This is a genomic window from Rhizobium sp. 'Codium 1', assembly GCF_020889605.1.
Classification (GTDB): Bacteria; Pseudomonadota; Alphaproteobacteria; order Rhizobiales; family Rhizobiaceae; genus Allorhizobium; species Allorhizobium algae.
Genome location: NZ_JAJGPW010000008.1, coordinates 1 through 56,343, shown reverse-complemented (window position 1 = coordinate 56,343; position 56,343 = coordinate 1). Strand labels below are relative to the sequence as shown.

At 62.1% G+C, this 56,343-nt stretch carries 51 protein-coding genes (1 of these 51 only partly in view); 15 read left to right on the top strand and 36 right to left on the bottom strand.

Annotation, left to right across the window (positions count from 1 at the left end; translation table 11 throughout):
- Together LJE98_RS17685 and LJE98_RS17680 are read left to right on the top strand one after the other, a co-directional pair.
- On the top strand, window positions 1-279 hold the end of the coding sequence (locus LJE98_RS17685; RefSeq protein WP_229576534.1) for a sensor histidine kinase. It extends 1,137 nt beyond the left edge of the window; the window shows 279 of its 1,416 coding nt (coding positions 1,138-1,416); its start codon lies off the left edge, out of view; the stop codon is at window positions 277-279.
- Between the two features lie 53 nt (window positions 280-332).
- Window positions 333-3,284, top strand: coding sequence for a bifunctional [glutamine synthetase] adenylyltransferase/[glutamine synthetase]-adenylyl-L-tyrosine phosphorylase (locus LJE98_RS17680; RefSeq protein WP_229576533.1), 2,952 nt, complete (start codon window positions 333-335; stop codon window positions 3,282-3,284).
- Between the two features lie 19 nt (window positions 3,285-3,303).
- Here the strand turns inward: LJE98_RS17680 and LJE98_RS17675 are convergent, their stop codons facing one another.
- The 3 genes from LJE98_RS17675 to pepN form a co-directional block, all read right to left on the bottom strand.
- Window positions 3,304-4,794, bottom strand: a complete 1,491-nt coding sequence (locus LJE98_RS17675; protein ID WP_229576532.1) for an oligosaccharide flippase family protein — start codon at window positions 4,792-4,794, stop codon at window positions 3,304-3,306.
- A 139-nt stretch (window positions 4,795-4,933) separates the two neighbouring features.
- Complete coding sequence (locus tag LJE98_RS17670) at window positions 4,934-7,288, bottom strand: PAS domain-containing sensor histidine kinase (RefSeq protein WP_229576531.1); 2,355 nt, start codon at window positions 7,286-7,288, stop codon at window positions 4,934-4,936.
- A gap of 266 nt (window positions 7,289-7,554) precedes the next feature.
- Complete coding sequence (gene pepN / locus LJE98_RS17665; RefSeq protein ID WP_229576530.1) at window positions 7,555-10,203, bottom strand: aminopeptidase N; 2,649 nt, start codon at window positions 10,201-10,203, stop codon at window positions 7,555-7,557.
- Between the two features lie 508 nt (window positions 10,204-10,711).
- Here pepN and LJE98_RS17660 point away from each other — a divergent pair.
- Window positions 10,712-11,650, top strand: a complete 939-nt coding sequence (locus LJE98_RS17660; RefSeq protein WP_229576529.1) for a DMT family transporter — start codon at window positions 10,712-10,714, stop codon at window positions 11,648-11,650.
- A 4-nt stretch (window positions 11,651-11,654) separates the two neighbouring features.
- Here LJE98_RS17660 and LJE98_RS17655 read toward each other — a convergent pair whose 3' ends face one another.
- The gene (locus LJE98_RS17655) at window positions 11,655-12,890 is read right to left on the bottom strand and encodes an MFS transporter (RefSeq protein WP_229576528.1); all 1,236 of its coding nucleotides are present in this window, start codon (window positions 12,888-12,890) and stop codon (window positions 11,655-11,657) included.
- A 329-nt stretch (window positions 12,891-13,219) separates the two neighbouring features.
- Here LJE98_RS17655 and LJE98_RS17650 point away from each other — a divergent pair, with 329 nt between their 5' ends.
- A complete protein-coding gene (locus tag LJE98_RS17650) occupies window positions 13,220-14,116 on the top strand; it encodes a hypothetical protein (RefSeq protein WP_229576527.1) in 897 nt (298 codons plus the stop codon).
- 79 nt (window positions 14,117-14,195) lie between these two features.
- Here LJE98_RS17650 and LJE98_RS17645 read toward each other — a convergent pair whose 3' ends face one another.
- The 4 genes from LJE98_RS17645 to LJE98_RS17630 form a co-directional block, all read right to left on the bottom strand.
- A complete protein-coding gene (locus LJE98_RS17645) occupies window positions 14,196-14,354 on the bottom strand; it encodes a hypothetical protein (RefSeq protein WP_229576526.1) in 159 nt (52 codons plus the stop codon).
- Window positions 14,355-14,497: 143 nt separating this feature from the next.
- Complete coding sequence (locus LJE98_RS17640) at window positions 14,498-14,689, bottom strand: hypothetical protein (RefSeq protein WP_229576524.1); 192 nt, start codon at window positions 14,687-14,689, stop codon at window positions 14,498-14,500.
- 143 nt (window positions 14,690-14,832) lie between these two features.
- A complete protein-coding gene (locus tag LJE98_RS17635) occupies window positions 14,833-15,723 on the bottom strand; it encodes a uracil-DNA glycosylase family protein (RefSeq protein ID WP_229576523.1) in 891 nt (296 codons plus the stop codon).
- Between the two features lie 266 nt (window positions 15,724-15,989).
- Window positions 15,990-17,282 carry an Hsp70 family protein gene (locus LJE98_RS17630; protein WP_229576747.1) on the bottom strand — a complete coding sequence of 431 codons (1,293 nt, stop codon included), beginning with the start codon at window positions 17,280-17,282 and terminating at the stop codon, window positions 15,990-15,992.
- Between the two features lie 260 nt (window positions 17,283-17,542).
- On the opposite strand from LJE98_RS17630, the gene LJE98_RS17625 reads away from it, so the two are divergent.
- On the top strand, window positions 17,543-17,740 hold the full coding sequence (locus LJE98_RS17625) for a hypothetical protein (protein WP_229576522.1): 198 nt from the start codon (window positions 17,543-17,545) through the stop codon (window positions 17,738-17,740).
- A 63-nt stretch (window positions 17,741-17,803) separates the two neighbouring features.
- Here the strand turns inward: LJE98_RS17625 and LJE98_RS17620 are convergent, their stop codons facing one another.
- The 5 genes from LJE98_RS17620 to LJE98_RS17600 all read right to left on the bottom strand — a co-directional run bounded on the left by LJE98_RS17620 (window position 17,804) and on the right by LJE98_RS17600 (window position 22,360).
- A complete protein-coding gene (locus tag LJE98_RS17620; RefSeq protein WP_229576521.1) occupies window positions 17,804-18,601 on the bottom strand; it encodes a hypothetical protein in 798 nt (265 codons plus the stop codon).
- Between the two features lie 116 nt (window positions 18,602-18,717).
- Window positions 18,718-18,960 (bottom strand): hypothetical protein, encoded by a 243-nt coding sequence (locus LJE98_RS17615; protein ID WP_229576519.1) that lies wholly within the window; start codon window positions 18,958-18,960, stop codon window positions 18,718-18,720.
- Between the two features lie 114 nt (window positions 18,961-19,074).
- Window positions 19,075-19,860 carry an SDR family oxidoreductase gene (locus tag LJE98_RS17610; RefSeq protein WP_229576517.1) on the bottom strand — a complete coding sequence of 262 codons (786 nt, stop codon included), beginning with the start codon at window positions 19,858-19,860 and terminating at the stop codon, window positions 19,075-19,077.
- A gap of 92 nt (window positions 19,861-19,952) precedes the next feature.
- Window positions 19,953-21,356: an FAD-binding oxidoreductase gene (locus LJE98_RS17605; RefSeq protein ID WP_229576516.1), complete on the bottom strand. Its 1,404-nt coding sequence runs from the start codon at window positions 21,354-21,356 to the stop codon at window positions 19,953-19,955.
- 92 nt (window positions 21,357-21,448) lie between these two features.
- Window positions 21,449-22,360: an NAD(P)-dependent oxidoreductase gene (locus LJE98_RS17600; RefSeq protein ID WP_229576514.1), complete on the bottom strand. Its 912-nt coding sequence runs from the start codon at window positions 22,358-22,360 to the stop codon at window positions 21,449-21,451.
- A 388-nt stretch (window positions 22,361-22,748) separates the two neighbouring features.
- Here LJE98_RS17600 and LJE98_RS17595 point away from each other — a divergent pair, with 388 nt between their 5' ends.
- From LJE98_RS17595 to LJE98_RS17585, 3 genes are all read left to right on the top strand, one after another.
- Entirely contained in the window at window positions 22,749-24,413 is a 1,665-nt protein-coding gene (locus LJE98_RS17595) for an electron transfer flavoprotein-ubiquinone oxidoreductase (RefSeq protein WP_229576513.1), read from the top strand.
- Between the two features lie 248 nt (window positions 24,414-24,661).
- Window positions 24,662-25,276 (top strand): L,D-transpeptidase, encoded by a 615-nt coding sequence (locus LJE98_RS17590; RefSeq protein WP_229576511.1) that lies wholly within the window; start codon window positions 24,662-24,664, stop codon window positions 25,274-25,276.
- A 317-nt stretch (window positions 25,277-25,593) separates the two neighbouring features.
- A complete protein-coding gene (locus LJE98_RS17585) occupies window positions 25,594-26,001 on the top strand; it encodes a winged helix-turn-helix transcriptional regulator (RefSeq protein WP_229576509.1) in 408 nt (135 codons plus the stop codon).
- Window positions 26,002-26,022: 21 nt separating this feature from the next.
- Here the strand turns inward: LJE98_RS17585 and LJE98_RS17580 are convergent, their stop codons facing one another.
- Window positions 26,023-26,925 (bottom strand): DMT family transporter, encoded by a 903-nt coding sequence (locus LJE98_RS17580; protein ID WP_229576508.1) that lies wholly within the window; start codon window positions 26,923-26,925, stop codon window positions 26,023-26,025.
- Between the two features lie 128 nt (window positions 26,926-27,053).
- Between LJE98_RS17580 and LJE98_RS17575 the strand changes: the two genes are divergently transcribed.
- Window positions 27,054-27,527 (top strand): Lrp/AsnC family transcriptional regulator, encoded by a 474-nt coding sequence (locus LJE98_RS17575; protein WP_229576507.1) that lies wholly within the window; start codon window positions 27,054-27,056, stop codon window positions 27,525-27,527.
- A gap of 55 nt (window positions 27,528-27,582) precedes the next feature.
- On the opposite strand, the gene LJE98_RS17570 is transcribed toward LJE98_RS17575, so the two are convergent.
- Window positions 27,583-28,809, bottom strand: coding sequence for an MFS transporter (locus LJE98_RS17570; protein WP_229576506.1), 1,227 nt, complete (start codon window positions 28,807-28,809; stop codon window positions 27,583-27,585).
- Window positions 28,810-29,056: 247 nt separating this feature from the next.
- On the opposite strand from LJE98_RS17570, the gene LJE98_RS17565 reads away from it, so the two are divergent.
- Window positions 29,057-29,968 carry a diacylglycerol/lipid kinase family protein gene (locus tag LJE98_RS17565; protein ID WP_229576505.1) on the top strand — a complete coding sequence of 304 codons (912 nt, stop codon included), beginning with the start codon at window positions 29,057-29,059 and terminating at the stop codon, window positions 29,966-29,968.
- A 37-nt stretch (window positions 29,969-30,005) separates the two neighbouring features.
- Here LJE98_RS17565 and LJE98_RS17560 read toward each other — a convergent pair whose 3' ends face one another.
- The 5 genes from LJE98_RS17560 to LJE98_RS17540 form a co-directional block, all read right to left on the bottom strand.
- The gene (locus LJE98_RS17560) at window positions 30,006-31,613 is read right to left on the bottom strand and encodes an ABC transporter ATP-binding protein (protein ID WP_229576504.1); all 1,608 of its coding nucleotides are present in this window, start codon (window positions 31,611-31,613) and stop codon (window positions 30,006-30,008) included.
- A 2-nt stretch (window positions 31,614-31,615) separates the two neighbouring features.
- Window positions 31,616-32,740: an ABC transporter permease gene (locus tag LJE98_RS17555; protein ID WP_229576503.1), complete on the bottom strand. Its 1,125-nt coding sequence runs from the start codon at window positions 32,738-32,740 to the stop codon at window positions 31,616-31,618.
- Window positions 32,733-33,656, bottom strand: a complete 924-nt coding sequence (gene oppB, locus LJE98_RS17550; RefSeq protein WP_229576502.1) for an oligopeptide ABC transporter permease OppB — start codon at window positions 33,654-33,656, stop codon at window positions 32,733-32,735. Before oppB ends, LJE98_RS17555 begins: the two co-directional genes overlap by 8 nt.
- Before the next feature lie 64 nt (window positions 33,657-33,720).
- Complete coding sequence (locus tag LJE98_RS17545) at window positions 33,721-35,319, bottom strand: peptide ABC transporter substrate-binding protein (protein ID WP_229576501.1); 1,599 nt, start codon at window positions 35,317-35,319, stop codon at window positions 33,721-33,723.
- Between the two features lie 257 nt (window positions 35,320-35,576).
- Entirely contained in the window at window positions 35,577-36,935 is a 1,359-nt protein-coding gene (locus LJE98_RS17540) for a glutamine synthetase family protein (protein ID WP_229576500.1), read from the bottom strand.
- Between the two features lie 191 nt (window positions 36,936-37,126).
- On the opposite strand from LJE98_RS17540, the gene LJE98_RS17535 reads away from it, so the two are divergent.
- The gene (locus LJE98_RS17535) at window positions 37,127-38,500 is read left to right on the top strand and encodes an aspartate aminotransferase family protein (protein ID WP_229576499.1); all 1,374 of its coding nucleotides are present in this window, start codon (window positions 37,127-37,129) and stop codon (window positions 38,498-38,500) included.
- Here LJE98_RS17535 and LJE98_RS17530 read toward each other — a convergent pair whose 3' ends face one another.
- The 6 genes from LJE98_RS17530 to LJE98_RS17505 form a co-directional block, all read right to left on the bottom strand.
- Window positions 38,501-39,727, bottom strand: coding sequence for an RNA polymerase sigma factor (locus LJE98_RS17530; RefSeq protein WP_229576498.1), 1,227 nt, complete (start codon window positions 39,725-39,727; stop codon window positions 38,501-38,503).
- Between the two features lie 9 nt (window positions 39,728-39,736).
- Complete coding sequence (locus LJE98_RS17525) at window positions 39,737-40,099, bottom strand: YciI family protein (RefSeq protein ID WP_229576497.1); 363 nt, start codon at window positions 40,097-40,099, stop codon at window positions 39,737-39,739.
- On the bottom strand, window positions 40,099-40,485 hold the full coding sequence (locus LJE98_RS17520) for a YciI family protein (protein ID WP_229576496.1): 387 nt from the start codon (window positions 40,483-40,485) through the stop codon (window positions 40,099-40,101). The genes LJE98_RS17525 and LJE98_RS17520 overlap by 1 nt, the downstream gene beginning before the upstream one ends.
- 354 nt (window positions 40,486-40,839) lie before the next feature.
- The gene (locus LJE98_RS17515; protein ID WP_229576495.1) at window positions 40,840-41,613 is read right to left on the bottom strand and encodes an SDR family NAD(P)-dependent oxidoreductase; all 774 of its coding nucleotides are present in this window, start codon (window positions 41,611-41,613) and stop codon (window positions 40,840-40,842) included.
- A gap of 88 nt (window positions 41,614-41,701) precedes the next feature.
- Window positions 41,702-41,989 carry a DUF2218 domain-containing protein gene (locus LJE98_RS17510; protein WP_229576494.1) on the bottom strand — a complete coding sequence of 96 codons (288 nt, stop codon included), beginning with the start codon at window positions 41,987-41,989 and terminating at the stop codon, window positions 41,702-41,704.
- Window positions 41,990-41,991: 2 nt separating this feature from the next.
- Window positions 41,992-42,588 carry a PadR family transcriptional regulator gene (locus LJE98_RS17505; protein WP_229576493.1) on the bottom strand — a complete coding sequence of 199 codons (597 nt, stop codon included), beginning with the start codon at window positions 42,586-42,588 and terminating at the stop codon, window positions 41,992-41,994.
- Window positions 42,589-42,740: 152 nt separating this feature from the next.
- On the opposite strand from LJE98_RS17505, the gene LJE98_RS17500 reads away from it, so the two are divergent.
- Window positions 42,741-43,214 (top strand): OsmC family protein, encoded by a 474-nt coding sequence (locus LJE98_RS17500; protein ID WP_229576492.1) that lies wholly within the window; start codon window positions 42,741-42,743, stop codon window positions 43,212-43,214.
- A gap of 19 nt (window positions 43,215-43,233) precedes the next feature.
- Here the strand turns inward: LJE98_RS17500 and LJE98_RS17495 are convergent, their stop codons facing one another.
- Both LJE98_RS17495 and LJE98_RS17490 read right to left on the bottom strand, forming a co-directional pair.
- Window positions 43,234-44,718 (bottom strand): glycosyltransferase family 39 protein, encoded by a 1,485-nt coding sequence (locus tag LJE98_RS17495; RefSeq protein ID WP_229576491.1) that lies wholly within the window; start codon window positions 44,716-44,718, stop codon window positions 43,234-43,236.
- A 2-nt stretch (window positions 44,719-44,720) separates the two neighbouring features.
- The gene (locus tag LJE98_RS17490; protein ID WP_267499117.1) at window positions 44,721-45,722 is read right to left on the bottom strand and encodes a glycosyltransferase family 2 protein; all 1,002 of its coding nucleotides are present in this window, start codon (window positions 45,720-45,722) and stop codon (window positions 44,721-44,723) included.
- Window positions 45,723-45,815: 93 nt separating this feature from the next.
- Here LJE98_RS17490 and LJE98_RS17485 point away from each other — a divergent pair, with 93 nt between their 5' ends.
- Window positions 45,816-46,778, top strand: a complete 963-nt coding sequence (locus LJE98_RS17485) for a lysylphosphatidylglycerol synthase domain-containing protein (RefSeq protein WP_229576490.1) — start codon at window positions 45,816-45,818, stop codon at window positions 46,776-46,778.
- A 40-nt stretch (window positions 46,779-46,818) separates the two neighbouring features.
- On the opposite strand, the gene LJE98_RS17480 is transcribed toward LJE98_RS17485, so the two are convergent.
- The 3 genes from LJE98_RS17480 to LJE98_RS17470 all read right to left on the bottom strand — a co-directional run bounded on the left by LJE98_RS17480 (window position 46,819) and on the right by LJE98_RS17470 (window position 49,451).
- On the bottom strand, window positions 46,819-48,321 hold the full coding sequence (locus LJE98_RS17480) for an AMP nucleosidase (RefSeq protein WP_229576489.1): 1,503 nt from the start codon (window positions 48,319-48,321) through the stop codon (window positions 46,819-46,821).
- Between the two features lie 103 nt (window positions 48,322-48,424).
- Window positions 48,425-48,595: a hypothetical protein gene (locus LJE98_RS17475; protein WP_229576488.1), complete on the bottom strand. Its 171-nt coding sequence runs from the start codon at window positions 48,593-48,595 to the stop codon at window positions 48,425-48,427.
- Window positions 48,596-49,115: 520 nt separating this feature from the next.
- A complete protein-coding gene (locus LJE98_RS17470; protein WP_229576487.1) occupies window positions 49,116-49,451 on the bottom strand; it encodes a DUF2147 domain-containing protein in 336 nt (111 codons plus the stop codon).
- Window positions 49,452-49,960: 509 nt separating this feature from the next.
- Between LJE98_RS17470 and LJE98_RS17465 the strand changes: the two genes are divergently transcribed.
- Entirely contained in the window at window positions 49,961-50,227 is a 267-nt protein-coding gene (locus LJE98_RS17465; RefSeq protein WP_229576486.1) for a sel1 repeat family protein, read from the top strand.
- 150 nt (window positions 50,228-50,377) lie between these two features.
- Here LJE98_RS17465 and LJE98_RS17460 read toward each other — a convergent pair whose 3' ends face one another.
- The 3 genes from LJE98_RS17460 to LJE98_RS17450 form a co-directional block, all read right to left on the bottom strand.
- Window positions 50,378-51,490, bottom strand: coding sequence for a pyridoxal phosphate-dependent aminotransferase (locus LJE98_RS17460; protein ID WP_229576485.1), 1,113 nt, complete (start codon window positions 51,488-51,490; stop codon window positions 50,378-50,380).
- 109 nt (window positions 51,491-51,599) lie between these two features.
- The gene (locus tag LJE98_RS17455; protein WP_229576484.1) at window positions 51,600-52,016 is read right to left on the bottom strand and encodes a PilZ domain-containing protein; all 417 of its coding nucleotides are present in this window, start codon (window positions 52,014-52,016) and stop codon (window positions 51,600-51,602) included.
- A gap of 196 nt (window positions 52,017-52,212) precedes the next feature.
- Complete coding sequence (locus tag LJE98_RS17450) at window positions 52,213-52,566, bottom strand: hypothetical protein (RefSeq protein WP_229576483.1); 354 nt, start codon at window positions 52,564-52,566, stop codon at window positions 52,213-52,215.
- 332 nt (window positions 52,567-52,898) lie between these two features.
- Between LJE98_RS17450 and LJE98_RS17445 the strand changes: the two genes are divergently transcribed.
- Window positions 52,899-54,116 carry an NAD(P)/FAD-dependent oxidoreductase gene (locus LJE98_RS17445; protein ID WP_229576482.1) on the top strand — a complete coding sequence of 406 codons (1,218 nt, stop codon included), beginning with the start codon at window positions 52,899-52,901 and terminating at the stop codon, window positions 54,114-54,116.
- Between the two features lie 105 nt (window positions 54,117-54,221).
- Here the strand turns inward: LJE98_RS17445 and LJE98_RS17440 are convergent, their stop codons facing one another.
- Complete coding sequence (locus LJE98_RS17440) at window positions 54,222-55,154, bottom strand: tyrosine-type recombinase/integrase (protein ID WP_229576481.1); 933 nt, start codon at window positions 55,152-55,154, stop codon at window positions 54,222-54,224.
- Between the two features lie 299 nt (window positions 55,155-55,453).
- On the bottom strand, window positions 55,454-56,343 hold an 890-nt coding region (locus tag LJE98_RS17435; protein ID WP_229576480.1), incomplete at its 5' end, for a porin.

Below are 56,343 nucleotides of genomic sequence, written 5' to 3'. Positions count from 1 at the left end.
TCCGAGATCCGCGTGCGCGTGGCGCGTGGCGACGCTGGCCTGGAAATCTCAGTCTCCGATCAGGGAGCCGGCATTGCCGAAGACAAGCGGGCTGAGGTGGTCAAGCGCTTCGTCAGGCTGGACAAGAGCCGCTCGAAACCGGGCACAGGATTGGGACTCTCTCTGGTCGAGGCGATCATGGCCCTGCATGGCGGGCGGCTTGTCCTCTCCGACACCCGCAGCCACCCCGACCATCCGGGCCTGACGGCGACGATGGTCTTTCCCGGAATGAGGCCGTAACCTATCCGGGCTCGAGATTCGCCAGGCAATCTCGGCCGGGAGAGGAGGCGCTGATGGGAGACGGCAGGACGAGCAGATTGTCCGATGTGGTGGAGGGCGTGATCCGTCCACTGAACCAGACGGAATTGAAGGCTGCAGTCAGCCTGCTGAAGGACCTGACGAAGCAGGAGGCGGGGCTTGCCGAACATCTGTCGGCAGAGGGGCCGCTGCGCCAATTCGTGCTCGCGGCCTTTACTCTCTCTCCCTATCTGCGCGATGTCGCGAACCTCACGCCATCCTTGCTGCTCGAAGCCATAGCATCGCCGCTGGAGCCGCAACTCCTCGACGCAGTCGAGGAGGCCCGCACCGCCTGGAGGCCCGATGCCTCCGGTGTCGCTCCTGCGGAGACGGATGTCATGGCGCGGCTGCGACGCGCCAAGCGCAAGGTCGCCTTCCTGAGCGCGCTCGCCGATCTCGCCCGCGTCTTCACGGCGCGTGACACCACCGCCTGGCTGAGCGCCGTGGCGGATGCCGCGGTGGCAGCTGCCATCGACCACCTGCTTCTCACGGGTCATGACGGCGGCAAGCTGACGCTGAAGGATCGCGACAATCCGGCCCATGGCAGCGGGCTCATCGTGCTGGGCATGGGCAAGCTCGGCGCGCGCGAGCTGAATTATTCCTCCGACATCGACCTCGTCATCTTCTACGATCCGGAAGCCGGCATCCTGAAGGATCCCGATGAAGCAATGGAAACCTATGGGCGGATGATGCGTCGTCTGGTGCGCATCCTGCAGGAGCGGACCGCCGACGGCTATGTCTTCCGAACGGACCTGAGGCTGCGGCCCGATCCGGGCTCGACGCCGCTTGCCGTGCCGGTCGAGGCGGCACTTATCTATTACGAGGGCAGGGGACAGAACTGGGAACGCGCCGCCTTCATCAAGGCTCGGCCCGTGGCCGGCGACCTCAAGGCGGGCGAGGGCTTCCTGCGTGAACTCGTGCCCTTCGTCTTCCGCAAATATCTCGACTACGCGGCGATCGCAGACATCCACTCGATCAAGCGCCAGATCCATGTGCACAAGGGGCATGGCGCGATCGCGGTCAAGGGGCACAACGTCAAGCTCGGGCGCGGCGGCATTCGCGAGATCGAGTTCTTCGCCCAGACCCAGCAGCTGATCGCCGGCGGCCGCATGCCGGACCTGCGTTGCCGGCCGACCGAGGAGGCCTTGAAGGCGCTCGCCGCCGCCCGCTGGATCGATGATCAGACGGCGGAGGAACTCACCGACTGCTACTGGTTCCTGCGTGACGTCGAGCACCGCATCCAGATGGTGCATGACGAGCAGACCCACGTCCTGCCGGAAACGGAGGCGGAGCTGAAGCGCATCGCCTTCATGCTGGGTTTCATCGACACGACGGCCTTTTCCCGGGCCCTGGAAACGGCACTGAAAACGGTCGAGAAAAGGTATGCCCGGCTGTTCGAAAAGGAGGAGGGCCTGTCGAGTTCGACCGGCAATCTCGTCTTTACCGGCCAGAAGGACGATCCCGATACGCTGAAGACCCTGAAGGACCTCGGTTTCGAGCGGCCGGAGGACATCTCACGGGTCATCCGGACCTGGCACTACGGTCGCTACCGTGCGACGCAATCGGTCGAGGCCCGCGAGCGGCTGACCGCGATGACGCCGGATCTGCTGAAAGCCTTCGGCGAAAGCCGGCGTGCCGACGAGGCGTTGCTGCGCTTCGACAACTTCCTCTCGGGCCTTCCTGCCGGCATCCAGCTCTTCTCCCTGCTCGGCAACAATCCCGCCCTTCTTCACCGGATCGTCAACATCATGGCGGCCGCACCGCGGCTCGCCGAGATCATCGCGCAGCGACCGCATGTCTTCGACGGCATGCTGGATCCGGTCCTCCTGGTCGAGCTTCCCACCCGCGACTATCTCGGCAGGCGACTGAAGAGTTTTCTTTCCGGCGCCACCCACTACGAGGAAATTCTCGACCGGCTGCGCATCTTCGCCGCCGAGCAGCGCTTCCTCATCGGCATTCGGCTGCTGACCAGCGCGATCGGTGGCGCGCAGGCCGGCCATGCCTTCACCGATCTCGCCGGCCTCGTCATCGACGAAGCGCTAAAGGCTGTGGTGGCGGAGATGGAGATCGCCCATGGCAAGATCCCCGGCGGCCGCGTCGCTCTGGCGGGCATGGGCAAGCTCGGCTCCTACGAATTGACGGCGGGCTCCGATGTCGATCTGATCCTGCTGTACGAACATGACGAGGACGCGCCGGAATCGGATGGTGTGAAATCGCTCGATCCCGTGCGGTATTTCACCAGGCTCACGCAGCGGCTGATCGCGGCGCTTTCGGCGCCGACGGCAGAAGGTGTGCTCTACGAGGTCGACATGCGGCTGAGACCCTCCGGCAACAAGGGGCCCGTCGCGACAAGGCTCCGATCCTTTGCCCGCTACCAGCGCGAGGAGGCGTGGACCTGGGAGCATATGGCGCTGTCCAGGGCGCGCATGCTGTGTGGCGATCAGAGCCTGATCAAGGAGGCCGAAGGCATCATCGAGGAAGTGCTCGGCGCGCCACGGGATACGGCGAAGACCGTCAAGGATGTCGTCGAGATGCGGGCGCTGATCGAGCAGGAGAAGCCGCCAAAAGACATCTGGGATATGAAGCTCATTCCCGGCGGCTTGATCGACATCGAGTTCATTGCGCAATATCTGGCGCTGACGGCGCCGGCCAAGGGGCTCCACGTCCGGACCAATGAGCTTTCGACGGCGGACGCGTTGAAGGCCCTGGGTGAGCTCATCGATCCGAATGATCTCGATACCTGCCTGACAGCCTTGAAGCTCTACACCGATCTGTCGCAGGTAATCCGTCTTTGCATCGATGGTCCCTTCGAACCGGCAAACGTCCCGGCGGGTCTCACAGATCGCCTGGCGCGCGCGGCCGACTGCCCGGATCTGAAGACCACGGAAGCCGAGATCAAGCGGTTGGCGAAGGCGGTGCGCAAGGTATTTGCGCGGGTCGTGGCCTGACGGAAGCGTTGCCGCTGGCTCAGGCGCCCCCGCGGCCGCTGATCAGCTTCAGCGGCTTCAGGCCGAAGCCGAGCAGCAGGTTGAAGGTTGCGCGATCGAGCAGGAAGACCAGAAGCGCCACCAGGGGCCAGACGGCACAGGCGAGAATGAAGGCGGTCAGCCAGTCGTCGATCGTCAGGTGGGCAAAGGTCGCGGCGGCCAGAAGCGCAAAGGGCAGGGCAAGCGGCAGGACGACGCGCCGCAGGATGCCGCTCAGTGCCAGATGACCGCCGAAGTCGAAGAGCGATCTGAGTGCGGCCGCAACCGCGGCCCCGACGATGCCGAATTGCATGGTCAGCAGGACGAGGACACCGGCAAAGGGCAGAAGAAGGCCGAGATGCAGCTTGGCGATGAGGTCCGGACGGTGCTGGCTGTGGATCAGCCAATAGGGCGCGAAGATCAGCGAATTGAGCCAGATCGAGGTGACGAGGATCGTTGCGGGCACACCCGCCCGGTCGGCAAATGCGTCTCCGAGCCAGAGGGTCAGGAGCGGATCCATCAGCAGGATCGTCGAGGCGCAGATGCCGCCATAGAGAAGTGCCGTGATGACGAGGACGCGGGCGCTGAGTGCCTTGGCCTCGTCCGGCATGGAACTGGCGAGTCGCGGGAAAATCGCCCGCGAGATGGCGCCGGGGATGATCTGGCTGCGCGAGATCAGGTTGAGCGGCACGGCGTAATAGGTGACCGCTGCGACGCCGAAGAAGCGTCCGACCATCAACTGATCGAGAGAACCGAGGATCGGGGTCAACACCGACGAGATCGTCACCCAGCCGCCATAGGAGAGGAGCTTGCGTGCCCGGTCCATGTCGAAATCGGTGATCCGGATCGGTCCCTCGATCGAGTTGATGGCGACGAAGATGGCGAGCATCAGCAGCACCCGGGCAAGCACCGCGCCGGGGATGACTGTGCCGAGATCTGGCGAGACAAAGACGGCGAAGGCGAGCGGCAGGATCTGCGCGAAGATGGCGCCAGAGACCTGCAGCACATTGGCGAGCGCAAAATTCTCCCGCGCCTCGATCGCATCGATGCCGGCACCGTTCAGGATGACGAGGGGCAGGAGAAGGGCGATCCAAGGCATGGCCGCCTTCACTTCATCCTCGATCTCGACCGGCACCTGCACCACGCCGCCAACGATGTAGGAACCGAGCAGATAGAGCAGGAAGGCGCCGAAGAAGGTCATCGACGCGTTGATGGTAAAGGAGGTGACGATGACCCGGGCGCGTTCGCGCTGATCGGAATGATCAAGGCGGGCCAGCGCGTTGATCGTGGCGGGTGCCAGACCGAGCTCGAGAAAGCCGAGATAGCCGATCATCACCCAGATCAGCGAGATGACGCCGTAGCGCGCATCGCCGACATAATCGATATAGACGGGGACCGTCAGGATCATCACCGGGATCGGCAGCAGGGCGCCGATCAGGTTGATGATGAAATTGACATAGAGCCGATTGCGCGGCTTGCCTGCACTGGCCATTGCGGTCCCTTGATGTCCACCGGCATTCAACCGGATTGTCCCGAGCCTGTCATGGCCCGGCGACTCTTACGGATGGGTAAGTCGGGCCGTCTATTCGGCGGGAAGGGTTACCAGCGGGTGAACATGCGCGCGATGCGTGTCAGGCGCGGCGCTTGAGACCTTGCGCGACGATGACGTCGGGGATGCGAAGCGCAACGACCGTGCCCAGGCCTTCGCGCGAGCGGATCTTCAGGGAGCCGCCATGCAGGGCAACGAGCGAGCGGGAGATGGCAAGCCCGAGGCCCGAGCCGCCCTTCGACTTGGCATACTGGCTCTGCACCTGTTCGAAGGGGTTGCCGATCTTGCCGAGCGCGCTCTTCGGAATGCCTATGCCGGTGTCTGCGATGGAGACGATTACGGCGCCCTGGACCTTGCGGGCCCGCAGAGCGATCTTGCCGCCATCGTCGGTGAACTTGACGGCGTTGGAGAGGATGTTGAGGAGGATCTGCTTGATCGCGCGACGATCGGCGATCAGGGAGAGACCGTCCTCGACGCGCTGCTCGACAGTGATGTTTTTCTCTTCGGCCGGGATCGCGGTGAGTCGCATGCTCTCTTCGATCAGCGGGCACAGATCGATCGTTTCGCAGCGGATCTTCATCTGGCCCGCCTCGATCTTCGACATGTCGAGGATGTCGTTGATGACGTTGAGGAGGTGCTTGCCGCTTTCGTGGATGTCCTTGGCATATTCCTCGTATTTCGGCGAGCCGACCGGGCCGAACATGCCGGCGAGCAGGATTTCAGAGAAGCCGAGGATGGCGTTGAGCGGTGTTCTGAGCTCGTGGCTCATATTGGCGAGGAATTCCGATTTTGCCTTGTTGGCGGCTTCGGCATTCTGTTTTTCGGCGAGATACTTCTCGTTGGCGTCGGAGAGTTCGGTCTTCTGGCGCTCCAGGATCTTCTGCGAGGCGGAGAGATCGCCGATCGTGGCCATCAGGCGCCGTTCCTGTTCGCGCAGCCGTTCCTGATGGCGCTTGAGCAGCGTGATGTCGGTGCCGACGGAGACAAGGCCGCCGTCGCGGGTGCGGCGCTCGTTGATCTGCAGCCAGCGCTCGTCGGCGAGCTGGACTTCCGAGGTGCGGGAATTGGTGCCGTCGTCGGCATCGGCGATCCGGCGCTGGATGATCGGCTTGTCGGCTGCAGCAAGCACCAGGGCGCGCTCCTTGCCCGGAACGAGCACGGCATCGGGCAGACCATAGACCTTCTGGAAATGGCCATTCCAGGCCACCAGCTTGTCGTTCTTGTCCCAGAGCACGAAGGCTTCCGAGGTGCATTCGATGGCGTCGGCGAGGCGCTGGTCGGCTTCGGCGTAACGCTGGGCGAGCCGGTGCTGCTCGGTCACATCCATGGCGATCCCGATGACATGCAGTTCGCCGGTGCTGGTCGAGATGATCTGGGCTCGGGCGCGCATCCAGACATAATGGCCCTGGGCGTGGCGCATGCGGAAGATCTGGTCGATATGGCGTGAGCTGCCACGGCCGACGGAGCGGGCGAGCGCATAGAGATTGCCGTCATCGGGATGCATGAGGCGGGCGGCATCGGCGAAGGTGAGCGGCTGGGAGGAAGGAGCAAGGCCCAGCATCTCGTACATCGAGCTCGACCAGACGAGCTTGCGGCTTTCGAGGTCGAAATCCCAGAGACCGCAGCGCCCGCGGGCGAGCGCGGTCTCGACGCGCAGATTGGATTCCAGGAAGGTGTCGTCCGCCTCGCGTGCCCGTTTCACCTGGTAGAAATAGGCGTAGAGGATGACGAAGAGGATGACGGTGATGCAAGTGAAGAGCGTCGTGTTCAGCGAAAGCTCGCGGCGCCAGAAATCGCCGACGGCCTGAAGCGTGTGGGCGGTCACGATCAGAGCGCCGTCCGTGCCGATCGGCGTGAAGATCGCATGATGCGGTATGCCGTTCAGTTCGGTGTCGAAGGCGCCGGTGCGATTGCCGGATTGCCGGAAGATCATGACTTCTGGCAGAAGGCTCGACAGGGACAGGCCGACCTGGGCCGCTGCCTCCGGAGAAGCCGCAAATACCCGGCCGGCCGGATCGATCAGGAGCACGAAGGCTCCATTGGCAAAATGTCCGCGATCGAGGAACGTGGCGAGGCGCTTCTCGGCTTCGGCGCGGTCGCGCATTTCGAAGAGGGCGACCCTTTCGTCGAAGACGGCACTGGCCGTCGCAGCGATCAGCGCCGTCGACTGGCGCACGGACACTTCCATGCGCTGGTACTCGTTGACGATCCCGATGGTCCGGGCCAGCGCCACAACAGCGAGAAAGGCGAGGATGAGGATCGGAATGGCCCGGCGCAGGATCGTCTCGATCCGCCGCGAACGGATCGCTCCTTGCCCAGGACTGGATGACGACGCGCCGAACAACGCATCGCCGACGCGCCCGAAGAATGCCCCCATGTCCGAAAATTTGATGCGCAGCCGCTCATCGGCTGCGGTGACCCGCCGCGCGTCCAACATCGTCCCTGCCTCTATCCCTCGTGCGATTCGTTAGCGCCGCTCGCCCGAATCTGACGCCAAGGAATCATGGCCGATTCGCCTTGTCCAGAGTGGGTGGGTAAAGAAAATATTAACCCCTTGCTCCGACTCCTCTTTTTTATTGGCGGTCTGACAAGCGGCTGAATCTGATGGAAAATTAGCTGGTGATGTGGGCCCGATGAAACAGGTTCGCATGAAAAAGGCGCCGGTTTTGGCCGGCGCCTTTTTTGAGTGCAATGATGGCCTGGTCAGCCCTTGAGGATGCGGTCGACGATGTCGCGCACATCCGTCGAAAGCGACGTGGACGCTTCAATGGCGGCCAGCGCGGTGCGCGCCTTCTCGGCACGCGCGGGCTCGAGCAGGCGCCAGGACCGGAGCGCGGTCAGGAGACGTGCGGCGAGCTGCGGGTTGCGCGGGTCGATCGCGAGGATCTGCTCGGCGAAGAAGTCGTAAGCCGCACCGTCTGCACGGTTGAAGCCGGTCGCATTGCCGAAGGCGAAGGTGCCGACGAGCGAGCGGACCCGGTTCGGATTGGTCGGCGCGAAATGCGGGCTTCCCATGAGGGCCTTGACCCGGTCGAGGCTTCCCGATCCCGGGATTGTCGCCTGGATCGAGAACCACTTGTCGAGCACCAGCGCATTCGAGGCGAAGCGGGTTTCGAAGGCGGCCAGTGCATCCATCGCTTCGGCCGAATCCGGGAAGCGATGGGTGAGGATGGTGAGGGCCTGCGACAGGTCCGTCATGTTGTCGGCCCTGGCGAAGGCTGCCGCGGACAGGGCCGGGGAATTCTCGGCAATCGTCAGGAACGAGAGCGCAATGTTTCTCAGAGCACGCTTGCCGGCGCCTGTCGCATCCGGTGTGAAGGGGCCGGAGGCCGAATGGGCTTCATGGAGTGTGCGGAAGACCTCGACGCCTGCGGTCGCGATGGCGGACAGCACGGCTTGGCGACCGGCATGGATTGCATCGGGGTCATTGTTGCCGCCGAGCTCGCGGGCAATGTCGGCTTCGCTCGGCAGGCTCAGCGCCTGCGCGCGGAACGCGGGCTCCAGCTGCTCGTCGGCAGCGACAGCCAGCAGCACCTCGATGAAGGACGCGCTGGTCGTGATCGCCTGTCCCTCGCGGGCGCCCTTGGCGGCATCCGTCAGGACCGGCAGGGCGAGATCGGTGATGGCCTGCCAGCGGGCGAAGAGGTCGCTGTCGTGGCGGCCGATATGGCCGAGGTCTTCGGCGCTCTGCGAGAAGTGCAGGGTGACGGGGGCCGAGAAGCCGCGGTTGAGCGACACGACCGGGCGGCTGCCGATGCCGGAAAAGGTGAAGCTCTGGGCGCGTTCGGTCAGATGCAGGACCTCGCCGGTGACCTCGCCGCCGGAAATGCCGGAAGCCGTGGCCCCGGAGCCGTTTTCGGAGATGAGTGCGAAGCGCAGCGGGATGTGCATCGGCTCCTTGGCGCTCTGGCCGGGCGTGGCCGGGATCATCTGTTCCAGCGACAGCGTCAGGGTCTTGGCACCGGCGTCATAGGCCGAGGACACGGTGATCTGTGGCGTGCCGGCCTGATGATACCAGAGGGCGAACTGGGTGAGATCGCGGCCGCTCGCATCCTCGAAGCATTTGACGAAATCCTCGACGGTCGAGGCATCGCCATCGTGGCGTTCGAAGTAGAGGTCCATCCCCTTCTTGAAATCGTCGCGGCCGAGAATGGTCGCGATCATGCGGGTGACCTCCGAGCCCTTCTCATAGACGGTCGTCGTGTAGAAGTTGTTGATTTCGCGGTATTTTGTCGGGCGGACCGGATGAGCGAGCGGACCGGCATCCTCCGGGAACTGCTCCGAGCGCAGGTGGCGGACTTCTGCGATGCGCTTGACCGAGCGCGAGCGCATGTCGGCCGAAAACTCGTGGTCCCGGTAGACCGTCAGGCCTTCCTTCAGGCAGAGCTGGAACCAGTCGCGGCAGGTGATGCGGTTGCCGGTCCAGTTGTGGAAATATTCATGCGCGATGATCGCCTCGATATTCGCGTAATCCTGATCGGTCGCGGTCTCGGGGTCGGCAAGCACATACTTGTCGTTGAAGATGTTGAGGCCCTTGTTCTCCATGGCCCCCATGTTGAAGTCGGAGACAGCGACGATCATGAAGATGTCAAGATCGTATTCGCGGCCGAAGACCTCTTCGTCCCACTTCATCGAGCGCTTCAGCGCATCCATGGCATAGGCCGCACGCGGCTCCTTGCCGTGTTCGACATAGATCTTCAGCGCGACTTCGCGGCCGGACATGGTGGTGAACGTGTCTTCGACGATGCCGAGATCACCGGCGACCAGTGCGAAAAGGTAGGACGGTTTCGGATGCGGGTCGAACCAGGCGGCGAAATGCTTGTCCGGGCCGAAACCGGCACCCCCAAGGAAATTGCCGTTGGACAAGAGCAGCGGATTGGCGGCCTTGTCGGCGATGATGTTGACCGTATAGACGGCGAGCACATCGGGACGATCGGGAAAATAGGTGATGCGGCGGAAGCCTTCGGCCTCGCACTGGGTGCAGTAGATGCCGTTCGAACGGTAGAGACCCATCAGCTGGGTATTGGCCTCCGGATTGATCATCGTGACGACGGTGATCTCGAAGGGAACCGATTCCGGCAGGTCGCGGATAACTAGGCTCTCGGGTGCAGCGGTATAGCGTGCAGGATCCATCTCGATCTGGTCGAAAAGCAGGCTCGTCATGGTGAGGTCGTCGCCATCGAGCACCAGAGGCGCATTGGCATCGACGCCTTCCCGCCGATGGAAGATCAGGCGGGCTTCCACCTTGGTTTCCGTCGGGTCCAGTTCGAAGGTCAGATCAACCCGTTCCAGAACGAAGTCGGTGGGGCGGTAGTCTGCCAGATGAACGATCCGGCCCGTATCTGTGCGCATAATGTGTCCTGGTCGCTGCGGGGTTGGCCACCAGAATGCGCGCGGAGAAAGCGCTCAACCGAATGGCTCAAGTTGCGGGCGATGATTGCAGCAATTTCTGAACGATTATTAAAACATGAGATAATTTTGATGATGGACTTAACGCGTGGGCCAATTTTCTTCGTTGAAACCGGGTCGATGCGGGGCGAAGTCCAAGAATAGTCAAACTGATCTTGGACGAGACAAAGTCATGGAGGGTGACGCTTGGTCACGCCGGGTGACGCTGCAGGCGCATTGATGGCGAGACGCCCCAGAGGCAAGACGATTTCTCGGCTTGAGCGTGGCATCAACGCCATTTGCCGAAATAGCCCGTGATCTCAGTCTATTCCTGGGTGCGCCTCTGGCGAAATACGGGGCTTGCGAAGATGCGGCCGGCATGCATGCTGGTCACCTGTCGAGTCACCGGCGAGACCGTTGCCGCTTCCCATTCACTGCGCCCCGGCGCAGCTTGCCCCAAGATTTCACGAATATGGCTTTTGCCGATCCAGATCCCCTCCGCGGCATTGTGCTGAAAGTCTGTTCGGTCACGGTCTTCGTCGCCATGCAGACCTGCATCAAGCTCGCCGGCAGCGGCATCCCGCCAGGCCAGATCAGCTTTCACCGCTCGGCCTTCGCCATCCTGCCGATCCTCGGCTATCTCGCCTGGCGCGGCGAATTGCGCCAGGCCATGCAGACGAACAACCCCGTCGGGCACATCAAGCGCGGCCTGCTGGGCGTCTGTGCGATGGGGGCCGGTTTCTATGGCCTGGTGCATCTGCCGCTACCGGATGCGATTGCGATCGGCTATGCCATGCCGCTCCTGGCGGTCGTCTTTGCCTCGGTCTTCCTGAAGGAGACCGTCCGGCTATATCGCTGGACAGCGGTCGTCATCGGGCTCGTCGGGGTCCTGATCATATCTCTTCCCAAGCTCACCTTGTTCGGCGAGGAGGGCCTCGGTTCCGATGCGGCAGCGGGCGCCGTGGCCGTCCTGATTTCCGCTATGCTGGGAGCAGGCGCCATGCTGCAGGTCCGCCAGCTCGTGCGCGAGGAGAAGACCTCGACCATCGTCCTCTTCTTTTCGCTGACGGCGGCCCTTCTCTCGGCGCTCAGCTGGTTCTTCGGCTGGGCGGAACTCTCGTGGTGGTCGCTGGGACTTCTGGCGCTGGCCGGCATTTTCGGCGGACTGGGGCAGATCTTTCTCACCGAGAGCTATCGTTTCGCCGACGTCTCGACGATCGCGCCCTTCGAATATTGTTCGATCATTCTCGGCTCGATCGCCGCCTATATGCTGTTTTCCGAAGTGCCGACGATGACGACCCTGATCGGGGCGGCGATCGTGGTTGGAGCCGGCATCTTCATCATCTACCGCGAACACCAGCTCGGCCTTGAGCGCCGGGCGGCCCGCAAGGCTGCAACGCCCCAGGGCTGAAACGTCAGCTCTCTACCTCGGCAATCGGAGAGGCGTTGTCGGCGCCCTGCATCGGCACGATCGTGGCCTGGAAGTCGGCCTTCTCTTCCGGTGTGACGGTATCGGGACGACGCGTGATACGCCAGGCGGCATAGCCGGCATAGAGCGCGAAGCCGGAGCCGAGGAAGGCGATCAGGGCGCTCGGACCCAGCCCTTGCATGAGCGTTCCGGCCATCAGCGGACCGGTGACCGTGCCCAAGCCGTAGAGAATCATGATGCCGCTGGACAGCGTCACATATTCATGTGGTTCGGCAAGATCGTTCGCATGCGCAACGTTCAGTGAATAGATCGGGTAGAGCACCGTGCCGACGAAGAAGCCGGCGATATAGACGGCTGTCGGGTCCTCGGCACCAAAGGCCAACATCATGCCGCAGGCGCCGACACCGAAAAGGCCGCATGCAATCATCACAAAGCGGCGATCCAAGCGGTCGGAGACACGCCCGATCGGCACCTGCGAGATGGCACCGCCCGCGAGGAAGGCCGCAAGCAGCGTGGCGCCTTGCGCGGTGTTCATGCCAATGCTCTGCGAATAGACGCCGCCAAGACTGCCCCAGGTGCCCGACAGGGCACCTGTCAGCAGCGACCCGAAAAAGGCGATCGGAGAACGGCGATAGAGACGCTTGAGGTCGAAACGCGCCTCTGCGATCGGGCTCGGTGACTTTGCAGTCGACAGCGCCACGGGAAAGAGCGCGAGCGAAAAGATCAAGGCGCAGACGATGAACAGGTCGGGTGCATTCACGTCCCCGAGCGGCACGATATATTGGCCGCCGATCGAGCCGACGAGACAGGTGACCATGTAGACGGAGAAGAGCGCGCCACGATTTTCGTTGGTCACGCGTTCGTTGAGCCAGCTCTCGACCAGCAGATAGGCACCGGCAATGGCGAAGCCGGAAAGGCCGCGGAAGATCGTCCAGGCCCACCATTCGACCACAAGAGCGCAAAGCAGGATCGAGACGGTCAGCAGCGTGATCAGCGCGCCGAAAACCCGGACATGCCCGACGCGGCGCACGAAGATTGGCGTCACGACGCAGGAGACCGTGAAACCGAAGGTGTAGCCGGTGGCGATGACCGAGATGATGAAGGTCGACCAGCCTTCGCTGAGCGAGCGGATCGGCAGCATGTAGCTCATCAGACCGAAGCCGGCCATCATCATGAGGGTCGACATCATCAGGGTGGCGATCGATGCGAGACTGGACAGCATTGGGCCTCCCCCGGGCTCTCTGAACGGAAATTGTGCCAGCAATGCTGCCTGCGTGAAATTTCGGATACGACGCAATGCGCCGCATTTGCGGGCGGCGATGCATCTTCTCGCATGGCTATAGGCAATAATTGATTGAAAGTTCGTAAGGATTTCGTTTACGCTGTTGATATTCCGGGGAAAAGCGGCCGGCCATCGGCCTTTCACCACCAAGGGAAGCATATGGGGCAGACGGATACGACACGGCAGAAGGCCGGGCACTCGCAAGAGGGGTCGTCCATTGTGTGTGATCGCTCCCATCTGGCATGGATCGGACCATTCAGGAGGGCACGATGACGCTCTCTGCAGGCGATATCCTCGACCATCCTCACTTCGTTCCGGCCTTGCGGGTCTATGCCGCCGAGCTTCGCGGCCAGTTCGACCAGAGCCCGCGGCTTTCGCGCATGCTTGCCTCCCATCAGCGCTGGTTGCTCAGCCAGGCGGCCTTTGCGCTGCAGCTGGAATATGATCCCTTGCAGCCGGGCAGCGGGCTCACGACCACCAATCTGCGCGAGATCATCACCTCCAACAACGCGGCCAGCCGCAACACGGTGCTGAATTTCCTCGATCAGTTATTGAGCTACAAGTTCGTCCGTATCGTCGGCGATCCGAACCGGCGACCCAAGCGGTACGAGGCGACCGAGATACCGACGCTGGCCATGCACCAATGGCTGGTCACAAATCTGCAGCTTCTCGACCAGCTGGACGGTGGCGACCGGACGGCGACGCTGGCGGCGCAGCCGGACCTCTTTCGGCGGATCCAGCCGCAGATTGCCCGTCGCGCCTGTCTGCACCCGAGCTGGCTGGAACCTCCGTCGCGCGTGGCTCTTTTCCTCTGGACAGAGGCTGGGGGCCTCGTAATGGACGAACTCGTTCGCCGTGCCATGGAGCTGGAACCCGACGGCGAAGGCTACAATATCGGCCGCATCGACGCGCGCCTGATGGCCGAGCACTTCATGATATCGCGCACCCACCTGCAGCGGCTATTCCGCCGGGCGGTGGAGGCTGGCTGCCTCTACTGGCCAGACGGCGACCGCAATCATTGCGTCCTCAGGCGTGACTTCCTCGATGAATATTGCGGCTGGCAGGCGATCAAGTTCTCCATCGTCGATTTTGCCTATGAAAGGGTCTGCGGGCCCGTTCGCCTGGGAAAGCATGAACCGCGCCTCGGCGCAGTCGGCGGTCTCTAAGGCCCCGCAGCCGACCCACCATGCAAAAAGGCCCGCGTGAGGCGGGTCTTGTGACAAGTTCAGACGGTTCTTGACGCGATCAGAAGCCGAGAGGCTGCAAGGCGCGCTGTTCTCCACGGGCCTGAACCATCTGTCGCTTGCGCGCTGCAGTCGACAGCTCTTCCGAAGCACTGACGGCGTGGCCGATCTGATGCATGGCCTGGCGCAGGCTGCGGACGGGGTGGAACGAGATGCTCATGGACGTCTCCTCTGCTCTACATGCATATCGATTTCAGCACGTGTATCTGTTCATGATTGAACTTATATTGCAACGCACAAATCGGAAGCCCTGATATGCGCTCGATGCAAGACGCCAGATGAGGCGGCTTGTCCGTAATCTTATCAGGCGCGGAAATCGGCGAAAACGGAGGCAGGGCGGGCGATGCGGCCGGCTTGGCCGGAATGCCGTGCGCTCAGCTGTTCAGAGCAAGCGCCGCTGGTTCCCCGATTGTAGGGGCTTGTCGTGCGACCATGGTCGCCGGCGAGACGCAACGTCTCGAACTTGCAGTGGATGGGGCGGGTGCGAAGGCTCACGGCGGTCTTCCTTTAAAAGTGTCCCTCCCACTTTCGACTCTATATATCGCAGTGCAGCATAGATTCGGCAATGAACACCGCCGCGATCCTGCCTTGCGTCATTTGCATGGCTGCCGTCATAATTTGTTAACGTTGACGAATCTTTAGCCGTTTTGCGGCGGATCCAGGCGCTCGGAGAATGCGAGCAGGTCCATCCAGGCGAGCGCCTTGCTCGCGGGAGCGGCGAGCAGTTCCTGCGGATGCAGCGTGGCCATGGCCTGCACCGCATGACCGCCGGCGCCGATCTCGCGCCATTTGCCCCGAAGCGCGTGGATCGTCCCGGTCTCGCCGAGGAAGAAGCGGGCGGCGAAATTGCCGAGAACGAGGACGAAGCGGGGTTCGGCCAGCGCGATCTGCCGCTCGATAAAGGGGCGGCAGATGGCGGTTTCCGGTGTGGACGGCATGCGATCGCCAGGTGGTCGCCACGGGATCACGGTCGAGATCAATACACTGTCACGTGTCTGGCCGATGGCCGACAGCATGCGGTCGAGCAGCAGACCGGCACGTCCGGAAAAGGCATGTCCCTCGCGGTCGTCATCGGCATTCGGCATCGGGCCGATCACCATGATGCCGGAAGTGCCGCTTCCCATCGCAGTGATCGTCGAGCGGGCAGACGTCTTCAGATTGCAGCTGGCAAAGCCTTCGATGGCGGTTTTCAGCTCGGCGAGCGAACGGGCGCTCTCGGCGGCGAAGCGCGCCTCGGCCACGGCATTTTCATCGGGAATGGCGGGCAGGGCGGACCCCTGGGACGGCTGTGCCCGCGACGGCTGCCGCTCGGAGGGCGGTGCTCCGCGCGCGGGTGCCGTCCGGGAGGGGGCATTTTGCGCCGGCGCGTCGGCTGTCGGCCGCGTTACCTGCCGCGCTGCCTTCTCCGCCTGGAACGCTGCAATCCGATCCACCGGCGCGTCTTCCACGAGCCATTCAACGCCGGCTTCCGCATGGAATGCGAGAAGCGCTGCGAGTTCAGCGGGCGTCATGTCGGAGGCTTGGATCATCATCCCGTTCTAGTGCGTTCGGACGGCGGAAGGCAAATGGAAAGCAAGGGCCCGCCCGAACGACAAGTGTTCATCCAGAGGCAGAAGCAGCAGCGACCCTCGAATGACGAGGGCGGGTGGGTTCTGGCTGGCCTCGATCCTGCGAGATCCGCTGCTTCAGGTGTTTCCGGATGAGAAAGGGCGGAAAGCCCTATACCGGCAATCCGCCACATCAAACCACGCAGAGGCTTGCGTCTCCCCTCCATCTGAAGGGAAGAAGCGGAGCATCACGCCACCCATTGCTCGATGTCGTCGCGTTCGCCGATCAGCGAAAGCCCGTGCGCGATCGAGACGAGTTCGCCGCCGGTCTCGATCCGGCTTGCGTCGAAGCGACGATGGAAGATGTCGCGCACGGCGGGCACGAAGGATGTGCCGCCAGTGAGGAAGATCTTGTCGATCGTTTCCGCCGGCGTGTTGGTCGCCGTCAGTACGTCGTCGAGCGCCTCTTCCATGCGGGCGAGGTCCTCGGCAATCCAGCTTTCGAAATCGCGGCGTGTCACGCGCTTCTCGCCGGCCTTGCCGAGCGGAGCGAAACGGAATTCGGCTTCCTCGGACGAGGACAGGGCCATCTTGGTGGCCGAGACCGCCTGGTAGAGCGGATAACCCTCGTCGTGATCGATCAGGTCGATGAAGAGCTCCAGTTTTTCCGGCTCTTCGGCCTGGCGCACCAGCGATTTCAAGTCGGCGAATTCCTTCAGTGTCTTGAAGACGGAAAGCTGGTTCCAGCGGGAGAAGGCGAGGTAGTAGTTGCTGGGAACATCGAGAAGCTTGCCGAAGCTCTTGAACTGGCTGCCCTTTCCGATCTCCGGAGCGACGAGCTGGTCGATGATGCGGGCGTCGAACTGGTCGCCGGCGATGCCGACGCCGGACTGGCCGATCGGCGTGGCCTTCAGCTTGCCGGCTTCGGTCGAGAACCGGATCAGCGAAAAGTCGGTCGTGCCGCCGCCGAAGTCGGCAACAAGGACGGTGGCATCGCGCTTCAGCGTGCGGGCAAAATAGAAGGCGGCCGCGACCGGTTCATAGACATAATGGATTTCAGGAAAGCCGAGCCGCGTCAGCGCCTCGTTGTAGCGTGTGACGGCAAGGGCCGGATCGGGGCTGGCGCCGGCGAAATGCACGGGGCGGCCGGCAACGAGGCGCTTGGCACCTTCGGGCCATCCCTCACCGCCATAGGCCTGCAGACGCTTCAGGAAGACCTCCATCAGGTCCTCGAACTGGAATCGGCGGGCGTGGACGAGCGTGCCCTGGAAAAGGGCGGAGGCCGCAAAGGTCTTGATCGACTGCAGGAAACGACAATCGCCGGGATTGTCGATGAAGGTGCGGATGGCCGCCTGGCCTGCCTCGACCTTGAGCGCGCCGGCACCAAGCTGTGGATCTTTCAGGAAGGAGAGCGCGGTGCGCATGCTGTCGGTGGTACCGGCCGGCGAGGTGAAGGAGACCGAGCGCGTGTCGTCTCCACTTTCCGCGACGGCGATCACGGTATTGGTCGTGCCGAAATCGAGCCCCAGCGCCTGAGCCATGGCCATCGCCCCCTTGTTCCTGTGTCGGATGTCTGTGAAAGCCGGCGGACCGGCGCTGCTCGGCGGTGCCGAGGAATGAAAGAGGGCGCCTGATGCCACAGGGGACGGGCAAGGGCAAGCGACCATTTTGTGACGCGTGCGGATCTGGCCGGTCTGCGCTCCAGGGTTTGCGCTAGGGGATGGCAGCCGGCCGGAGAATCAGCCGTACTGGCGGTTCGTTTGCTGCCGGACTATGCTTGGCCGACTCTGGAACCCGCAAAATGTCACCCGCGCGCGCCATTCTGCATTGCCTTGCCGCCCTTGCCATCCTGACGGGTTTCCTCTGGATCGGGCAGGGTTCCGGCAGTTTCCCCTATCCGGCGTCGAGCTTCATGATCGATCAGCGCCCTTGGATCCTCTACGGCGCAATCCTTGCCGTGGCCGGCCTGGGAGGGCTTGTGCTGCTGCGCCGTCGGTGATGCCGAAGCGCATGAAAAAAGGCCCGCCATGCGACGGGCCTTTTTCCGTTTATGACCGTGTGGTCACGCCTGCTTATAGACCTTCACCACGTCGGCCACGTCGACAGTCTGGCGTTGCGGATCGAGCGCGAGGGTAGCCCTGGCCGATGCCTTCGGGTCATCGGCACCGGATAGCAGGCCGGCGATGATGCGGGCCTGGGACACTTCCAGCGCCCTGTCTCGTCCGCGATTGAGGCTTTGGTCGACCAGAGCTGTGAGGCGTTCTCTGAACACGGCATTGCCCCTCTGCGGCGCAGCGGGCTCCCCGCGATATGCGGCAAGGGCCGCAGCCTCGATGTCATCCTCGGCTGATTTGACGCGATCAACGACGGCCGGCGCAGCTTCCCGATCGCTGGCAGCAGGGGAGGGCGTGCCGGACGAGGCATTGTCATCGGTCTCGGCATCGGACGCCTGATCGGCTTCACTCGCCGGAGGCATGGTGTCGGCTGTGTCGTCAACCTGCGCGCCGGAGCCCGAACTGGTGTCGTCCGCGGCGACGCCATTGTTGGATCCGGTACTTTGCCCAGCGCTCTCAGGCGCAGTCTCCGTATCCGCGTCGTCGCCGACGGGTTCTGCATCCGGTTGCTCGGCGATCGGTTCTTCGGCAGGCGTGGGCTGATAGGTCCCGTCGTCGACATCGCCGGGTTCTGTCGTCTCCGGCTCCTGATAGGATGAAGCCGGTGTCTCCGACGGCGAAGGTGAAGATGTCGAGCCCGACGTGCTGCTACCGGGGGACGATGTCGAGCCGGCGTTTGAGGAGCTGGAGGACGACGAGTTGTTGGTCCCGGATGAGCCTGAACCGAAAAGCAATGGGGCGAGCATGTTTGGCCATGAGGTTGGAGTTGCATTGTTGGCAGGGCTAATACAAGCAATCCATTGAACAAACGTCGCTTTCGTCTGTTCAGTTTGTGTCAAATACCACCGGCTCGGGGAGAGGCTCAGACGTCCAGATAGAGACGCGCGGCCATTGGCGGTCCATCGAGCGGAACGTGCTCGTTTTCGAATGTTTCGAGCTTGGTCAGGAAGTGATCGATGATCCGGCCATGACTGGCGTTTCGAGAGCGCGGGAGGCGCGCGCGCTCTTCTGGTACAGGCTCGATATCGCTTACGAGAGCGGCTGGGACGAGTGCCAGCAGCAGCCGGGCTTCATGTCCGGCATCGGTCATCACGGGAACTCTCATCTCCCAGGTTTCTCACCTGGGAGTAAACGCGAGAGATTGCGATCCCGTTCAGCCGATCGCTCTCATTTTAGACAATGCGAAAATGATGCCGGCAACGCATGCTCACGCCCGTCCTCAGATCGAATGGGCCGCCCCGCCATCGACGCGCAGCATGGTTCCGGTGACGTAACTGGCCGGGACCGAGCAGAGGAAGGCGGCGGCGGCGGCGAATTCCTCGACCTTGCCCAGCCTCTGGGCGGGGATCGACTTGACCGAGGAGGCGCGGACCTCGTCGAGGCTGCGTCCCGTGCGCTTGGCGTTGGCGCCATCCAGCTCGTCGATCCGGTCCGTATGGATGCGGCCTGGCAGCAACATGTTGGCGGTGACGCCATAGGATGCGAGTTCGGAGGACAGTGTCTTGTTCCAGCCGACAAGGGCGCCGCGCAGGGTGTTTGAGAGGGCCAGATTGGGGATCGGCTCGAAGACGCCGGACGAGGCGACAGTCAGGATGCGGCCGAAGCCTTGTGTCTTCATCAGGGGCGTGAGCGCATTGGTGAGCGTGATGACGCGCACGACCATGGACTGGAAGAAGTTGTAGAGCTTTTCGGCGTCCATCTCCTCGGCCGTGCCGGGCGTCGGGCCACCGGTATTGTTGACGAGGATGTCGATGCCACCAAGCGTATTGTGCACCGCCTGCAGCATCTGATCGACGAAATGGGCGTCGGCGAGGTCCGCCACCACGTAATCCGCCTTGCCGCCGGCAGCCTTGATGGCGTCGACATTGGCCTTCAGCTTCTCCTCGGTGCGTCCGCAGATGAGCACATGTGCGCCTTCTGCTGCGAGCGCTTTCGCGATGCCGAGGCCGAGGCCGCGCGATGCGGCGAGAACGAGAGCGCGCTTGCCGGAAATACCGAGATCCATGATGGTGTCCTTGTCTGATGCAATGTGTCTTCGCGCACTCTATCGAGCGAGGCCGCGGACCGGAACCCCGACAATCAGCGCATGAACCGAAATCAGAACGGCGCCTTGCCCGGGTTGAAGAGCATGTCCGGATCGAGCATCGCCTTTATCTGTCGGGCGAGCGCCTGTTTCACCGGATCAACATGGGCGAGATAGGCCAAGCGCTTGTCGAGTCCGACGCCGTGTTCGGCGGAGAAACTGCCACCCGATGACGTGATGCCGGCATAGACGGCCGTTTCCGCAAGCGCCTTCAGGTCGATGGGCAAAGGGCCCGGGGCGGCAATGGCGATATGCAGATTTCCATCGGCGATATGGCCGTAGACATAGGCGTCGAGGCCGTTGCCGATGGCTGCGAGGCGTGCGGTGACATCGGCGACATAGACATCGAGCGAAGACGGCGGCATGGACACGTCGAAGGAGGGCGCGTTCGGGAAGGCCGCGAAGTAGAAGCCCGAATCTTCACGCAGGTCCCAGAATCGGCGCGCCTGGTCGGTCGTCTGGGCGACGATCCCGCCTTTCAGATCCGCCTCCTCCCAGAGATCGGCGAGCGCTTCCTCGAGCTGCGCGGTCGCTGCGTCCGCGCTGTCGCCGGAGACTTCGACGAGCAGCACGGCGGCATCCTCCTCCCGCCAGGAGAGGTCGAAACCCTTGACGCTCGCATGATCGCGCACGTAGCGCGGCCACATCATCTCTGCGGCTTCGAGCTGAAGCGTCGGGTGCCGACGCAAGCATGCAGCGACCTGCAGTGCACGGGCGGCATTCGCAACGCCGAGCAGAGCGACGGAGCGATGCGGCCGGATCGGTTCCACCCTCAGCACGACCCGCGTGACGAAGCCGAAAGCGCCCTCGCTGCCGATGAAAAGCTGCTTGAGGTCGGGGCCGGCAGACACCTTGACCACCCGCGTCATGTCGGAAAGGACCTCGCCCGTGGGCAGGACAACTTCGAGGCCGAGGATCTGGTGGCGCATGACGCCATTGCGGAAGGCGAGAATGCCGCCGGCATTGGTCGAGACCATGCCGCCGATCGTGGCCGAGCCACGCGAGCCGAGATCAATGCCGGTCGTCAGGCCATGCGGTGCGAGCGCCGCTTGGAGCGCTTCGAGCGTCACCCCGGCGCCCACCTCGACGGTTTCTTCTTCCGCGCGGATGGCGATGACCCGGTTGAGCCGGGCGCTGGACAGGATGACCTCTCCGGCACGGCTCACACTTCCCCCGACGAGGCCGCTCAGGCCACCCTGCGGAACGATCGCCACATGGTTGGCCCGGCAGCAGGAAATCAGCGCGGCAGCCGCTTCCGTCGAGGCGGGCTGCGCCATCACGCTGGCGTCAAGGTTCGCCGGGTCTTCGCCGGGATGTCGGCCGGCAAGGGCATCGGGGCCGAGGATCCGCAGGTCCCGATGCAGGCCGTCAAGGGCGCGGGCGAGGTCTGTCGGTGATAAAGTCGGATGCGAAGACATGCGGAGAGAGCCTGATCTGTTTGCGGCTTCTTCGCTGGAAATTCCGGTCGCCGCAAGTCATCCCGCTGTCATTCCAGACCTCTTCACGTCTCTCAGAGCTCTGCCGGAAAGCCCGGTGCGCGCAGGTCTGTGCCGGTCGCATCCTCCAGGAGCTTCACCACCTGCGATGACCAGGCGTCGCCGCCGTAGGCTGCGCGGGCACGGACGAAGGTCTGAAGCGCATGGGAGGCAAGGTCGAGCGGCACGCCGAAATCGCGGCCGAAGCCGAGCGCGAAGCCAAGATCCTTGACGGCGAGATCCATGGTAAAATTGATGTTGTAGCTGCCATTGAGGATCACCTGGCCCTCGGTCTCGTGCACGAAGCTGTTGCCCGAGGAGGCCTTGATGATGTTGAAGGCATCGGTGAGGTCTATGCCGCCCTTCTTCGCCAGCATCAGCGCCTCGCCGGTGGCGATCAGGTGGATGAAGGCGAGCATGTTGGTGATCACCTTGATCACCGAGGCCTTGCCGAGCGGGCCGGCGCGGAAGATCTGGTTGCCCATGGCCTGGAAGGCAGGGAGATGCAGATCGTAGAGATCGCTGTCGCCACCGATGATGACGGTGATTTCCCCGGACGCAGCCAGGTGGACGCCGCCGGTGACGGGAGATTCCAGCATGCGCACGCCGGCATCGGCTGCGATCTTGCCGAGCCGCAGGACTTCCTGCTCGTCGAGTGTGCTCATCTCGATCCAGGTGCCGCCGGGTTTGAGACCCTTGAGGATGCCGCGCTCTCCTGTCAGCACCCGTTCGCTGACCCTGGGCGACGGCAAGCAGGTGATAACGGCATCGGCGGCTTCTGCCACGGCCTGCGGATCTGCCGCGAAACGGGCGCCGGCGGCCAACAGTTCCTTGGCGTTGTCGGGGTCGAGATCGTGAACGATGACGGAGAAGCCGCCGCGCACGAGGCTGCCTGCGAGATGGCGGCCGAGATGACCAAGCCCGATAAAACCGTATGTAAGTGCCATGTATGAGTTCCCCTGCTGGCGTTTTGTCGAGAGACTGCGATAAAGCCGCAAGCTGTTCAAAGGCAGATTTGGGCCAGCGACACCAGATGACGCGGAGAGAACAGGTCCGCAGTATTTTTTCTCGCCGTCATGGTCATCCAGTCTTGCTGCATGGCCCCGCCTGATGATGAGCGCTCCAGTGCAGCCAGTACCCCGATCGGCCTCCTGCCCAGACAGCATGCCGCGGGGCGCAATCGACAGATTGACCCTTACGTGCACGTAAGATATTCTGCGACTTCACACCGCCCTGCCGGAATTTGCGCCTCGGCGCGTCGCGCTTCGGCTCGACAATCCGGCTGGGTTTTGTCAAGGAGGAGGGCGGAAAGCACCGCCTGGCGAGGAACGACCGATGAGCACCGAGATGGAACTGCCTGAACGCGAAAGCATGGAATTCGACGTCGTGATCGTGGGCGCAGGCCCGGCGGGTCTGTCGGCGGCGATCCGGCTGAAACAGGTCAATCCGGACCTGACCGTCGTCGTGCTCGAAAAAGGCGCCGAAGTCGGTGCGCATATCCTCTCCGGTGCCGTGGTCGATCCTGTCGGAGTCGACAAGCTGATCCCCGGCTGGCGGGAGGAAGCCGACCATCCGTTCAAGACGGAAGTAACCGACGACCAGTTCCTGTTCCTCGGCCCCGCTGGCTCGGTCCGTCTGCCCAATATGCTGATGCCACCGCTGATGAGCAATCACGGCAATTACATCGTTTCGCTCGGCAATGTCTGTCGCTGGCTCGGCGCCCATGCGGAAGCGCTCGGCGTCGAAATCTATCCGGGCTTTGCAGCAGCGGAAGTGCTCTACAATGACGAAGGCGCCGTGATCGGTGTCGCAACCGGCGACATGGGCGTCGAGAAGAACGGCGAGCCGGGCCCGGCCTACACGCGCGGCATGGAACTGCTCGGCAAATATGTGCTGATCGGCGAAGGCGTGCGCGGTTCGCTCGCCAAGCAATTGATCGCCAAGTTCGATTTGTCGCGCGACAGCGACGTGCAGAAGTTCGGCATCGGCCTCAAGGAGCTCTGGCAGGTCAAGCCCGAGCACCACAAGCCGGGCCTCGTGCAGCACTCCTTCGGCTGGCCGCTCGGAATGAAGACCGGTGGCGGCTCCTTCCTCTATCACCTTGAAGACAATATGGTCGCAGTCGGTTTCGTCGTGCACCTGAACTACAAGAACCCCTATCTCCACCCGTTCGAGGAATTCCAGCGCTTCAAGACCCACCCGGCGATCGCGAAGACCTTCGAAGGCGGCAAGCGGTTGTCTTATGGCGCCCGTGCAATCACCGAGGGCGGCTACCAGTCCGTGCCGAAGCTTTCCTTCCCCGGCGGCGCGCTGATCGGCTGTTCCGCCGGTCTCGTCAACGTGCCCCGCATCAAGGGCAGCCACAACGCCGTGCTTTCGGGCATGCTGGCGGCGGACAAGATCGCGGCCGCAATCGCTGCCGGTCGCGCCAATGACGAGCCGATCGAGATCGAAAACGAATGGCGTTCGACCGATATCGGCAAGGATCTGAAGCGGGTGCGCAACGTCAAGCCGCTCTGGTCCAAGCTCGGCACAGCGCTCGGCGTCGGGCTCGGCGGCCTCGACATGTGGATGAACCAGTTGCTCGGCTTCTCCCTGTTCGGCACGCTGAAACATGGCAAGACCGATGCGGAATCGCTGGAACCGGCGGCAAATCACAAGCCGATCGCCTATCCGAAGCCGGATGGTGTGCTCACCTTCGATCGTCTCTCCTCGGTCTTCCTGTCCAACACCAATCATGAGGAAGATCAGCCGGTCCATCTCAAGGTGAAGGACATGGACTTGCAGAAGCGCTCCGAACTCGAGGTCTATGCCGGTCCGTCGACACGCTACTGTCCGGCGGGCGTCTATGAATGGGTCGAGAAGGACGGTGACCAGACCTTCGTGATCAACGCCCAGAACTGCGTCCACTGCAAGACATGTGACATCAAGGACCCGAACCAGAACATCACCTGGGTGCCGCCGCAAGGTGGCGAAGGGCCGGTCTATCCGAACATGTAAATGTTTGGGAGCCGGACCGCACGGACCACCGTAGAAGTGTCCGGCGATGGCCCGGTCTATCCGAACATGTGAGTAGAAAAGGCGGTCGAGAGGCCGCCTTTTTCATTGCTCAAATATGCATGAGCGCTGCACGGACGCTGCCTCTTCTTCGCCATCTATCTTAACGGTCATCCGCGGATTTAACCCGCCATTAACCATGAATTTCTAGGCTCACGGTAACGAATCGCTTTGCCGAGGACCTCTGAATCATGACCATTTCGCGCCGCGGTCTCCTGTTCGGTCTGCCGCTATTTCTGGCCGGTTGCCAGTCCATGCCCAACCAGCAAGCCATGTATGGTGACGTGCCGGACGAGCCGCATCCGCTGAAGAAGGTGCCGATCGAGAAGATCAAGCCGGAGCTGCGCCGGCAGGAAGTGGCCTATGAAACGTCGCATCCGGCCGGAACGGTTGTCGTCGACACCCCGGCTCGGCGGCTCTACTATGTGCTCGGCGATGGTCGCGCCATGCGTTATGGCATCGGTGTTGGACGCAACGGCTATGCGCTTGCGGGCAATGCCTATGTCGGCCGCAAGGCCGAATGGCCGACCTGGACGCCGACGCCGAACATGATCCGCCGCGATCCGGAAAAGAATCTGAAATATGCGGGCGGACTGCCCGGCGGCCCGAACAACCCACTCGGTGCGCGCGCCATGTATCTTTATCGCGGTGGCAACGACACGCTGTTCCGTCTGCATGGTACGAATCAGCCCTGGTCGATCGGGCAGGCCATGTCTTCCGGCTGCGTGCGCATGATGAACCACGACGTGATCGACCTTTACGAACGTGTGAAGGTCGGCTCCAAGGTCATCGTCATGCAGGCCTGATCGCACCGTCGATCCGTTTGATCCCATCTCGTGGCGCCGGTCTCCGATCGGCGCCACGTCTCTTTGAATACCGCGTGGCGAGGGCCCGTAACCTCTCACGTATACTCACGTCTGCGAAATCGCTCCTTTTGCCTCGCGACTTTGCCTCAATCTCCCCGCAATGAAACTTTTCGGCGCGCTTATGCGTCGAACCTCCTGTTGACACTGTGTCGACCAAGTCCAACCGGTTCGAGCCTTTGCGCGACCTCCGGCTGGGTCTAAGTGGGAACAGACGTGCCGGGCTCCGGCCGCGTCTAGGATTTGAGAAAGGATTTTACATGGCTCGCGATACGAACGCCGGAATGTCGGACCTCGGCGGTTCCCAGATCGAGGCAACCCTCCAGCTTCTCGACGGCAAGTGGAAGGGCGTCATCCTCCACCATCTCCTGCGTGACGAGGTCCTCCGCTTCAACGAAATCTGCAAGCGCCTTCCGGCGATCACCCACCGCATGCTCTCGAAGCAGCTGAGGGATATGGAACTGGCCGGGCTCGTCGCCCGCACGGTCTATCCCGTCGTGCCGCCAAGGGTGGACTATTCGCTGACCCCGCTCGGACGCAGCCTCGAGCCTGTCATCCAGGCGATCGGCCGCTGGGGTCAGGAGAATCTTGTCTCCGTCGAAGGTGGGGCACCAAAGCCCAGTCTGCACCCGGTCGGCAGCGCCGCAATCATGCGTTCTGCCGCCTGAGCCCCTGAGGGCTCCGCGTAATCAACGCCGAGACAGAAGGCCGGTGGACAAGAGGACGCCCAGCCCGGTGACGAGAGCCGCCACAATGGTCGCTGTACCAAGGGGTTCCGAAAGGAAGAGCGTTCCACCGATTGCCGCTGCCACCGGCGTGATCGCCGTATAGGCTGCGGCCTGCGTGCCGCCGAGGGTTCGAACCGCAGTGCCGTAGAGCAGCGTTGCGACAAGACCGGACAGGAGGCCCTGCGTGACAGCCTGCAAGGCAATTTCCCCTGCAGGGGCCGAAAGGAATTGTGTGCCCACGAAAGGCAGGGCGGCGAGGTTGAAGATCGTCGACCAGACGCAGATCAGCGCCGCACCCTCGAAGGCATTGAGACCGCTGCGCCGGAAGGCATGCGTGTAGACGGCCCAAAGGGTCGCCCCGATCGGCAGGATGACGAAGCTGATCCAGCCCAGTCCGTCGCCACCGAGATTGCCGAACAAGAGGACACCGCCGCCCGCGAGAATTGCCAGCATGCCGAGCTTGCGCCAGCGGTCCGGCTTCTCTCCGAGAAACAATATCCCGATCAGGGCAACCGCAAGCGGCATCAGTCCCGGTAGCAGGACCCCGGCCGCAGACGCAGGTGTGTGGCGCAAGCCGAAGGCGACGATCTGGAAAAAGGGCGCCCCGGATCCGAGGACCATCAGCGCAAGCGCGCCTGTGGCGCCCTTGGGAAAGAGGCCGGTTCGCCACCAGACCGGTGCAAGCACCAGCGCCGGAATGCCATAGCGCAACAGGCTCAGATCGACCGGCCCAAGTCCGGCGCCGACGCTGTGGCGGGTGGAGACCAGCCAGGTAGCCCAGATGAGAACGACGGAGAGTGCGGACAGGGCACCAAGCGCCGAGCGGCGCGAGTCGGGGATGGGAGAGACGCCGACGATGGACATGCTGGGCTCCAGACGAGTTCGTTGCCGCTATTCTACGGCTGCCGATCAGGCATGTCCTTGCCATTTTTGCCCCGTGGCGATAGGAAAATGGCAGAATTCGTCAATTATTTCTCCGAAAATGATCACTTATGCCAAAGCTGGACAAATTCGACCATGCCATCCTGGGGCTGCTCCAGGACGATGCACGCACCACCAATGTCGAGATCGCCGACAAGGTTGGGCTTTCGCAATCGCCGTGCCTGAGGCGGGTTCGCCAGATGGAGGAGAGCGGCATCATCAGGGGATACCGCGCCGATCTTGATCGCCGCGCGCTCGGGCTCGAACTCACCGTCTTCGTGGCCTTCAAAGTGGCCCGGCACACCCGGGAAAATGCGGACACGCTGCAACAGGCCCTGCTCGACATCCCAGAAGTGGTCGCCTGCTACATGACATCGGGTGAGTCGGATTTCCTGGCGGAGGTCGTTGTGGAAAACCTATCCGCCTATGAGGCACTCTTGACCGAGCGGCTTCTCGTCCTGCCGAATGTCACCGACATCCGGTCGAACTTTGCCATCCGGAGCATCAAGACCGGGGCGCCGCTGAAGCTTCCCGCGCGATCCTGATGACAGGATGGAAAGCGCCGTATCACCGAACCGGGTTTGCTCGAGGAAGAGGCACTCAGGCCCGTGCCGGCTTCTTTTCGAGCGCCACCGAAATTACGAAGATGATCAGGCCGAAGGCCGAGAGAACAGCGCCGACATAGCCGGTGGCGCCGTAACCATAGCCTGCCGCGATGACCAGACCGCCAAGCCATGCTCCAAGCGCATTGGCGATGTTGAAGGCAGAATGGTTGGTTGCGGCGGCGAGCGTCTGGGCGTCGGCTGCGACATCCATCAGCCGCGTCTGAACGGCCGGGCAGGCGGCAAAACCGCAGCCTGTCAGGAAGACGCAGACACACAGCATGACGGGATTGTGCGCTGTCAGCGAGAAGACGGTCATCAGCACGATATTGAAGGCGAGCATGCCGCCGATCGTGCCCTTCAGCGAATAGTCTGCCATCCGGCTGCCGACGATGTTGCCGACATTCATCCCGATTCCGAAAAGGGCGAGAACCACGGCAACCATGCTGGCCGGGAGGCCGGCCGTATCGGTCACGGTCTTCGCAATATAGCTGAAGATCGCGAACATGCCGCCGAAGCCGACGGCGGCGACACCGAAAGACAGCCAGACCTGCAGGCGACCAAAGGCCGACAATTCGCGGCGAATGCTCGCACCTTCGGCCACTTCGTCCTTCGGCAGGTAAAGCGCAATCAGCGCCACCGTGATCGCGCCGATTGCAGCCACCATCAGGAAGGCGGCCCGCCAGCTCATTATCTGGCCGAAAAACGTGGCGATCGGCGTGCCGATCAGGGTGGCAACGGTGAGACCCAGCATCACGCGCCCGACGGCCCGCACTCGACGATGCGGTGGGGCCATGGATGCAGCCACCAGGGCTGCCACGCCAAAATAGGCGCCGTGGGGCAGGCCCGTGACGAAGCGAAGCAGCGTAAAGGCCGAGAATTCGGTAGCAAGGGCGCTGGCGAAATTGCCGATGGCGAAGAGACCCATCAGCATCAGAAGCAGCGTCTTGCGCGGTAGCTTGGCGGCCAGCGCCGCGATGATCGGTGCGCCGATGACAACGCCCAGCGCATAGGCGCTGATCACATGGCCGGCCTGGGGGACAGTCACGCCATAGGTCTGAGCAACCTCCGGCAGCAGGCCCATGATGACAAATTCGCCGGTGCCGATCCCGAATCCACCGGCAGCGAGCGCCAGTTCGATGAGAAGCACGGTCGCGGCGGTCGGTGCTTGTGGCTCTCGCCTATCGGTTTCGAGAAGCTGTCCCAGCGGCGAACAATCGGTCATGCAAATACCCTGCGCGCCGGCGCGGAACACGTGGCGCAAATGCTTCTCGAAGAAGCGGCTATGGAAGAAAGGCCCGAAAGCCGGCTGAAATGGGAATCGTTGCGTATCATATCGATCTGCGCTGCGGCAAAGGCTTTTGGCGCAAACCTTGAAAATGGCTGAAACGCTATTGATCTGTGCTCCAGAGAAACTTTTCACAGGCCGGGGCGTTTAGCGCTCTGGCCTGTTCAGGCCGCGAAAGGGCGAGATGAAGATCAAGGCAGTACTCAATCGCGACGGTGGTACCTTCAAGACCACCGACATGAAGACCTATTGCGAGAAGGCCATCCATGCCTTTGCCGCAAGGGGGCATGAGCTCGACTGCACGGTGGTGGCCGGGGACGAAATCGTCGAGGCGCTGGATCGGGCCGCCGAAACGCCAGGGATCGAGGCCATGCTCGCCGGAGGTGGAGACGGAACCATTTCGACCGCGGCGGCCGTCGCCTGGAAGGCGAAACTGCCGCTCGGCGTCATCCCGGCCGGCACGATGAACCTCTTTGCCCGGTCGCTGACGCTGCCGCTCGACATCTGGAAGGTGCTCGACGTGCTCGCCAGTGCCCAGATCGCCGATGTCGACATCTCGACCGCCAATGGCCGCCCCTTCGTCCACCAGTTTTCCGCCGGTCTGCATGCCCGGATGGTGCGCATGCGCAACCAGATGGATTTCGCCTCCCGTCTCGGCAAGATGCGGGCGAGCACGAGTGCTGCCTTCGGCGTCATGCTCGATCCGCCTCGCTTCGACGTCGTTTTCGACATCGATGGGGACGGCAAGGGCGAGGAGCGCCCGGTCTCGGCGATCTCGGTCTCCAACAACCCCCTGGGCAACAATTCGCTGTTCTTCGCGGACCGGGTGGATACGGGCAAGCTTGGCGTCTATGTCGCCGATCCGCTTGAGCCGACCGGAGTGGGCAAGCTCGCCTTTGACATCATCAGAGGCAAGTTCAAGGAGAATGACGCCGTGACTGCATCCACGGCGCAGAAAATTCTTCTGCATTTCCCGAAGCACCGCAAGGGAGCGGCCTGCGTGCTGGACGGCGAACTGCTTCGCATGCCCGCCGACGTGGAGATCAAGATCCATGCCGCAGCACTGAAAGTCCTCAAACCTCAGCCGGTGGCCTGAGGGAAGGGCGCCCGGAACAGCCCGGGCGCCATTGCTCTCAATGGCTGAAGGCCGCCGCGATCAAGTCGCGTGTGTAGTCTTCCCGCGGGCGTTCGAAGATCTCATCGGTCGCCCCCTGTTCGACAATCTTGCCATTTTTCATGACGATCACATGGTCCGACATCGCCTTGATGACCGAAAGGTCGTGGCTGATGAAGACATAGGACAGACCATGCTTGTCCTGGAGGTCGCGCAGAAGTTCGATCACCTGGCGCTGGACCGAACGGTCGAGTGCGGAGGTCGGCTCGTCGAGGATCACCACCTTCGGCTTCAGGATCATCGAGCGGGCAATCGCGATGCGCTGCCGCTGTCCACCCGAAAACTCGTGCGGATAGCGATTGCGGGCCGCCGGATCGAGGCCGACTTCCTTGAGGGCGGCGATGGCGCGGGCGTCCCGCTCGGCCCGGCTGAGCTGGGGCTCATGCACATAGAGGCCTTCGGTGATGATTTCGCCGACCGTCTGGCGCGGCGAGAGCGAGCCGTAGGGGTCCTGGAACACCAATTGCAGCTGTTTGCGGAAGGGGCGCATGCCGGCCCGGTCGAGGCTGGTGATGTCAGCCGTCTCGAAGCGGAAGGCGCCATCGGCTGCAAGCAGCTTCAGCAGAGCCCGTCCGAGTGTCGACTTGCCTGAACCGGATTCGCCGACAATGCCAATCGTCTGCCCCTGACGGAGCCGGACGCTGACCTGGTCGACCGCCCGGAAGGTGCGGTTGGGGCGCAGGAACCCACCGCTGCCGATGTCGAAGTCGACAGTCACGTTGCGCCCTTCCAGAACCACCGGAGCATCGTCTGCCGGGGCAGGCTTGGTACCTGTCGGTTCGGCGGCAAGCAGCATTTTCGTATATTCATGCTGGGCACTGCCGAAGATCGCGTCGCGGCTTCCCGTTTCGACGATCTCGCCCTTGCGCATGACGGCGACCCGATCGGCGACATGCCTGACCACGCCGAGATCGTGTGTGATCAGCACGATCGCCATGCCGAACCGCTTCTGCAGGTCGGCGAGCAGATCGAGGATCTGCGCCTGGATGGTGACGTCGAGTGCGGTCGTCGGTTCGTCCGCGATCAGCACGTCCGGCTCGTTGGCCAAGGCCATGGCGATCATGACACGTTGCCGCTGGCCGCCTGACATTTCGTGCGGATAGCTGTCTATGCGCCGCTCGGGATCGGGGATGCCGACCAGTTTCAGGAGCTCGAGGACGCGGGCACGCGCCTCCGTCTTGCTCATGCCCCGATGATGGATCAGCGGCTCTGATATCTGCTTGCCGATCCGGTAAAGCGGGTCGAGCGAAGTCATCGGCTCCTGGAAGATCATGGTGATCTTCGCGCCGCGCACCTGATTGAGCTCGCGCAGCGGGAGGCCGACAAGGTTCTTGCCGCCATAGACAGCCGTGCCACTGACATCGCCGTTCTTGGCGAGCAGGCCCATGATGCCCATCATCGTCTGGCTCTTGCCGGAGCCGCTTTCGCCAACGATAGCGAGCGTTTCGCCCTTCTTCACCGAAAAGCTGATGCCCTTGACCGCCTCGACTGTCCCGTCGGGTGTCGCGAACGTCACCTTGAGGTTGGAAACGTCGAGCACGGTTTCATTGTGTGTCTTGTTGTCCATGCTCATCGGTCCTTCGGATCCAGTGCATCCCGCAGGCCGTCGCCCACGAAATTCAGCGAAAACAGTGTCGTCACGAAGAAGATTGCCGGGAAGATCAGAAGCCAGGGTGCGTTCTGCATGCTGGCGGCCCCTTCCGAGATCAGCGTGCCCCAGCTGGCGAGCGGCGCCTGAACACCAAGGCCGAGGAAGGACAGGAAGCTTTCGAGCAGGATGACCTTCGGCACGATGACGGTGACGAAGACGATGACCGGGCCGATCGTGTTCGGGATGATGTGGCGGCGGATGATCTGCCAGTCAGTCAGGCCCAAGGCTTCTGCAGCACCAACGAATTCACGGCGCTTGAGGGACAGGGTCTGGCCGCGCACGATACGGGCCATTTCCAGCCATTCCACCGCCCCGATCACCAGGAAGATCAGGATCACCGATCGCCCGAAGAAGACCACGAGCACGACGACCAGAAAGACGAAGGGCAGTGAGTAGAGGATCTCGACAATCCGCATCATGATATTGTCGACGCGCCCCCCGAGATAACCCGAGGTCGCGCCATAGATCACGCCGATCCCGAGCGAGACGAGGCTGGCGGCCAGGCCGACGGCAAGCGAGATTTGCCCGCCGAGCATGACGCGGACCAGAAGGTCGCGGCCGTTCGAATCCGTTCCGAAGGGGAAATAGGCCTGATCCACATTGCCGGAGACGGTGATGGTGCGACCGTCCGCCGATTGCTCGACGACTTCCGAATTCTTGAATTCGTTGTTGCGGTCGAAGTAGCGGATGGTGCGAGGATCGATTTCCGCATCCGCGCTGATCACGGCGGTGAAGAGACCATCCTCGACCGAAAAGCTGTCGAGGGTCACTCTTGCCCGCTGGGCAACACTTTCGGCAACTTCCTGCAGGGTCTCGGGGTCGGGCCGCGGCGAGAGGCTTGGCGGCACGCTGACATAGGACGAAAAGACCTGGTCGTAGCTGTGCGGCACAAAGAGCGGGCCGGCAAAGGAGAACAGCGTGATGAAGACCAGAAGCACGCAGCCGGTGATGGCGGCCTTGTTGCGGCGGAAGCGCATCAGGGCGAGCTGAGCCAGGCTGCGCCCGGTGATTTCGACTTGAGGAGAAAGAGCGGTATCAGTCATTGCGAACCCTCGGATCGAGCAGGCCATAAGCAATGTCGACCAACAGGTTGAAGACGATCACGAACACGGCAACGAGGATGACGGTGCCCATGACGAGGGGATAGTCGCGGTTGAGCGCGCCGAGCACGAAGTAGCGGCCGACACCGGGGATGGTGAAGATGGTCTCGACAACGGCCGAGCCGGTGAGCAGAGCCGCAGCGCAGGGCGCGAGATACGAGACGATCGGCAGCATTGCGCCGCGCATGGCATGCGTGACGACCACGACACGCGAGGGCAGGCCATAGGCGCGTGCCGTGCGGATATGGTCGGTGTGCAGGGCCTCGATCATCGCGCCGCGGGTGAGGCGGGCAAAGACGGCGAGCTGCGGCAGCGCCAGCGCCGTGACCGGCAGGATGAGATAGCGCAGCGAGCCATCGCCCCAGCTGCCGGCCGGCAGCCAGTTGAGGATCACCGCAAAGACAAGCGTGAGCACCGGACCGACGACGAAATTGGGAATGGTCACACCGATCGTTGCGAAGGACATGACCGCGAAGTCGATCGTGCTGTTTTGCCGGAGCGCTGCGACCGTGCCGAGCAGGACGCCGCCGATCAGCGCGACCAGAATGGCGATGCCGCCGAGCTGGATCGAATAGGGCAGGGCCTTGCCCATCAGCTCCGAAACGGTGTTGTCCTTGTAGATGAAGCTCGGTCCGAGGTCGCCGGTGACGGCATTGCCGATGTAGCTCAGATACTGGCTGATCAGCGGCTGGTCGAGCTTGTAGGTGGCCATGATGTTGGCCATCGTCTGGGGCGGCAGGGGCCGTTCCAGATTGAAGGGACCGCCGGGCGCAAAGCGCATCAGAAAGAATGAAATGGTGACGACGATGAAGATCGTCGGGACGGCGCTCATCAGCCGCCGGAGTACGAAGGATGTCATGTCCTGCTCCTGAGAGGACGACGCGCGGCCAAGGAGCCGTGCGTCGTCCGGTCACGTGACGAGATTATTCAGCGACGCGAAGGAAGCGGCTGAGATGCTCGTTGGCGGCATTGTCCTGCCAGCCGCTCACGCGGTCGGAGACCAGCCACAGATTGGCCGTGCTCATCAGCGGGGCGATGGGCTGGTCACGCATCAGGATGACTTCGGCATCATGCATGATCTTCTTGCGGGCTTCGGCATCACCCTCGGCGTAGGACTTGGCCATCAGCGCGTCGAATTCCGGATTGTTGTACTTGCCGTAATTGAACGAGGTGTTGGTCGAGACATTGAGGGCGAGGAAGTTTTCCGCGTCTGCGTAGTCCGAGACCCAACCGGCACGGGCGACATTGAAGGCGCCGCCTTCCTGCAGATAGGCATAGTGCGAGGCGACGTCGAGATTGGTCATCGTGACGCTGGCGCCGAACGTGTTCTTCCACATGTCGGCGACAGCCGTCGCGACACGCTCGTGGTTCGGGTTGGTGTTGTAGCGGATCTCGATGGCAAGCGGCTTGCCGCCGTCACCATAGCCGGCTTCCTTCATCAGTTCGATCGCCTTGTCTTCACGGTCGAGCTGCGACATTTCGGCGAAATCGGCCTTCGCCGCCTCGTAGCCGCCCAGACCATCCGGAACGAGCGAATAGGTCGGCAGCTGCGCACCGGAGTAGATTTCCTCGGCGAGGAAGTCGCGATCGACGGCCATGGAAAGCGCCTGGCGAACGCGCACGTCGCTATAGGGCTCCTGGCGGGTGTCGAAGACGTAGTAGTAGGTCGAGGCGGATGGCGAAACGTGAACCTGCTCGCCGTAGCTTTCCTTCAGGCGGTCGATCTGGTCGGCCGAGAAGTTGTAGACGAGGTCCATTTCCTTGGCTTCGAAACGGCGCACGGAGGCGGCCTGATCGTCGATCGGGTAGAACACGACCTTGTCGATCTGAGTGTTGGCGGCATCCCAGTGGTGTTCGTTCTTGAGCACGACGAGGTTGTCGTTCGGCACATGGCTTTCCAGCTTGTAGGCGCCGTTCGACACCATCACGCCCGGCTTGACGAAGTCCTTGCCGTTCTTTTCGAGGCTGGCCTTGGAAACGGGTAGGGCAGTCTGGTGGGCGAGCAATTCGAGGAAGAACGGAGTTGCGCGCTCAAGCGTGATTTCCAGCGTCTTGGCATCGACGGCCTTCGCGCCGATCTCTTCCAGCTTCGCTTCACCCGTGTTGGCCTTTTCGGCATTCTTGATCGGGTAGAGGATGTTGGCGTATTTGGCTGCGGTTTCCGGGTTCTGGACACGCTGGATCGAGAAAACGAAATCCTCGGCGGTCACCGGCGAACCGTCGGACCAGTTGGCGTTTTCGCGGATCTTGAAGGTGTAGACCGTGCCGTCATCGGAGATGGTCCAGCTTTCCGCCGCGCCCGGAACGATCTCGCCCTTGGCGTCGTAGATGGTCAGACCTTCATAGAGATCCTTCAGAATGAAGGCTTCGATATCGATCGATGTGTTGGCCTGGTCAAGCGTCTGCGGCTCGCCCGAATTGCCACGGTGAAGTACGACTTCGGCCAGCGCCTGGCTTGCGCCAAACATCAGCGAGGTCAGAAGGAGAGAGGTGCCGAGCAACCGGCGCGTCTGTATGGACATTATTTGAACTCCCAGTTCACGTTAACGGAAATGGACAGAAGGATATTCCCGCCGGGGTAGCAAGCCGCATTTTTCTCGCCACCCCAATTTTGGGGAGGATCTGCGGTCGGCCGCCTGTGACTTGGACCGAAGATTTCGCTTGCAGGTTTGACGGCGACATAAAATTATCGCGTCATTTTTCGTGCAGAATACGACATGGGCGGCGTGAGAGCCGCCCTGTCAGAAGATTGATCGTTTTTGTAAGATTGGATCGAGGATCAGATCCGCGGCAGATAGGTCTGGTAATCGAAACTCGACACGGTGCGCAGATAGGCCATCGCCTCCTTGCGCTTGGTGTCGCCATAGATGCGCTGATATTCTGCCCCGAAGACGTCGCTGATAAACGCCGACGAACGGAAGCGCTCGACGGCAGTGAGGAAATCGTAAGTGAGCATGTCGGGGTTTTCAGGCGCGCTATCCGGCGTCGTGACCTGGCCGGGATCGAGATCCTCTTCAAGGCCCAGCAGGATGCCGCCGAGGATGGCGGCAAGCAGCAGATGCGGATTGGCGTCCGCACCGGCGACACGATGTTCGATACGGGCGGCCGGGCCATCCTTGTCCGGAATGCGGATCGCCGTGCCGCGATTGCCGAAACCCCAGTCGATCTTGTCGGGGGCAAAGGAGCCCGGTTGGAAGCGGCGATAGGAATTGGCAAAGGGTGCGAAGATCAGCTGCGCATCCTGCATGCTCTTCAGCATGCCGGCGGTGATCGACTTCAGCTTCACCGGATCGCCACCCTTGGCGTCGAGGATATTGCGGCCCTGACCGTCGATGATCGAGGCATGCACGTGCATCCCGGAGCCGGCATGATCGCCATAGGGCTTGGCCATGCAGGTGGCCTTGAAGCCGTGCCGGCGCGCGGCAAAGTCGACGACGCGCTTCAGATAGATGCAATCGTCGGCCGCCGCCATCGCATCCGGCTTGTGCAGGAGATTGACCTCGAATTGCCCGGGGCCGAATTCTGCTGTCGTCGCGTCCGCCGGCAGACCCATCTGGTCGCAGTATCCGCGCACGGTGTCGAGGAAGTCTTCCATGGCAGCGGTCGCGCGCATGTCATAGAGCTGGTAGCCCTCGACCTCGCCATTCATGACCAGTGCCTTGGGCGGCATCGGTACGCCGGTCTCGCGGAAATCCGGCTCCATGACATAGAATTCGAGTTCGGTCGCAACGACCGGTGTCAGGCCCTTCTCCTCGAAGCGCTTCATCACATTGGCGAGGATCGCACGCGGGCAGACGAAATGCGGCTCGCCGGAGAGCGTGTGCATGGTGGCAAGCACCTGCTTGGAGCCAGGAGGCCCCCAGGGCAGCGTGGTCAGCGAGTTCCTGTCCGGGGTGCAAATGCCATCGGGGTCGCCGAGCGTCAGCGAGATCTTGGTGATGTCGTCATTATCGTCGCCCCAGATGTCGAGCGACTGGGTCGAGGCCGGCAGGCGCACCGTGTTCTTCCAGACCTTGTCCTCGGCCGTCAGCGGGATCATCTTGCCGCGCAAGTCGCCGTTCATGCCGACGAGCAGAACCTCGATGCGCGCGGAAGGGTCGGCTGCGGTCTGATCGGCGGCCTCGGTCGGTGCTGTCATGGGAAAACTCTCGTTGGCTAAGGGGCGGATTTGGCCGGAGGAACGCGGCAATCGGTGCCTTGCCAAACGCGTTTTGGACGGTCATGTTCGTAGCCGATAATGTTCCGCCTTTCAATGCGGGGCAAGGCAGGCACGCGGACCAAGTTTGGCCGCGAAAGCAACAGCTTCCGCCCCGGTCAAGGATCCGACCCATGAACAAGCCGCTTACCGCCGTCTCCAATCTCGGTGCCATCGACGCTGCCCATCACCTTCATCCCTTCTCGGACATGAAGAAGCTGAACGCATCAGGCACCAAGATCATCACCCGGGCGGAAGGCGTGCATATATGGGATTCGACCGGCAAGCAGTATCTTGATGCCTTTGCCGGCCTGTGGTGCGTCAATGTCGGTTATGGTCGAAAATCGATCGCAGACGTGGTTCACGCCCAGATGCTGGAGCTGCCTTACTACAACACCTTCTTTGGCACCACGACGCCGCCGACCACGCTGCTTGCCCAGAAGATCGCCGAAAAGACCGGGCCGAAGCTGAACCGCGTCTTCTTCTCCAATTCCGGATCGGAAGCCTCCGACACCTGGTTCCGCATGGCCCGCGTCTACTGGAAGGCGCTGGGCCACGAGACGAAGACGCAGGTGATTGCCCGCAAGAACGCCTATCATGGCTCGACTGTTGCCGGTGCCTCGCTCGGCGGCATGACCTGGATGCATGAGCAGGGCAACCTGCCGATCGAAGGCATCCACCACATCAACCAGCCCTATTGGTATGCCGAAGGCGGGGATCTTTCTCCGGAGGACTTCGGCCTGAAGGTCGCCCGCGAGCTTGAGGAGAAGATCCTCGAACTCGGCGAAGAGAATGTCGCAGCCTTCGTCGCTGAACCGATCCAGGGGGCCGGCGGCGTCATCGTCCCGCCCTCGACCTACTGGCCGGAAATCAAGCGGATCTGCGCCAAGTACCAGATCCTGCTCGTCGCCGACGAAGTCATCTCGGGCTTTGGTCGTCTGGGCTCGTGGTTCGGCCACCAGCATTTCGATTTCGAGCCGGACCTCGCCCCGATCGCCAAGGGCCTGTCATCGGGCTATCTGCCGATCGGCGGCGTGCTGGTCTCCGACCGGGTGGCCGAAGTCATGGTCAACGAGCTCGGCGACTTCTATCACGGCTACACCTATTCCGGTCACCCGGTGGCGGCGGCAGCAGCCCTTGAAAACATCCGCATCATCGAGGAGGAAGGCCTGGTCGAGCGTGTGCGCGACGATACCGGCCCCTATCTCGCGCAGGCACTCGCCTCGCTCACCGACCACGAACTGGTCGGCGAAGCCGTCAGCGTCGGCCTTATGGGCGCCGTCCAGATTGCTGCCGACAAGGCGACCCGCCGCCGCTTCAAGAAGCCTGATGACACGGGGACGGGCGTGCGCAACCAGTGCGTCAATGCCGGCGTCGTGCTGCGCGCCACGGGCGACCGCATGCTCTTTTCGCCGCCGCTGATCATCTCGCGTTCCGAGATCGACCAGGCGGTCGATACGCTGCGATCAGGGCTCGACTGGCTGAAGGACAATCGCGGCGAAGGCTGATCAGCCGGATGCATTCAGCGCACGCAAGCGCGCTTCGATGAAGGCGACCTCATGCGCCAGGGCCGTCAGCTCCTGGGCGGCCTTGTAGCGCTGTCGCGCCTCTTCCACGCGGCCCAGGCGTCGCAGCAGGTCGGCAGCAACGCTGTGGGCCAAAGCATAACGCTGCATCGATGGGTCGGCGAGCAGGGTTTCGACCTGCAGGAGGCCGGCGGAAGGTCCTTCGACTTCGGCCAGTGCCACCGCCCGATTGAGCCGGACCACGGGTGTGGGAGATGCCTCGAGCAGCAGGTCATAGAGGCTGACGATGCGCCGCCAATCGGTGTCTGCTATACTGGGGGACAGTGCGTGACACAGCGCAACCGATGCCTGCAGACCGTAAGCGCCGATCTCTCCGGCCGCGTGGATGCGGCATAGGAGCGCTTCGCCTTCCGCGATCAGGCTGCGGTCCCAGAGGTCGCGGTCTTGGTCTGCAAGCAGGACAAGGTCTCCGCGCGCGTCGAGCCTGGCATGCCGTCGCGACTGCTGGATCAGCATCAGCGCGAGAAGCCCGAGGGCCTCTGCATCCGGCAACATCGAGGCGACGAGCCGACCGAGATGGATGGCGTCCTCACACAGCCGCTCGGCGGCGCCCGCCCGCATGTGTCCCTCGTTGAACAGCAGGTAGATGACCGCGAGAACCGTTTCCAGGCGGCCTTCGAGCGCCTGCCCCTCCGGCACCGTGTAAGGGATGCGCTGGTCGCGAATGCGTGCCTTGGCCCGCACGATGCGCTGGGCGATCGTGGCCGGCAGGCCCAGAAAGGCTCGGGCGATCTCTTCCGTCGTCAGGCCGCAGACCTCCCGCAGGGCGAGCGCGATGCGTGCCTCTTCCGGCAGGGCCGGGTGGCAGCAGGTGAAGATCAGCCGCAACATGTCGTCATCGATCGTCACGGGCTCATCCTCCGCCTGTTGCGCGAGATCGGAGAGATAGGCGATGTCTTGCTGGTGGCGGTCGAGCAAAGCGCGTTTGCGCAACCGGTCGATGGTCCGGAAGCGACCGGCCGAGACCAGCCATGACACCGGGTTGCGCGGCATGCCCTTGGTCGGCCATTCCCGGGATGCCTCCAGGAAGGCGTCGTGCAGGGCTTCCTCGGCGAGGTCGAAACTGCCGAGCAGCCGGATCAGCGCGGCACGGATGCGCGGCGCCGACTGCCGGTAGACGGTCTCGATCTGCTGCGCCGGATCCTGCACGGGCTTCCCTCAGGTTCCGTCCAGCACGAGCGTCCGCACCGGCCGGACCTCCACCACGCTGTGTTGCAGTGATGGAATGCCCGACGCGATCCGGATCGCATCATCGAGATCCCGGGCTTCGAGCAGGTAGAATCCTCCGATATGCTCCCGGCTTTCGGCAAAGGGACCGTCATGCACCGTGATCCCCTTGGCCGAGCGCCGGATTGTCATCGCGCGTTCGGGTTCCTCCAGCGCTTCCGACACGATGTGGTGGCCAGATGCGGCAATACTCTCGTCGAAGGTGAAATGCTCGGCAACGATCCGACGGTGATCGGCCTCGGAAATTGCCGCAATCTCCTGCGGATTGGTATGGATGAAGCAGACGAAACGCATCAGGAAGCCTCCTCGACCATGGCGGGTTCGTCATGTTCGGGAATATCGCACAAGGCCCGGACTTCGATACTGCCATAGCGGGCGATCGGGACCTGGCTTGCGAGCTGGGTGGCTTCGGCAAAGTCGCGCGCCTCGATCAGCAGGAAACCGCCGAGATGTTCGCGGCTTTCCGTGAAAGGCCCGTCGGTCGTCGTGAGCTGGCCCTGGCGGACCCTCAGGGTGAGCGCCGTATCGGGTGAGGCCAGAGGGGAGGCGAGCAGAAGATGACCGCGTTCGGCGAGCTCGCGGTCATAGGCCAGCGATTGTCGATCGAGCTCGCGTTGTTCCAGGGGGCTCAAGGCCGCCATAACCTGCTCGTCGAGCCAGACCTGACACAGATATTTCATGCAGAAATCCTCCCGGTTTTCCGCCGGATGGTGGCGGATACCAGCCTTGTCGATTTCATCATCGCGAAATCGACAATGGAGCGCACGAAAAAAATCCGGCAGCTCTGTCGATTGGACAGGCGACCGGCCGACCAGGGGCACACGCTGACTGGAGGATGCCATGCATGTCGTCGAAGCCGCCCTGTTCGAAGCCCTGACCCAAAGCCGGAGACCCGCAAGGCCGGCCTTTGATCCGCAGCGCGTCAAACCCTCAGGAGACCCGCGAAGCTCTTTTCCCTTGTCGATGCTTTCGCGCATGACAGCCCGGGTGACGGGTCTGGCGAACCGCCTCCGTCATCCGGGTCGTCATCGGGTTCAAGGCATGAGCTGACCGCCATTGACGTCGATCGTCTGGCCGGTGATGTAGCCCGACAGCATTGGCGAGGCGAGAAAGAGATAGGCGCCAACGCAGTCATCAGGCGTGCCGGTGCGCTTCAGGGGTACACTGCCAGCGACCTGGTCGAGCTGGCCGGGCAGCGCAAACTTGTCCTGGAAGGGCGTCACGATGACACCGGGTGCCACCGCATTGACGCGGATATCGTATTTGCCGAATTCCAGCGCCATGCCCTTGGTGATGGCGCCGACGAATGCCTTCGAGGAGCCATAGACACCAGAACCCGCCGTGCCACCGGTGCGGGCCGAGATCGATGTCGTGTTGATGACGAAGCCGCCCTGTTTCTTCAGATGCACAATCGCTGCTTGCGTGGTGGAGAGCACGGAGCGGGCGTTCACATCCATCACCTTGTCGTATTGGGCGTCCGTCATGTCCTCGTAGAGCACGCGGCCGATCATGCTGCCGGCATTGTTGATCACCCCGTCGAGCCGGCCGAAGGCCTTGGCGACATGGGCGACCGCCTCGGCCATGGCTTCGGAAGATGCAGCATCGGCCTTGACCAGCACGACGCTGCCGCCGGCCGCGTCAATATCGCGGGCGATCGCATGAGCGGCTTCCGCATTGGAGTTGTAGTGCAACCCGACCAGCGCGCCCTGAGCGGCGAAGGCCCGAGCCAGCGCCGCACCGATACCACTCGACGCACCGGTGATGAGCACGGCCTTGCCGGCGAGATCGGGAATTGTAAGTGTTGTCATGGCGGTTTCCTCCTGTTGTCGGACAAGTTTAGACCGGCCTTGCGCCGCTTTGGCAAGGCCGGTTTTGTCGCCAATGACGCGATGCGTATCAGACGGTGCGCCACTCGAAGGGCAGCGGCGCCTCGCGGAAGGCGAAGCGGTCGAGATGGCTCGAAACCACGCCCTTCATCCTCTCCAGCACCTCGGGCGAGTTTGCCTCGATCTCGACAGTGAGTGTCTGGTCATCCGAGGTCATCACGGCCGTCGCCTCGGGAAACGAGACCACGCCCTTCTGTTCGCCCAGTTCGACCTCCAGCTTGTGCGCCCAGTGCTTGCAGAGCTGCTGTAGATATTTCCAGCCGCTATCGGTCGGAACCACTGCAATAGTCTTCACCATGATCAGAGCCTTTCAATCTTGCCGACCGCCTCATCGAGAATGCGGGCGACGTCCAGTTGGGTCTCGCGGGTCGTGCCTTCGCGGGACAGACAGTCGTGCAGCGCCTGTTTCAGATTGCCCATCGCGCGGCGGACGGGAGCCGTGTCCGTGCGTTCACTCACCTTGGCAAGTGCGGTCAGCCGCCCCATGGCGACGGCCAGCTCATCGGCGCGGTCCGTAAGGTGCTGACGGCCGGCTTCTGTAATGGTCATCAGCTTGCGCGGTCCATCGCTTTCGACTTCCTCCGCAAGGCCCATGTCGAGAAGCAGCGTCATCGTCGGATAGACGACACCCGGCGAGGGCGCATAGGCGCCGCCGGAGAGGCTCTCGATCTCGCGGATCAGGTCGTAACCGTGGCGTGGCTGGTCTTCGATCAGCTTCAACAGCACGAGCCGAAGCTCGCCGCCTTCGAACATCCGCCGCCGTTCGCCGCCACGGCCACGCGGGCCACCGCCCATCGGGCCACCAAACGGTCCGCCATGGCGCATGACATGCATGGCTTCGCGAAAGGCGAGATATGGATTGCCGCGCTCGCCGCGGCCGGAATGACACTGTTTCATGATGGCTCTCTCTCAATTGCAATTGCATCTAAGATATATCGTAGAATACTCGTTGCAAGAGGGCGGCGACATTTTCCGAAGGCCAGACTTGGGCCTTGGCTCCGCAAGCGGCGAAGGCCTAGTATGGCATCAAGATTCGAGGGGAGCAGGCGATGAGCGAAAAGCGGCACGAATACGGGGTCACGATCACCTGGCGGGGCAATTCCGGCACCGGAACATCCGGATATCGCGACTATGGCCGCGATCACCTGATATCGGCTGGCGGAAAGCCAGACATCCTGGCATCCGCCGATCCCGCCTTCCGGGGTGATCCCGCCCGATGGAACCCGGAGGATCTCTTCCTCGCCTCACTCTCGGCTTGTCACAAGCTCTGGTACCTGCATTTCTGCGCCGTCTCCGGTGTCATCGTCGTAGCCTATGAAGACCATGCCGAAGGGGTGATGGAGATGGATGCGGACGGGACCGGCCGCTTCGTCGACGTCCTGCTCAAGCCCCGCGTCACCATCAAGCGCGGGACCTTTCCGCAACTGGCCCTTGAACTGCACGGCGATGCTCACGAAAAGTGCTTCATCGCCAATTCCGTGAATTTCCCTGTGCGCTGTGAGGCGATGGTGGAGGAGGTCTGAGGCGTCGTCCGTCTGTCCTTCAATGCCGGATCAGGATGTAATGGAAGGTCGGTGCCACCTTTTGAGGATGCCCGGTGAAAGGCAGGCTGATCGCTTGCGCCGGCGGCAGCGAAGCGTCAGCCCCCAAGTGTGATTTCGCCCAGTCGAGCAAGGCAGCCGGTGCCGCAGCGGAACCGCCGCGCCAAACCAACACGACCGGCTTGCCGGACTTCCAGTCTTCTGTCGGCCGCAGATTGGGAAATTGGGTCGAGATCACAGCAGCCTTCGGCCAACGCATCTTCAGGTTACCGGCCGCCGCCCAGTCTGCGGTCACGATGATAGCCGGAGCCAACTGCTCCCGGTCCGTGAAGGCTCTGCGGAAGTTTTCATAGGGCTGCTGGTAATGCGAGGTCGAGCGGGAACCGGCTATGAAAGTGGCGATCGGGAGAAGAAGGATTATGCCCAGTGCCACAGGCATAAGACGTCGCAGGGCCGCCTCCGGGTCGAGACCCTGGGCTTCCAGCTTCAGTGCGAGATAGAGCGGCAGCATCTGCAGCAGGGGCAGCATCCAGCGATCGCGGACAGTCGTGAAGGTGACCGCGAAGATGAGTATCACGAGGATGGCCAGTATGGTGGCGAGGAAACTGCCAAAGAACCGGCTTTCCACCGTACCGGTCGTCCAAGACTTCGGGGCAGTCTTGCCGAAGGCAAGCCCGAACACGGCAAGCGCCGGTGCGGCAATGATGAACCCGATTGCCGCAAGATTGCCGAGGCCGATTGCGATCTGGCCGAGCCTGCTAGTCCCATCTGCCTCCTCGCCCATACGGGCGACGGTTACCGATGACGCCAGTTTCAGATTTTCGATGAACCAGAGGGCGTGCGGCAGGATGATAAGCGTGGCAATGGCTGCCACTGCAAGAATGCGCCAGTTGAAAATCCGCGCCCGACCTTCCGGATAAAGCAACACGGCCACGCCAAGTGCCGGCAGGAACAGCGCGAAATTGTACTTTGTCAGCATGCCGAAGCCGATCGCGGCGCCGAGCAGGAGGTAGTTCTGCACCGTGGGCGATCGCAGGATCATCACGGACGAGATCATCAGCAGGTTCAGCAACAGCATCGTGGCGGTCGTATGCGTCAGATCACGCTGCGCCTGCCAGAACATCTGCGGGATGAGAAAGAGGCCGAGCGTAGCCAGAACCGCGAAGGACGCGTTCTTCACCAGCATCCGTGAGAGCAGGTAATAGCTGGCTATGATCGCAAACAATGTGATCGATTTCAGCAGCGCGAGCCCGAACAGATAGTCGCCGACGATCGCGAAAATCAGCTGCTGGAACCAGTTGTAGAGTGGTGGCTGCGCGTCATAGCCCGCGGCGAGCCACTGCGACAGCAAGACCTGTTGCGCCTCGTCGATCCGCAGTCCGTCCGGCAGCAAGAGCCGGACGACAATCTGGCTGATGTAATAGAGCGCGAAGACCCACAGGATCGAAGGCGCCAGCCGCGCTATGCGCTCCCTCCAACCGGACAAGATCAGTCGTCCTTCTGGAACACGGTCCGCACGATGTAATTCGGTTGAGCATCGTCACGATAATAGGTTCGAGCGATCATCTCTGCCAGAATCCCGGTCGTGATCAGTTGAATGGATGAGAGGAAGAGCATGAAGCCGAGAATCAGCAACGGCCGGCCCCCGATGTCCTCTCCAAAGACAACCTTTTCGATGAAGAGCCAGCCGAGGACGATCGTGCTGAGGAAGCCCGTGCCGAGGCCGAGCGAACCGAAGAAGTGCCCGGGTCGTGCCTTGTAGCGCATGAAGAACATGACCGAGAGAAGGTCGAGAATGACCCGGAAGGTGCGGGAAATGCCATATTTGGAGGTGCCGTGTTGGCGGGCGTGATGCGTGACTTCGATTTCGCCGATGCGCGAACTCGGCACGACGCTCGCGACCCAGGCGGGGATGAAGCGGTGCATTTCGCCCATCAGCTTTACCTGCTTGATCACGGAGGTCCGGTAAATCTTCAGGCTGCAGCCGTAATCGTGAAGTTTCACACCGGTGATGCGGCCGATCAAGTAATTGGCACACCATGAAGGGATCTTGCGCAGTACAAGCCCGTCCTTGCGATTCTTCCGCCAGCCGACGAGCAAGTCGAGTTCGCGCTCTTCGAGCGCCTTGACCATCGCGGGAATGTCTTTTGGGTCGTTCTGCAAGTCGCCGTCGAGTGTCGCGATCAGCCGGCCGCGGGCGGTGTCTATGCCGGCCTGCATGGCGGCCGTCTGGCCGAAATTGCGCTGGAGTTCAACAATTTTGAGGTCGAGGCCGGGGCGAGAGAGATAGCCGCGCGCTGTCAAAAGCGTCCGGTCCGCACTGCCGTCATCGACCAGCACCAATTCCCAGGTGCTGGGAAATGCCGCCATGGCCTCGACAATCCGCTCGATGAGCGGGCCGACGCTTTCGTCTTCGTTGAAAACTGGCACCACAAGGGAGAGATCCGGAGCATCCGCCATCGGGATGCTCTCCAGACTCGTTTCGATCATCGCACTCACGCAGAAACTCCATGTCGACCCGATGGTCCGCGACGGCCATTTCATGCTAAGGCCGGCCGGAGCCATCTGTGGGTGCACGACTATATGAAATCGAATCAGGATGCCAGCCGGGGGCGGTGGTTCACGCGCAATCGCGTGTGGCTCGTGACCGCAGTGACACTCGTCGCCTACGCGGTCTTTCTCCATGTCGCATTCGGCTTGCCCACGCTCGCGCGGCAAGTCGCAGCGATCGGCATGTTGCCCCTTGTGGCCACCCTGACGTTGCTCGTCATGACCTATGTGGTGCGCTGCTGGCGCGTCGCGGACTATTTCCCAGGAGAGACCAAAGGCCAGTTTCGCCGTCTCCTGAAGCTGACCCTTGTCCACAATCTTCTCAACATCATGCTGCCGCTGCGCTCCGGGGAAGCAAGCTTCCCGTTGCTGATGCGGTCGGAATTTGGCATGCCGATCACCCGGGCCACGGCCGCCTTGCTGGTTATGCGGCTTCTCGACCTGCACGCACTGCTCGCAGCAGCCGGCATTGGCCTAGTTCTCGGGCAGGGGGCGGCACCCTGGGGCATTGCGCTCTGGCTCGCTTTCCTGCTGGCGCCAGTGCCCCTCTTCTCGATCAAGGGGCCGATCCTGCGATTGGCGGAGCGACTGCCGGAACGGCTGCAAGTCTTGGTGGATGAGATCGAGCAAGGTCTGCCGGCTGGTCCGGCGGCTTTTCTGCGGGCCTGGGGCGCGACCCTGGTCAACTGGGGTGTCAAGGTCGTGGTGCTTGCCTGGGTGCTGCGGCTTATGGATGTCGCGTCGATTGCGGCAAGTTTCGGCGGTGCCCTGGGCGGCGAGCTCTCTTCAGTCCTCCCGGTCCATGCGCCGGGCGGTGTCGGCACCTATCCCGCCGGCATCGTCGCCGGGGCCTTGTCCTTCAGCGCCGAGGTATCGCCTGCAAATCTCGCACGGATCGGCAAGGCCGCCGTGAATGCGCACTTTATCATCCTGATCTCCGCTTTCCTGGGGACGGGCATTGCCGTTCTGGTCGCGCCGTCGAAGCCACAGGCCTGAACGAAAACGGGCGGCCCATGGGCCGCCCGCGTGACTTCGATTACTGAAATGCCGTCTCGAAGAAGCTTCGGAGCTTGCGCGAATGCAGCGCCTCTGTCGGCATGGCGCCGAGCTTTTCCAGCGCCCGGATGCCGATCTGCAGATGCTGGCTGACCTGCGTCTTGTAGAAGGCCGTCGCCATGCCCGGAAGTTTCAGCTCCCCATGCAGCGGCTTGTCGGAAACGCAGAGCAGCGTCCCATAGGGCACACGGAAGCGGAAGCCGTTGGCGGCGATCGTTGCCGATTCCATATCGAGTGCAATGGCGCGCGCCTGCGACAGGCGCTTGACCGGTCCGCGCTGGTCGCGCAGTTCCCAGTTGCGGTTGTCGATCGTCGCGACCGTGCCGGTGCGCATGATGCGCTTGAGTTCGAAGCCCTCGTAGCCGGTGATCTCCTCGACCGCGTCTTCGAGTGCCAGCTGCACTTCCGACAGGGCCGGGATCGGCACCCAGACCGGCAGGTCATCGTCGAGCACGTGATCCTCGCGCATATAGGCATGTGCCAGCACATAGTCGCCGAGACGCTGGCTGTTGCGCAGCCCGGCGCAATGGCCGAGCATGAGCCAGGCATGTGGTCTGAGAACCGCGATATGGTCGGTGATCGTCTTGGCGTTGGAGGGGCCGACGCCGATATTGACGACGGTGATGCCACCATGCCCCTTTTTCTTCAGGTGATAGGCCGGCATCTGCGGCAGGCGACCGAGCGCGACACCTTCCGTCGGCTCTGTATGGCCCGCAGGTGTTACAACATTGCCGGGCTCGATGAAGGCGGTGTATCCGCTGCCGCCGTCAGCCATCAGTTTGCGCGCATAGGCGCAGAATTCGTCGACATAGAACTGGTAATTCGTGAACAGCACGAAGTTCTGGAAGTGGTTCGCGCTCGTCGCCGTATAATGCGAAAGCCTTGCCAGCGAATAGTCGATGCGCTGCGCCGTGAAGGGCGCCAGCGGATGCGGCTGGCCGGGCAGGGGCTCGTATTCGCCATTGGCGATCTCGTCATCGGTGACCGTGAGATCGGGCGTGTCGAAGATGTCGCGCAGCTGCATGTCGACGAGCCCGCCGGCAGAGGCTTCGACATGGGCGCCCTCCGCGAAGGCGAAATGCAGGGGGATCGGCGTTGCCGATTCCGATACCGTGATCGGCACCTGATGATTGCGCATCAGGAGCGCGAGCTGTTCTTTGAGATAATGACGGAACAGCTGCGGTCGAGTGATCGTGGTGGTGTAGATTCCGGGCGACGTCACGTGGCCGTAGGAGCGACGGCTGTCGACATGGCCGAAGCTCGTCGTCTCGATGCTCACCTGCGGATAGAAGGCGCGGTAGCGGCCTTCGATGGGACCGCCTTTGGCGAGCGCCGAGAAAGCGTCGATCAGGAATGTCGTATTGCGCTCGTAAAGCGCAGTCAGTGCATCGACGGCCGCAGTCGCGTCCGTGAAAACCTGAGCTGTGAACGGCTCTGGGCTGATGGAGTTCTGGGGTGCGGGGGACAAGATTCGTGTTTTCATGGCGCATTATAGGAGACGAAATCTGACAAGCAAACGACGTCATAGCGGATGCGTCAAGAATTCTTGCAAGACGAAACAAGACGCTTGCTGCGCGACGCTTTGATCAGAAGGTCGGCCGGCAGCTGTTGAGGCCTGTCGGCGTGCAGCTTGCAACCATGCCCGAGGACAGGTGACGAACACCCGGCTGGTTGTTGACGACAAGCTGGGCGAACATGACGGCGAAAATCGCCATGGTCAGCGAGATGATCGTGAGACGACGTGCCAGCTTTGCCATGTGCGTGATCCTTTCCAATCCGATGAAAAGCTTCTAGCGCAGCGGCTCTGAACCTCGTCTGAGACGACGGTTCATCTGGCATTCAGAAGGGTTAATCGAAATTCACCGTTCTCCGCCAATGACCTTTTGCCTTGCCGCGGCTTCTGGCCAAACCGGGAGCCGACGGGCACCGTCCCGTCCCGTTCCTCCTCCGGAAAGGCCACGCGCTTGGTGCTGGCCGCAGATTTCCATGTCGGCCTGCTCGGATGTCGAAATGTCTTCGAACCCCAGGGCGGCTGACTTCGACGTCGCCCATATGATGGTCGAGATAGCGACCGGCTTCATGACCTCGCGCAGCAACGAGGGTTCATATGGTCAAGCGCTTCAAGGGCAAGGAGTATGGACTTCGCGTCTTTGTCTTCGAGGCCCCCGACGGAAACCGCATCGACGTCGGGCAGCCCATCTGAAGTGTCCATGAACGCATAAAAAAGGGCGCCGGTTGCAGCCGGCGCCCTCTATGTGCTTCTAAACGTCGATCGCCTCAGAGGCGTGTCCAGGTCTGTGTCTTGCAGAGCACGGCCATGACACAGCCCTTCATCTTCAGCGAATTGCCGGAGACGGAGCCGGCACCCGAATAGGTCTTGTCGGTTTCCGGATCGGTGATCTCGCCCTTGTAGCTGTCGCCGCTGCCGGCCATCTTGCCGATCTGCTTGCCACTGTGCTGCCCGCTCTTGAGCGTCACGCAGAAGGAACCGCCGCAGGGCGCGATCTGGGCTGTGGCACCCGACGCGGTCTTCCAGTTGCCTTCGATGGGTTCGGCGGCCTGGGCCGAAAAGGCCGAAAGCGCGAATGCTGCCGCAATGATGATGGAACGCATGGTCTGATCTCTCCTCCCGAGATGATGGTCCTTTCCCGAGGCCGGCTCCAGTCCTCTCTGCAGCCGGTCCAGCGGTTAAGATTTATCTTACGCACACGTAAAGGTAAAAGCAATCCGGCCCGAAAAAGCAGGCGTGGATAGCGGCCGGACACTGCAAATTCGGCAGTTTTCCAGAATCGCTTCGGAAAACACGGTGAAGAATTGGTTGATTTCACAGCGTGAAACTTTCGTAAATTTTGTCGCGAAATCCTTGGATAGCAGGCCATGTGATACTTAACGGAATCCGAAGTTTACGAAGCTTTTGTACTTTGTTTTCAGCAAATTAAGGATGCATTTTAAGCGAGTTTCAAAGACCGTCCGGCATAGTGGACCCATCAAACGAGCAGGGAAAAACCCCGCCGAACCCGACCGAAGCAAGAATGACCGGACAAAGATCCGGCGCTGTTTCGGAAGGGCCCGCAAGGGAAAACAGGGACATTTGAGAAACTAGGCAAACAGGGACAAAACCAATGGCACGCTTTGAAATGCACAATTCCGAATATGCCACGATGGGTGGCGAAACCCGGGCCGACGTCTTCCGCGACATGGGCCTGATGTATGCGACCGGTCGCGGTTGCCCTGTTGACCTCGTGTCGGCGCATAAGTGGCTGAACATCGCCGCGATTAAGGGCTGTGACCGCGCTGCCGAGCTGCGCGCCGACCTCGCAGAAACCATGAGCAAGATCCAACTCGCCGAGGCGCTTCGTGCCGCCCGCGAATGGATGACCATGCACTGACCAATTGCGGCCGCGACAGCGGCGGGAAGATTAGAATAACAACCCAGTGGGGAACGTGGCGGGGACCTTTGGACGGGGCCAGGGCCAACACTTTTCAAGACCGCGACCGGCAGAAACAAGGCCGGCGCGGTCTTTTTCATTGCACGGACGTCAGCGCAGGTGCGCGAGAACCTTTGGCAGTGCCTCTTCGAACAGATCGATATCTTCAGGCAGACCTGCTGAGACCCGGATGCAGCGGTTGAGCGGCGCCAGGCCCGGCATGCGGATGAAGACGCCGTGCTCCATCAGTCCGTCGACAATGGCCCGGGCGAACACGCCATCGCGACCGGTATCGATCGCGACGAAATTGGTCGCCGAGGGCAGGGGAGTCAGTCCATTGGTCGTCGCGACCGTTGCGATGCGGTCGCGCGCCGCCTTGATCCGCCCGACAACCTCAGAGAGATAGGCCTGGTCTGCCAAGGCCGCGAGCGCTGCCTCTGTCGATAGCCTGGGCATGCCGAAATGATTGCGAATCTTGTCGAAGGCGCCGACAGTGCCCGGCGTGCCGACCCCGTAGCCGACGCGGGCGCCCGCCAGGCCATAGGCCTTGGAGAAGGTGCGCATGCGAATGACATTCGGCAGGTCGATCAGCGCATCCGTCGCCGGGATGGACCCCGCCGGCGCCGTCTCGCTATAGGCCTCGTCGAGAATGAGGAGTGTGGTCGAGGGCAGGGCGCGGGCAAAGGCGACGATGCTGCCTGCATCCCACCAGCTCCCCATGGGATTATCCGGATTGGCGAAATAGACGAGGGGAGCATCTTCCCGCCTGACAAGATCCAGAAGGGCGTCGAGATCCTCGCGATCGTCGCGGTAAGGGGCGGTCACGAGACGGCCGCCGAAACCATTGACGTGGAAGTTGAAGGTCGGATAGGCGCCGAGCGAGGTGGCGACCGGCACGCCGGGTTCGATGACGAGGCGCACGATGAGACCGAGCAGGTCGTCAATGCCTTCACCGATGGCGAAATTCTCCGGCTTCAGGCCGAGATGAGCCGCCAGCGCCGCCTTGAGCGCATGGTTCTCCGGATCGTTGTATTTCCAGATTTCGCCTGCCTTGTCGGCGATCGCGGCCAGCACCGAAGGGGCCGGGCCGAAGCCGCTTTCGTTCGCGCCGATGCGGGCCCGCACGGCAAGACCGCGCTGCCTTTCAATGGCTTCGGGACCGACAAAGGGAACGCTGGCGGGAAGAGAGGCAGCAAGGGGTGTGAAGCGTGAAAAGGCGGTCATTGCGAAGCGGGTTCCGGCGGATCGAGTTCGATCCGCTCACAATAAGAAGCCCAGCTTCGGACGCAAGGCCGGATCGTCCAGGATCGGGCGTCTTCCGACAGCCGGGTGTTCAGCGGCCGAGCCTTGCTCCATTGCCGTTCTGGAAGGGCTTCACGGGTGTGTTGACGGCTTCGCCGAGCATGAAGTCGGCGCGGACGATCCGGTGCAGCATATGCTCGGAAATCGGCGCGATGAATTTGACCCCGACCCGGTTGCCATTGCGATAGGCCTCCGCACAGCCGATGCGGTCGGCAAGGCCGACGATCTGCAGATAATAATGAGAGGAAAGACCGATGGCGGTCGTCAGCTCGATGGCAGCGCCGCCTTGGGATATGTCGACCACTTCGCAGCTGCGGATCGTGATGCCGGTGAGGCCTGAGCGGACCGACATGACCTTGGCCGGCCGGCGAACATAGAAGCGCTCCCATTTGCGCTCGTACATTTCCGATCGGACTCCAGCCAGATGCGTCGCATTTTCCATCGCCATGACCGGCTCTCCCAATTTGTCTGCCCTGCACTCTGGAGATGAAGATTTGCATTAGCATCAACAAGTTCGATCAAGTTTTACCGATGTCGAATATTCGGTGCCAATGCGCTCGAGGCAAGCAAAGGGACGCGCCAAAGACCGTGCGCGCCGGCCCGGCATGCCTTGCCCCTTGGCTGAGTGAACAAGGTGTCGCGGGTCAGTGGCCGGTTTCGAAGGCCAGGCGAACGACGTGGTGAAGGAACTCCGGATCGAGCAGCATGTTGAAACCGACCGTCAGCTTCTCGGCTTCGCGGCGGATCAGCGTGCACCCGATATCGTCGTGGATGCCGAGGATTTCGAGGAAGAAGTTCGACGGCACGATGACATGGGGAGAAACGTCGAGCTCTGCGCCATGCAGTGAGATGGTGCGGATCAGGCAACGCTGAGACTTTGACATGCTCAGGTGATGGCCGACAAAAACGATCTTGCCGGGCCGTTCAATCCTGTATTTCTCGAAGATCTGGTCCCGAGGAATGTCAGATTTTGTGTCAGCTATCCTTTGCAAGGGCATGTCACCCTCCTACCGCGTCTCGTTACAGGAACAGCCTAGCGCATGGTCGTTACCAGATGATGGATGTGATGGCTCGAATGCGAGCGTCATCGGGATTTCCCTGTTCTGACAGCACCTTCGCCAGGCAAGACCTGTCCCATTTCGAACAGCGATGGCGGATCATGCCTCCGAAAGGCAGTTCCTTCAGGGATCTGAGAGCGCGCTTCGGTGCGGCTGGCACAGGGCGGACAAACTTGACCGAAAATTGCCACAGGGCTAGGCCTTGCTGCACGACATCGCCGTCGGTCAATCGTCGGCGATTCCTATGAGACAGACATTTGGGAGTACAGTACGTGGCGGGACGATTGGTCATAGTGGGGGCAGGGCAGGCGGCTTTTGCACTGGCCGCGAAGCTGCGGATGCTGAAGGATGCTCGCCCGATCACCATGATCGGAAATGAGCCGGTCCTGCCCTATCAACGCCCGCCGCTGTCGAAGAAATATCTGCTCGGTGAGATGAGCTTCGACCGCCTGCTGTTTCGGCCCGAAGCCTGGTATGCCGAAAACAATGTCGAGATCCGGCTGTCCACACCGGTCGAAGCGATCGATCGCGAAGAGCGCAGCGTCAAGCTCTTCGACGGCAGCGATATCCCTTACCAGACGCTGGTCCTCGCCACTGGCGCCACTCCACGCCGCCTGCCGCCAGCCATCGGTGGAGACCTTGGTGGTGTCTACACCGTGCGCGACAAGGCGGACGCCGATCGTCTGGCCGAGGAGATGAAGCCTGGCCACCGACTGTTGATCGTCGGAGGCGGCTATATCGGCCTTGAAGCCGCTGCCGTGGCGCGCAAACTCGGACTGGATGTGACGCTGATCGAGATGGCCGACCGCATTCTCGCCCGCGTTGCAGCCCGTGAAACGGCCGACGCGATCCGCGCGATCCACGAGGCCGAGGGTGTCTCCGTCTCCGAAACAACTGGCCTGACGCGGCTGATCGGCGATGAGGGGCGGGTGAAGGCGGCGGAGCTTTCGGACGGTCGCGTGATCGACGTCGATATGGTCATCGTCGGGATCGGCGTGGCCCCGAATGATCGCCTGGCGGCAGATGCCGGGCTCGAGGTGCAGAATGGCATCGTGGTGGATGCCTTCGGGCATACCAGTGATCCGGCAATCTTTGCCATGGGTGACTGCGCCGTTCAGGACTGGAAGGGGCAGCAGGTGCGGCTCGAATCCGTCCAGAACGCCGTCGATCAGGCGGAGGCGATTGCAGCCGTGCTCGCCGGTGGCACCGAGCCCTATCGTCCGAAACCCTGGTTCTGGTCGGACCAGTATGAGGTGAAGCTGCAGATCGCGGGCTTCAATCTGGGTTACGACCAGACGGTGGTCCGTTCCGGTGCGCGCGAGGGCAGTCTGTCGATCTGGTATTTCCGTGACGGCGACTTCATCGCCGTCGACGCGATCAACGACGCCAAAGCCTATGTCACGGGCAAGAAGCTCCTGGACATGGGGCGGTCGGTCGACAGTGCTGCGATCGCGGATCCCACGCTCGACCTCAAGGCTCTGATCGCCTGAGGGGCTGAAACGAAGCAAGTCGCGCCGAATTGCTGACGGCAATCAAAAATGACGAAGGCCGGCAAGATGCCGGCCTTTGTCATTGTTATCCATGAAGGCAGTGGTTCAGTTGGTGCCCATTCTCTCGAGCACCGGAACGCACATGTCGAGGTCGTGCGACGCCAGATGCGCATAGCGCATGGTCATGGTCAGTGTCTGATGACCGAGCCACATCTGGACGCGGCGAATGTCGATCCCGCCCTGGACCAGTCGCGATGCACAGGTATGACGCAGCACATGCGGCACCACGTCCTTGTCATCGGCAAAACCGATGGCATCCTTGGCATTGTGCCAGGCAACGCGAAAACGCTGTTGGTCGATCTCGGCAAAGGGGCCGGCATGGCGCCGATCCGAAGACGCAATGGCTTCAGCCGCCCTCTGAGTAAGGGGTACGGACCGCGAGCGGCCGGATTTCGTCACCCAGAAGGTCACGCGGTTCTTGTGAATGTCGCCCCAGCGGAGGTTGAGCCCCTCGCTCAGGCGCGCGCCGGAATCGACGAGAAAAAGGCAGAAACGATAATAAAGTTCGGAATGCGCACGGATTTCGGAGAACAATGCATTCTCTTCATCCCGGTCGAGAAAACGGATTCGACCTGCCTTTTCCTTTTGTCGTTTGAATTCCGGCAGACTGTGAACGTCTCCCATCTTATACGCCTTTCGCAGCAGTTTGCTTAAGGCCGCCATCTTTCGATTGATGGTGGCATTGCTGTTACCGCGTTTGCGCAATTTGCCAATCAACTGGTCGAGCATCTCGTCCGAAAAGGCCGAAAAACTCGGAAAATCAAGGAGATCGTGAAGCTCTCCGATAAAATTTGTTACGTTATATTTGTGGCTGCCATTCATCCACAACAGGTCGCCATATTTGCCGAACAGTTCGCGCAGATTTGTCTCGCGCACCTCGTGCAGGACTGTGCCCTGATTGTATTGATAATGAACCGAATAATCGGGCACGCCTACAAAGACGTCAAAACCCTTCACGGCCGGCATTTCCACCTGCATGTATCCCCCAAATTTCCCTTTTGGCGAGCACGCGAACGAGCTCACCGCCCGTCCCCACGGGCGTACTTATCGTTATATCTGATAACAAGTATAGTGCAAAACAGCACAAACTGTCCGGAGCGGCTCGCTTCGAGCCTGTCAAATGGTGTCGATTGGACCTCTTTCTGCAGGATTCCGGTAGGGCTACCGGCGGCTTAAATCATTGAAACCAAGGGCAAGGCAGCGGCGGATCCGCAAAGCCAAAGAGGGTCCGGCTCGTGAAAGCCGGACCCAACACTTTTTCGTCAATCCGATGTGGATTAGAACGAACGGGTCAGGCGAACGAAGCCATCCCAGTTGCTGTCGCCACCTTCTTCGTCGATGTAACGAACGTCAGCCGATGCAGTCAGGCCAGCAGCGAGAGCGTATTCGATGTAGAGGTCTGCACCCCATGCATCGTCGCCGCCGTCGAAGCCGTAGTCACCCCAGTAAACAACCTGCGGAGTGATGGAGAGCTTTTCGGTTGCCTTGAATGTGTAGGCAGCGCCGACAGTCCATTCAGCTGCGAAGTCGTAGCCTTCAGCCTGGCCAGAAGCCCAAGCGGCAGCGATGCCGAGCGTGCCCGGGCCGAGGTCTGCGGAGACAACGCCAGCAATTGCGCCGTCTTCGTCGCCGAAGTCGTATACGCCGTTGAGGGTTACAGTCGCCATGCCGAGGGTAGCCGAAGCAACGGCTTCGAGACCAACTTCGTTGCCGGCATATTCGTCGGACAGATCGTCAATGCCGAGACCGACCGTGAAGGCGTCAGCCGAGTAGGTGTAGGAGACGGTGTTGAAACGGGCGTTGCCGAAGAAGGCATCCGATTCACCAGCCAGACCCCAGTCATCAGCCCAGGTCAGCGAACGACCGACCTTGAAGCCACCGACAGTGATGTATGCCTGGTCGAGGCCAACGTCAGCGCGGCCGAGATCTGCACCCTGCGAAGCCTGGATGCGGATGTAGGAACCGATGGTGCCGAGCTCGGAGTCGTTCTTGGCGTCAAAGGTCAGACGGGCGCGAACTTCGCTGTCCCAATCGTCGCCATCAGCAGATTCAGTTTCGTTGACGTAAACAGTCGCACGAACTTCGCCGCCGATCTTCAGGCAGGTTTCGGTGCCGGGGATGTAGAAGTAGCCGGTGCCGAAGGCGTCGCAAACGCGAACGTATTCCA

What these genes read in the sequence shown, in the direction of transcription:
- LJE98_RS17590 (WP_229576511.1), top strand. Translation starts at nt 24,662, where the DNA reads ATGACCATTTCGCGCCGCGGTCTCCTGTTCGGTCTGCCGCTATTTCTG.
- LJE98_RS17465 (WP_229576486.1), top strand. Translation starts at nt 49,961, where the DNA reads ATGGCACGCTTTGAAATGCACAATTCCGAATATGCCACGATGGGTGGC.
- LJE98_RS17585 (WP_229576509.1), top strand. Translation starts at nt 25,594, where the DNA reads ATGGCTCGCGATACGAACGCCGGAATGTCGGACCTCGGCGGTTCCCAG.
- LJE98_RS17475 (WP_229576488.1), bottom strand. Translation starts at nt 48,595, where the DNA reads ATGGCAAAGCTGGCACGTCGTCTCACGATCATCTCGCTGACCATGGCG.
- LJE98_RS17455 (WP_229576484.1), bottom strand. Translation starts at nt 52,016, where the DNA reads ATGGCGATGGAAAATGCGACGCATCTGGCTGGAGTCCGATCGGAAATG.
- oppB (WP_229576502.1), bottom strand. Translation starts at nt 33,656, where the DNA reads ATGACATCCTTCGTACTCCGGCGGCTGATGAGCGCCGTCCCGACGATC.
- LJE98_RS17620 (WP_229576521.1), bottom strand. Translation starts at nt 18,601, where the DNA reads ATGCTCGCCCCATTGCTTTTCGGTTCAGGCTCATCCGGGACCAACAAC.
- LJE98_RS17605 (WP_229576516.1), bottom strand. Translation starts at nt 21,356, where the DNA reads ATGTCTTCGCATCCGACTTTATCACCGACAGACCTCGCCCGCGCCCTT.
- LJE98_RS17485 (WP_229576490.1), top strand. Translation starts at nt 45,816, where the DNA reads ATGAAATCGAATCAGGATGCCAGCCGGGGGCGGTGGTTCACGCGCAAT.
- LJE98_RS17625 (WP_229576522.1), top strand. Translation starts at nt 17,543, where the DNA reads ATGTCACCCGCGCGCGCCATTCTGCATTGCCTTGCCGCCCTTGCCATC.
- LJE98_RS17480 (WP_229576489.1), bottom strand. Translation starts at nt 48,321, where the DNA reads ATGAAAACACGAATCTTGTCCCCCGCACCCCAGAACTCCATCAGCCCA.
- LJE98_RS17650 (WP_229576527.1), top strand. Translation starts at nt 13,220, where the DNA reads ATGACGCTCTCTGCAGGCGATATCCTCGACCATCCTCACTTCGTTCCG.
- LJE98_RS17595 (WP_229576513.1), top strand. Translation starts at nt 22,749, where the DNA reads ATGAGCACCGAGATGGAACTGCCTGAACGCGAAAGCATGGAATTCGAC.
- LJE98_RS17655 (WP_229576528.1), bottom strand. Translation starts at nt 12,890, where the DNA reads ATGCTGTCCAGTCTCGCATCGATCGCCACCCTGATGATGTCGACCCTC.
- LJE98_RS17580 (WP_229576508.1), bottom strand. Translation starts at nt 26,925, where the DNA reads ATGTCCATCGTCGGCGTCTCTCCCATCCCCGACTCGCGCCGCTCGGCG.
- pepN (WP_229576530.1), bottom strand. Translation starts at nt 10,203, where the DNA reads ATGCGCACAGATACGGGCCGGATCGTTCATCTGGCAGACTACCGCCCC.
- LJE98_RS17490 (WP_267499117.1), bottom strand. Translation starts at nt 45,722, where the DNA reads ATGATCGAAACGAGTCTGGAGAGCATCCCGATGGCGGATGCTCCGGAT.
- LJE98_RS17440 (WP_229576481.1), bottom strand. Translation starts at nt 55,154, where the DNA reads ATGCAGGTGGAAATGCCGGCCGTGAAGGGTTTTGACGTCTTTGTAGGC.
- LJE98_RS17535 (WP_229576499.1), top strand. Translation starts at nt 37,127, where the DNA reads ATGAACAAGCCGCTTACCGCCGTCTCCAATCTCGGTGCCATCGACGCT.
- LJE98_RS17460 (WP_229576485.1), bottom strand. Translation starts at nt 51,490, where the DNA reads ATGACCGCCTTTTCACGCTTCACACCCCTTGCTGCCTCTCTTCCCGCC.
- LJE98_RS17660 (WP_229576529.1), top strand. Translation starts at nt 10,712, where the DNA reads ATGGCTTTTGCCGATCCAGATCCCCTCCGCGGCATTGTGCTGAAAGTC.
- LJE98_RS17570 (WP_229576506.1), bottom strand. Translation starts at nt 28,809, where the DNA reads ATGACCGATTGTTCGCCGCTGGGACAGCTTCTCGAAACCGATAGGCGA.
- LJE98_RS17520 (WP_229576496.1), bottom strand. Translation starts at nt 40,485, where the DNA reads ATGAAATATCTGTGTCAGGTCTGGCTCGACGAGCAGGTTATGGCGGCC.
- LJE98_RS17515 (WP_229576495.1), bottom strand. Translation starts at nt 41,613, where the DNA reads ATGACAACACTTACAATTCCCGATCTCGCCGGCAAGGCCGTGCTCATC.
- LJE98_RS17575 (WP_229576507.1), top strand. Translation starts at nt 27,054, where the DNA reads ATGCCAAAGCTGGACAAATTCGACCATGCCATCCTGGGGCTGCTCCAG.
- LJE98_RS17510 (WP_229576494.1), bottom strand. Translation starts at nt 41,989, where the DNA reads ATGGTGAAGACTATTGCAGTGGTTCCGACCGATAGCGGCTGGAAATAT.
- LJE98_RS17555 (WP_229576503.1), bottom strand. Translation starts at nt 32,740, where the DNA reads ATGACTGATACCGCTCTTTCTCCTCAAGTCGAAATCACCGGGCGCAGC.
- LJE98_RS17670 (WP_229576531.1), bottom strand. Translation starts at nt 7,288, where the DNA reads ATGTTGGACGCGCGGCGGGTCACCGCAGCCGATGAGCGGCTGCGCATC.
- LJE98_RS17545 (WP_229576501.1), bottom strand. Translation starts at nt 35,319, where the DNA reads ATGTCCATACAGACGCGCCGGTTGCTCGGCACCTCTCTCCTTCTGACC.
- LJE98_RS17470 (WP_229576487.1), bottom strand. Translation starts at nt 49,451, where the DNA reads ATGCGTTCCATCATCATTGCGGCAGCATTCGCGCTTTCGGCCTTTTCG.
- LJE98_RS17615 (WP_229576519.1), bottom strand. Translation starts at nt 18,960, where the DNA reads ATGAGAGTTCCCGTGATGACCGATGCCGGACATGAAGCCCGGCTGCTG.
- LJE98_RS17680 (WP_229576533.1), top strand. Translation starts at nt 333, where the DNA reads ATGGGAGACGGCAGGACGAGCAGATTGTCCGATGTGGTGGAGGGCGTG.
- LJE98_RS17630 (WP_229576747.1), bottom strand. Translation starts at nt 17,282, where the DNA reads ATGGCTCAGGCGCTGGGGCTCGATTTCGGCACGACCAATACCGTGATC.
- LJE98_RS17565 (WP_229576505.1), top strand. Translation starts at nt 29,057, where the DNA reads ATGAAGATCAAGGCAGTACTCAATCGCGACGGTGGTACCTTCAAGACC.
- LJE98_RS17635 (WP_229576523.1), bottom strand. Translation starts at nt 15,723, where the DNA reads ATGATCCAAGCCTCCGACATGACGCCCGCTGAACTCGCAGCGCTTCTC.
- LJE98_RS17600 (WP_229576514.1), bottom strand. Translation starts at nt 22,360, where the DNA reads ATGGCACTTACATACGGTTTTATCGGGCTTGGTCATCTCGGCCGCCAT.
- LJE98_RS17560 (WP_229576504.1), bottom strand. Translation starts at nt 31,613, where the DNA reads ATGGACAACAAGACACACAATGAAACCGTGCTCGACGTTTCCAACCTC.
- LJE98_RS17540 (WP_229576500.1), bottom strand. Translation starts at nt 36,935, where the DNA reads ATGACAGCACCGACCGAGGCCGCCGATCAGACCGCAGCCGACCCTTCC.
- LJE98_RS17500 (WP_229576492.1), top strand. Translation starts at nt 42,741, where the DNA reads ATGAGCGAAAAGCGGCACGAATACGGGGTCACGATCACCTGGCGGGGC.
- LJE98_RS17675 (WP_229576532.1), bottom strand. Translation starts at nt 4,794, where the DNA reads ATGGCCAGTGCAGGCAAGCCGCGCAATCGGCTCTATGTCAATTTCATC.
- LJE98_RS17645 (WP_229576526.1), bottom strand. Translation starts at nt 14,354, where the DNA reads ATGAGCATCTCGTTCCACCCCGTCCGCAGCCTGCGCCAGGCCATGCAT.
- LJE98_RS17505 (WP_229576493.1), bottom strand. Translation starts at nt 42,588, where the DNA reads ATGAAACAGTGTCATTCCGGCCGCGGCGAGCGCGGCAATCCATATCTC.
- LJE98_RS17525 (WP_229576497.1), bottom strand. Translation starts at nt 40,099, where the DNA reads ATGCGTTTCGTCTGCTTCATCCATACCAATCCGCAGGAGATTGCGGCA.
- LJE98_RS17610 (WP_229576517.1), bottom strand. Translation starts at nt 19,860, where the DNA reads ATGGATCTCGGTATTTCCGGCAAGCGCGCTCTCGTTCTCGCCGCATCG.
- LJE98_RS17450 (WP_229576483.1), bottom strand. Translation starts at nt 52,566, where the DNA reads ATGCCCTTGCAAAGGATAGCTGACACAAAATCTGACATTCCTCGGGAC.